The organism is Bartonella rattaustraliani AUST/NH4 (assembly GCF_000312565.1).
GTDB classification, from domain to species: Bacteria; Pseudomonadota; Alphaproteobacteria; order Rhizobiales; family Rhizobiaceae; genus Bartonella; species Bartonella rattaustraliani.
Genome location: NZ_CALW02000049.1, coordinates 1 through 50,636, shown reverse-complemented (window position 1 = coordinate 50,636; position 50,636 = coordinate 1). Strand labels below are relative to the sequence as shown.

Genomic DNA, 50,636 nt, shown 5'->3' with positions numbered 1-50,636 from the left:
TCTAATAAACTCGGTGCACCAGTTTGCAAGGTTCTCCATTGATCTATACCAAAATATTTATTTGGTGTGTCATTGCGACGCTTTGAAAAAATATCTGCTAATGCACGATGTTTTCCTGACAAACTATTCACACAAAAATTTCCATTCTCCATGAATAACTGATTCTTAGGATTATGACGCATGAGGCAAACAAGAAGTGTTGGAGGATCATCAGATAAAGAGCAACATGCTGAAACTGTCACCCCACGCTTCCCCTTAATACCATCTGTTGTCACAATATGCACAGCTCCTGCAAAGTGACTCATAGCGTCTCGATACTCTTGCGAAGAAACAGTATTATTTTGAAGTTTAGGCGTGAAATGTGTTGTATGGTTTGGCATATTGTTCACTTAGAGAGCTTTAAAATTTCAAGTGATCTTTCTATAAAAAGATCTATGATACATATTTCTTCCTTTCGTCATAACACAAAAAATATTTTAGTATAAAGAACTGCATGATAAAAACAGCTTCTCAAGGAGATCTTAATGCCCTATTCCCCTCTTATTTCACCTTCGCTTTTGGCTTCTGATTTTTCCAAGCTTGGCCAAGAAGTATTGGATGTTATTGATGCGGGCGCAGATTGGCTCCATCTTGATATCATGGATGGACACTTTGTTCCTAATATTACTTTTGGTCCGGATATCGTCAAGGCACTTCGCCCATTGACCAAAGCAATATTTGACGTTCATTTGATGATCTCACCAGAAACTCCTTATCTTGAATCTTTTGCAAAAGCGGGTGCAGATATTATAACGATTCACGCTGAAGCAAACCCGCACCTTCATCGTTCACTGCAAATCATCAAAGCAATGGGAAAAAAAGCAGGTGTTGCCATTAATCCTAGTACATCAGAACATGTACTTGAATATTTGCTTGATCAATTAGATCTTATCCTCATCATGACAGTTAACCCTGGTTTTGGTGGGCAAAATTTCATTCCAGAAATGGAAAATAAAATCAAACGCGTCAAAAGCATGATCGCACATAGACCTATTGATCTTGAAGTGGATGGTGGTATCACTGTCGACACAATCGAGATAGCTGCAAAGGCTGGTGCAAATGTCTTTGTAGCAGGTTCTGCAATTTATAAAAATGGAAATAAAGAGCTTTACAAAACACGTATCCATGCATTGCGCCAAGCTGCAGACCTCTCACAATAAGGAAAAAGATTATGATAGAACGTTACTCTCGCTCTGAAATGGTAGCAATTTGGTCTCATGACACGAAATACCGTATTTGGTTTGAAATTGAAGCACACGCCTGTGATGCCTTGGCAAAGCTCGGTGTTATTCCCAGAGAAGCAGCAAAAATTATTTGGGAAAAAGGAAATGCTGCTCAATTTGATGTAAACCGCATTCATGAAATTGAGGCGATCACCAAACATGATGTTATAGCATTTCTCACACACTTAGCCGAATTTATTGGACCAGAGGCACGATTTGTCCACCAAGGTATGACATCATCAGATGTTTTAGATACAACGCTTAATATTCAATTAATGCGTGCCAGTGATCTTTTATTAAAAGATATCGATGCACTTCTTGAAGCATTAAAAAAACGTGCGTTTGAGCATAAAGAGACAATCACAGTTGGACGCAGTCATGGTATTCATGCTGAACCAACAACATTTGGAATAAAATTTGCCCTTGCATATGCGGAGTTTTCTCGTTGTCGTAAACGTCTTCTTGCGGCGCGCGAAGAAATTTCTACTTGCGCTATTTCAGGAGCTGTAGGAACTTTTGCAAACATTGATCCGCATGTTGAAGAACATGTCGCACAAGCCTTGGGACTGCGTGTTGAACCCGTTTCCACCCAAATCATCCCACGCGATCGCCACGCCATGTTCTTTGCAACACTTGGTGTTATTGCTTCATCTATTGAAAGATTGGCTGTAGAAATACGCCACCTACAACGGACAGAAGTCCTTGAAGCAGAAGAACATTTCTCACCAGGACAAAAAGGGTCATCCGCCATGCCCCATAAACGTAATCCCGTTTTAACAGAAAATTTAACCGGACTGGCGCGGATGGTACGTGCATTCGCAATGCCTGCTATGGAAAATGTAGCACTTTGGCATGAACGTGATATTTCGCATTCATCTGTTGAGCGTTATATTGCTCCTGATGCGACCATTACACTTGATTTTGCTCTTGCACGCCTCACATCTGTTGTTGAAAATTTAATTGTCTATCCAGAAAATATGAAAAAAAATCTCAATAAATTCCGTGGGCTTGTTCATTCGCAACGGGTGCTTTTAGCACTCACGCAAGCTGGCATAAGCCGTGAGGATTCTTACCGGATTGTACAACGAAATGCGATGAAGGTTTGGGAACAAGGAAAGGATTTTTTAGAAGAATTGCTCAATGATGCAGATGTTACAAAAGCTTTAAGCGAAGCAGAACTTCGCGAAAAATTTGACCTTTCTTATCATACCAAACATGTCAACACAATTTTTCAGCGCGTCTTTGGAAAAGAATAAAAATTATCGACAAGAAACAGATATATTTTCTCTCTCAAAAGACAAATCTATTGTGGTGAAAGAAACAATTCATGAAAGTCAATCAACTCGATATTCTCATTGTTCCTGGATACAAAGGAGCTTGTTCTAACCATTGGCAAACACGATGGGAAAAAAAACTGTCTACAGCACGCCGCGTTCAACAAAGTGATTGGTCAAAACCTGTTTATGAAGAATGGGTCAATGAGGTTAAAAGCGCCATTGCACAAGCGCAAAAACCCGTTGTCATTATTGCCCACTCATTAGGCGTTCCTACCGTTCTTCATGCAACACAACAAGATGCAGAAAAAGTTCGAGGTGCCTTTTTTGCTGCACCTCCGGATATTTCCAATGAAAAAATAACCCCCAAAGATTTCATGGCATTTGGTCCCTATCATCGTGAGAAACTCTCTTTCCCCTCCGTTGTTATTGCCAGCCAAAATGATGAATTTTGTCAATTCTCAGTAGCAGAAAGTCTTGCCAATGATTGGGGATCGCTCTTTATTGACGCAGGACAATCGGGCCATATCAACGCAGAATCTGGTCATGGTCCTTGGCCTGAAGGTCTTATTATTTTTTCTCATTTTCTCGCAAAAATTTGAAAAAAGCACCTCTTTTTTCTTTGTCTTTATAAGCTCCTGCCTTTTTTGAGAACTCCAAGAACAAAAGTTGTATGAAGTATGATAGCAATCATTGAGAATTCTTAGCAATTAGGATAGTATAGCTTATCACTATTATTAAAACCTCTCAAATCAATAGAGAAACACAATGAATCGTCGCCACCGTATTTATGAAGGCAAAGCCAAAATTTTATATGAAGGACCTGAACCAGGAACCTATATTCAGTTTTTTAAAGATGACGCAACTGCTTTTAATGCAAAGAAACATGAAATTATCGATGGAAAAGGGGTTTTAAATAACCGTATTTCAGAATATATCTTCAGTCATCTTGGTCGTTTGGGAATTCCGACACATTTTATCAAGCGTATAAATATGCGTGAACAACTTATCAAAGCCGTTGAGATTATTCCTTTAGAGGTTGTTGTTCGTAACGTTGCAGCCGGTTCTCTTGCCAAACGTTTGGGGCTAGAAGAAGGAACGCCTCTTTCACAATCAATCATTGAATTTTATTATAAGAATGATTCTCTTGATGATCCAATGGTTACAGAAGAACATATCACTTCTTTCGGATGGGCTGTACCACAAGAAATAGAAGATATTATGCAACTTTCCGTTCGTATTAATGATTTCCTTTCTGGACTTTTTGCGGGTGTTAATATCCAATTAATTGATTTTAAAATGGAATTTGGCCGCCTATGGGAAGATGAAACAATGCGCATTGTTCTTGCTGATGAAATTTCACCTGATTCTGCACGACTCTGGGATATGCAAACACGAGAAAAAATGGATAAAGATCGTTTTCGGCGTGATATGGGAGGACTTATTGACGCTTACCAAGAAGTTGCAAAACGTCTTGGTATTATGAATGAAAATGAACCTCCACGACCAAGTGGGCCCGTTTTAGTAAAATAAACAATAAGGTGATAGAATTTCACCTTTCTTTAATAATCTCTTTAAGAAAAGAGCTTCGAGCAACAGGAAAGAAGAAATGAAAGCACGCGTTACAGTGACTTTAAAAAACAGCGTTCTTGACCCGCAGGGAGAAGCAATTGCCGGTGCTTTAAAAAGTTTAGCTTTTCAAGGCATTCAGTCTATTCGCCAAGGAAAAGTCTTTGATATTGAGCTTGATGATCAGCCAGCTGAAGCAGCAGAACAAAAGCTTCACCAGATGTGCCAAGAATTATTGGCAAACACTGTCATTGAAAATTACACTATAGAAATTCTCTAAGTAGGTCTCTTCATGAAAACCGCTATCATTCAATTACCTGGACTCAATCGCGATCGGGACATGATTGCAGCACTACAGAATATAACAGGCATTGAACCAATTAAAATTTGGCAAACAGAAACAACAATCCCAAATGTAGATGCCATTGTTATTCCTGGTGGTTTTTCCTATGGTGATTACTTAAGGTGCGGTGCAATTGGAGCACGCACACCGGTTTTGCAAGCTGTTCGTGAAAAAGCACAAAAAGATGTTACAATAATAGGCATATGTAATGGATTTCAAATTTTGTTGGAAGCTGGATTATTGCCTGGTACTTTAATGCCTAACGCTTCATTAAAGTTTGTTTGTCGCGAAGTAAAACTTGAAGTCACGAATGCTCAAACAAAATTTTCTCGCTATTATTCTAAAGGACAAGTCATTCGCTGTCCTGTTGCCCATCACGATGGAAATTACTTTGTTGATGATGAAACATTAAAACAAATGGAAGACAACGAGCAAATTGTTTTTCGTTATGCAGAAAATACAAATCCTAATGGCTCGATAAAGGATATTGCTGGTATTATGAATAAAGCTGGTACTATTCTTGGTATGATGCCTCATCCTGAAAACTTTATTGAACCCGCACACGGTGGGACTGACGGCCGTTTACTTTTTAAAAGTGTTTTAGAATTGGTCAATAGGTGATGAAAAAAAGCTTGTGCTATCTGATCGTTAAAAAACAAGAATCTATATCGTTTCCTGCGTAATAGATTTACAAATCAAGCATTTTAGAGGTACAATGAAGGATGTTTTTCGCAATATGCAAAGAGGTATTTTCATAAACGCGTGGAGATTTATTCAAAAATTTTCACTGAAATTGCTTCAAAAACTGTTACAGATCAAGCAAACAAATAACCAAAAGCTTAAGTTAAAAGTTTATGAATTCTCATACAATGAAACAACGGTATCGTTTATAATCTAAACAGCTCAATTTTAAATAATGAAAATACTCAATTTTTGATTAATTTGATGGATAAATACTCATGAATCCTTGCAATAACATCACCATTACACCAGAATTGATTGCACAACACGGACTAAAAGAGGATGAATATCAACATATCCTGAGCTTAATTGGAAGAGAGCCGACATTTACGGAGTTGGGAATTTTTTCTGCAATGTGGAATGAGCATTGTTCCTATAAATCGTCTAAAAAATGGCTTAGAACTCTTCCAACAGAGGGGAAATGTGTCATTCAAGGACCTGGTGAGAATGCTGGTGTTGTTGATATTGGTGAAGGGCAGTGTGTAGTTTTCAAAATGGAGAGCCATAACCACCCCTCCTACATTGAGCCTTATCAAGGTGCAGCAACAGGTGTTGGTGGTATTTTGCGTGATGTCTTTACCATGGGTGCGCGTCCTATTGCAGCTATGAACGCATTACGATTTGGAGCTCCAGATCATCAAAGAACACGCCACCTTGTTTCTGGAGTTGTTTCTGGAATAGGTGGTTATAGCAATGCATTTGGTGTTCCAACCGTTGGAGGCGAAGTCAATTTTGATAAACGTTATAATGGTAATATCCTTGTTAACGCTTTTGTTGCGGGTATTGCAAAGACAAATTCCCTTTTTTACTCTAAAGCACAAGGTGTAGGACTTCCTGTTGTTTATCTTGGTGCTAAAACAGGACGTGATGGTGTTGGTGGTGCAACAATGGCTTCTGCCGAATTTGATAATTCAATCAGCGAAAAACGTCCAACTGTTCAAGTGGGAGATCCTTTTACAGAAAAATGTCTTCTTGAAGCGTGTTTAGAACTCATGGATTTAGGTGCTGTCATTGCCATCCAAGATATGGGAGCTGCAGGTTTAACATCTTCTGCCGTTGAAATGGGTGCAAAAGGAAATTTAGGAATACAGCTTAATCTTGATAAAGTGCCCGTTCGTGAAGAAAACATGACAGCCTATGAAATGATGCTTTCTGAAAGCCAAGAACGTATGCTTATGGTGCTAAAACCAGAACTAGAAAAACAAGCAGCTGCAATTTTTCATAAATGGGGACTTCACTTCTCTCTTATCGGAAAAACAACTGATGATTTACGTTTTCGTGTTGTGCATCAAGGAGAGGAAGTCGTCAATCTTCCAATCAAAGAACTCGGAAATGAAGCACCGGTTTACGATCGTCCTTGGGTTGAACCTGCCAAAAAGCCACTCCTAAAAGCAGAAGAAGTTAAGCAAGTCGAAAATCTTGGTGAAGCACTCCTTACATTATTAAACTCTGCCGATCAAAGTTCAAGGCGATGGATTTATGAACAATATGATACCCTTATCCAAGGGAATACTCTTATTCGTCCAGGAGGTGATGCAGGTGTCACCCGTGTAAACAACAACGACAAACGTGCCCTTGCCTTTTCTTCTGATGTTACACCTCGTTATTGTGAAGCTGATCCTTATGAAGGAGGAAAACAAGCTGTTGCAGAATGCTGGCGAAATATCAGCACAACAGGTGCAAAACCGCTCGCAGCGACAGACAATCTTAATTTTGGGAATCCCGAAAAACCTGAAATTATGGGACAATTAGTGTTTGCCATTAAAGGCATTGGTGAAGCTTGTAGAGCCCTTAATTTCCCTATTGTTTCAGGCAATGTCTCTCTTTATAATGAAACCAATGGAGAAGCAATTCTTCCCACACCCACAATCGCTGGTGTTGGTCTTCTTGACGACTGGTCTAAAATGGGGACAATCGGTGGAATGCAAAACGGAGATCATATTGTTTTAATTGGAGCTTGTGGTTCTCATTTAGGGCAATCAATCTATGCACGTGATATTTTACATCTTGATGCAGGTGCACCGCCTCATGTAGATTTACAACTTGAGAAAAAACATGGAGAATTTGTTCGAGATGTTATTCATCGTGATTTTATTCATGCGGCTCATGATATTTCGGATGGAGGCTTAGCTATTGCACTTGCAGAAATGGTTATTAAAGCGAGCAAAGGGATTAAAGCCAAATTAAGCAATAAGTTCCCCCCTCATGCAGAGCTTTTTGGAGAAGATCAAGCACGTTATATCTTATCTGTCAAACCACATGCCCTCAACAATCTTAAAGAACTGGCACAAGTCAATGCAGTTTCTTTCACACTACTTGGTATAGTTGAAGGAAATTCTCTCAATATAGATGGAGTCTTAACACTCTCAATAGACCAACTCACAAAAGCCTATGAAGGTTGGTTTCCACAGTTTATGAGCGAAGGATGAAGAGTTATTCGTCTCTCTTGACTGATGCTATTCTGACAAAAAGTGAACAAATAGAGGAGAATATTCATGGCAATGAATGCCCATACCATTGAAAAACTTATTCGCCAAGGTATCCCCGATGCACATGTAACGATTCATGACCTAGCTGGTGATGGAGAACACTACGCTGCAGAAGTCGTTTCTGAAAGTTTTCGTGGCAAAAGCCGTGTTCAGCAACATAAAATGGTCTATGATGCTCTTAAGGGCAATATGGGAAATGACCTTCACGCTTTAGCACTGCAAACCAGTGTTTCTAAATAATTTAAAACTTTCTTCTTGCATTCACGCATTCAATACGATTAAAAAAGGATGCAAACATGAATTATACACTTACAAAATTTGCAATATCGAGGAATAAAAATGACCACTGTTCATGATTTTATTGACAACGAAATTAAAAAAAATGATGTCATTTTATTCATGAAAGGAACACCTGATGCTCCGCAATGTGGGTTTTCAGGACAAGTCGTTCAAATTCTTGACTATTTAGGACTAGAGTATAAAGGGATTAATATCTTAACCTCTAATGAATTACGTCAAGGGATTAAAGACTATTCAAATTGGCCAACGATTCCGCAACTCTATATCAAAGGTGAATTTATTGGTGGATGTGATATTGTGAAAGAAATGTTCCAAAATAATGAATTGCAAGAACTCCTAAAAGAAAAAAATATTTCCTGCAATGAATCATAGGTGTCTTTCACTTTATTCAGACTCCTCAGTAGAGCTTGTTACTCAATCTCTTAAGGTGAGGTTGTGTTTATTGAAAACTTTTTTCAGGGATGCCGTATGTCGTATGCAATTGATGAACAAGCGCATAGTGATGCGATAAGAAAGAAAATTGGCTATAAAGAATTTGTTATTCTTATTGGCGCGCTCATGGCTATTAATTCTATAGCGGTAGACATTATGCTACCGGCAATGCCTGATATCCTGAACAGTCTGCATGTTTTCAACGAAAATGATCAGCATTTTATCATTTTCAGTTATCTTATCAGCTATGGCCTCACACAGATATTTTTTGGTCCAATAAGTGATCGTTATGGACGACGAAAGATTATTCTTATTGGTCTTGCACTCTATTCATTTGCTGCTATTGGCTGTGCATTTGTATCCAGTTTTTCTGTACTGCTTATTTTGCGTATTCTGCAAGGTATGGGAGGAGCTTCCATGCGTATCCTCACAGTTTCGGTGGTACGTGATCTCTATAGCGGTAGAAAAATGGCCGAAGTCATGTCTATTGTTATGATGATTTTTCTTATTGCACCAATGATTGGACCCGCAACAGGGCAGTTCATTCTATTATTTGTACATTGGCAATTCATTTTTGTCTTTATGGCAGCCATTGGTTTTGGGCTGATGATTTGGATTTATCTGCGTTTACCTGAAACGCTTCATACACAACGCTCCTTATCCTTTTCTTCAGTGAAATATAATTTATGGTTTGTCATCACCAACCGTACAACTCTTTGCTATACGCTGGCAACGTCCATTATTTTAGGATGTATCTTTATCTCCGTGAATACATCACAACAAACATACGAAGGGATCTATAATCTAGGTCTCTGGTTTCCCGTTGCCTTTGCTGCTGGCGCAGCATTTCAAATTTTATCCTCATACCTTAATTCTCATCTTGTGGGACACCTTGGAATGCGACGCATCGCACACTCTATGCTTTTGCTCTTTTGTGTGACTTCCGGCATCTGGTTTGTTGGCTCCGTCTTAACCAACGGTGTCATTCCTTTTCCTTTCTACATGATTTTATTTTGTATACTCATGTTTACCTGCGGGGGAATTATGGCTAATTTCAATACACTCGCTCTCGAATCCGTAGGATCGGTTGCTGGAACCGCATCCTCTGTCTCTGGCTTTTTGCAAACATCCATTGGTGCAGGAATTAGCTTTTTTATTGCACAACAATTTAATGAAACCACCACGCCCAATGCAGCAGGTTTTTTCTTTTTGAGTCTCATTGCCATAGCTCTTGTATTATGGGCAGAACGTGGACATCTTTTTAGGCAATATCATATCAATCCTCATCAATAGACTCTGCTATAATAAAAAAACTCGCTATAAAAGGAATTTTGCTTCTCTTACAAGACTATGACAAGATTCACTTTTATACTTATGTGATTTACCAATGGAAATATCCTACAAGTTCAATGGGTAAATTTTCCTGATTTAAGAAAACCTTTCGGAACCAAACGTCCACTCCCAGCACGGGTTCCTATCCACTCAATGAGATCATCTGCCTGACGATTAAAGCAACGCTCAGCTGTATCTTGCCAACTTAAACCTTCTGATAAATTAAAAGTTTTAACATCAACAATACCGCCTTCTTTGTAACGTTGCAAACGAACGCCTTTACCGCGGTTCATTTCTGGTATCTGCTCAATAGGAAAAACAAGCATTTTACGATTTTCACCCACCACTGCAACATGATCACCTTTAACCGGGACACAAAGCTTGAGCGAATCAGGAGACTTCACATTCATAATTTGTTTGCCTTTTCGTGTATTCGCAACGACTTCCCTAGCAGATACAATAAAGCCATTTCCACGAGAGGAAACTAAGAGAAGTTTTTCCTGTGCCTCATACACAAAAGCCGTAAGGAGATCGTGTTCATCATCCATATCCACTAAAATACGAATTGGCTCACCATGGCCCCGTCCCCCAGGCAAACTATTTGCAGCAATAGAAAAAAACTTTCCACCAGTGCTTATTGCCACAATTTTATCCGTAGTGAATGCTGGAAATGCTAACTTTAAACAATCCCCTTCTTTGAAAGATAGTGTATTATAATCACTCAAATGTCCCTTCAAAGCACGCATCCAACCTTTTTCAGAAAGAACAATCGTAACAGGTTCTTTTTCGATCATTGCCTGATGAATCTCATCAATATCATGCCTTGGTGCTTCTTCAAATGTCGTACGCCTTTTTCCTAAAAGCGTATCAGGACCAAAGATTTTACGAACTTTTATGATTTCTTCAGAAATTACTTTCCATTGTTTTGGAGGGGAATCTAACAAATTCTGCAGTTTTTCTTTTTCAGTTTTGAGCGCTTCAAATTCCTTACGAATTTCAAATTCCTCAAGCTTACGTAAAGAACGCAAGCGCATATTAAGAATAGCTTCAGCTTGATTTTCTGTTAATTTAAAACGATCAATTAGTTCTTTTTTGGGTTCATCTTCTTCACGAATAATTTGAATTACATCATCAAGATTCAAATAGGCAATAAGATAACCCTGAAGAGTTTCTAATCGGCTATCAATTTCACCAAGCCGATAAGTAGAACGACGGATAAGCACTTCTTGACGATGTTCGAGCCATTGTTGCAAACTTTCACGCAAAGAAAGAACATTCGGTCTTTTTCCCAAAGATAAAACATTCAGATTAAGAGGAAATCTCACTTCAAAATCAGTCAACTTAAAAAGAGACTCCATAAGGAGTTCAGGATCAACAGTCCGATTTTTGGGAATAAGCACAATGCGGATATCTTCTGCAGATTCATCACGAATATCCTCAAGCATTGGTAATCGCCGTGCAAGCAATAATTCTGCTGTTTTTTCGATAAGACGCGACTTTTGAACTTGATAGGGAATTTCCGTAACAACGATAGCGTAAGAACCACGGCTACCAGATTCCTGGTGCCAACGCGAACGCAATCGAAAAAATCCACGTCCGGTACGATAAGACTCCTCAATACTTTTTTTAGGTTCAACCAAAATACCGCCTGTTGGAAAATCAGGACCAAGCACAAATTGATTTAATTCTTCATCCTTTCCCTCTGGATGGGCAATCAGATGCAGTGCCGCCTCACAAAGTTCGGCAACATTATGAGGTGGAATAGATGTTGCCATACCAACTGCAATACCTGATGAACCATTTGCTAAAAGATTAGGAAAAGCTCCGGGTAAAACAGCCGGCTCTTCATCTTCCTCATTATAAGTTAAACGAAAATCAATAGCATTTTCATTAATTCCCTCAAGCAACAACGCAGCTACCTCAGTCATGCGTGCTTCCGTATACCGCATGGCAGCAGCATTATCACCATCAATATTACCAAAATTGCCTTGTCCATCCACCAATGGATAACGAACTGCAAAACTTTGAGCCAAGCGCACTAATGCATCATAAATAGATGCATCACCATGGGGATGAAATTTCCCCATGACATCACCAACAATTCGTGCGCACTTCGCATAAGATTGCCCTGGATTCAGTTTAAGTAAACGCATTGCATGAACGATACGTCGATGCACAGGCTTCAACCCATCACGCACATCAGGTAACGCACGGTGCGTAATTGTAGAAAGTGCATAAGCCAAATAACGCTCTTGTAAAGCAGAACGTAATTCTATTGGTTCAATATGTTCTTTATCAAAAGGTAAAATCATTTTATCAGACATAATATTAGGATAATAATTCCCACAATAATGAGCAATTGTTTCATAAAATTTCTTGAGTGCAATTTTACAAAAATTGACTATTTTTATTAAAAATCAATGTATAAAAGTAAACATTATGATTAAAAGATGAACAAAAAACTATGTACATCCTTCACATTCAACTTTAAAAAGATGGAGAACCTGTTTTCATATCTTAACTTAAAAAACTTTTTTAAAAGGAACATATAACATTGTCTTTAAAACCTTCAAACAAGCAACAAACAATGATAAAAACGTAGAGAATACACGTCATCATTCCATTGAACAATGAACAATTCCAAAATAAACAAAAATATAAGAATAACTTTATTGCTAACTCAAAACTTAGCCACCTTAATTTAAAAAATTAAATTATATGAATAACTTAATGGTATTAATTAAACAAAATATATACATATTAGTATTATATATTCAAAATAACAAACTTATATAATTAATACTGTTAAGAGTGTAATATTAACAATCTATCTTAATAAGATATTTTATAAATTTACTTAAATAAAGAAAGACTATTTTATAAAAAAACATAACGTATATCCTTATTCAAAGAATAAAGCATACAATATTTCACAACATAAAATATAACTTAATGAAGTATAAATCCTATTACACAAAACACTATAGACACATGCCCGTGTAAAATATTAAATTTCACAGGAATAGGAAAATGGCAAAAAACCGCAATTCATTCATTAACCCTTTTTGGTAGAAGGAGCAACTCGTATCCCTAAATCATGCAATTGTGCAGCAGAAACATCAGATGGAGCACTCATCAAAAGATCAAGCGCCTGCTGATTCATAGGAAATAGAGCAATCTCACGTAAATTTTTTACACCTTGTAAAAGCATAACAATTCGATCAACACCGGCCGCCATACCGCCATGCGGTGGAGCACCATAATGAAATGCACGATAAAGAGCACCAAAGCGATCTTCTACCACTTCTTTAGAAAGTCCTGCAAGATTAAAAACTTTCAGCATCATCTCTGGTGAATGATTACGGATTCCACCTGAAGCAATCTCATAACCATTGCATACAAGGTCGTATTGAAAAGCTTTAAGAGTAAGAGGATCCTGAGACTCAAGGGCATTTTCTCCACCCTGGGGCATTGAGAAAGGGTTATGAGAAAACTCAATCTTTTTTTCCTCTTCATTCCATTCAAAAAATGGAAAATCAACAATCCACGCGAGAGAAAAACATTCCCGATCAACAAGATCTAATTCTTCGCCAACCCTTGTACGCGCAGCCCCTGCAAAAGATGCAAATTTCTTTGGATCACCTGCCACAAAAAAGCAGGCATCACCACCTTCAAGTCCAAGCTGCACACGAAGTGCTTCAGTCCTTTCTTCACCAATATTTTTTGCGATAGGACCAGCACCTTCAAACTTTCCTTGTTCTTCACGCCAAAAAATATAACCAAGCCCTGGTTGTCCCTCACCTTGCGCCCAACCATTCATACGGTCACAAAAAGCACGACTTCCACCCGTTTTAGCTGGAATAGCCCACACTTGTGCATTCTTATCATTCGCTAAAATTTGAGCAAAAACTTTAAAGCCAGAATCGTAAAAATGTTGAGAAACATCTTCCATAACAATCAGATTGCGCAAATCAGGTTTATCAGAACCATATTTACGTATTGCTTCATCATAGGAGATACGAGGAAAGCTTTGTGTTACCGGTTTTCCATTTGCAAATTCTTCGAAAAGGGAACGTATAATGGGTTCCATAGTGAGAAACACATCTTCCTGTTCCACAAAGCTCATTTCAACGTCTAACTGATAAAACTCACCAGGAAGACGATCTGCCCGTGGATCTTCATCTCGAAAACATGGAGCAATTTGAAAATAACGATCAAAACCAGACATCATCAACAGCTGTTTGTACTGCTGAGGTGCTTGTGGCAATGCGTAAAATTTTCCCTGATGAATCCGGCTTGGAACCAAAAAATCACGTGCCCCTTCCGGTGATGAGGCTGTCAACAGTGGCGTTGTAAATTCCGTAAAACCATTCTCTTGCATAGACCGTCTCAGAGCAGCAACAATTTCCGTACGACGCATGATATTTTTGTGCATAGTTTCTCGACGTAAATCAAGAAAACGATACTTTAATCGAATATCTTCTGGATAATCAGGCTCACCAAAAACGGGAAGAGGAAGTTCATCAGACTTTGAAAGAATTTCTACCTCTTTTGCAAAAATTTCAATCTCACCTGTTGGAAGAGATGTATTAATAACCTCATCAGAACGTGCACAAACTTCACCATCTACACGAATAACCCACTCCGCACGCATTTTTTCAATAATTTTAAAAGCTGGTGAGGCAGAATCAGCCACAATCTGTGTAATTCCAAAATGATCACGCAAATCTATAAAAAGTATTCCTCCATGATCACGAACGCGATGAACCCATCCCGAAAGACGAACCTGTGTTCCTACATCACACTTACGAAGAGCAGCGCAATGATGACTGCGATAACGATGCATAATTTTTGCCTTTGATTAAATATTTCTTGCGCTACAAACGCTTTTTAATCACCATTTGTCAAGATATGAGGATAAAGACTCAAAAAAAAAGTCAATAAAAGACAAATTTAATTTCTCTCGCTATAATAAAATAATGATGAATCTTATTACAAAAACGACAGATCTTGAAACTGCAATCGCCACTTTACGGACCTCAGACTTTGTAACAGTCGATACTGAATTTATTCGCGAAACAACCTTTTGGCCACAACTGTGTCTTATTCAGCTTGCCTCACCATGCATGACAGTTCTCATTGACCCACTATCGCAAGACATTGATTTAAAATTATTTTTTGATCTCATGATCGATAAAAAAGTTGTTAAAGTCTTCCACGCGGCACGCCAAGATATCGAAACAATCTATCATCTTGGGGGCATCATTCCCTCCCCTCTTTTTGACACGCAAATAGCAGGATCAATTTGTGGTTTTGGTGATTCTATTTCTTATGACCAAATTGTGCAACGTTGTACGGGGCATCAACTTGATAAATCATCCCGTTTTACAGACTGGAGCGAGCGACCTCTTTCTGAAAAACAACTGCGCTACGCACTTGCTGATGTAACCTATTTAAGAGACGTTTATCTCTTGTTAAAAAAACATCTGAAAAAAAACAAACGTAGCCACTGGGTGGATGATGAAATAGCAATTCTTTTATCACCAAAAACCTATGATATGCCAGAAGATGAGGCATGGAAAAAAGTGAAAGGCAAAGTTAAAAAACCACGCGAACTCGCTGTCTTACAAAAAATAGCAGCTTGGCGTGAAGATCAAGCACGCAAATACAATGTCCCACGTCGTCATATTATGAAGGATGAGTGCCTTATTGAAATTGCCATTCAACAACCAAAAGATGAATCGACCTTAAAACGTTTACGCAGTCTGAATAAAAACTGGAATAAACTCTCAATCGCACAAACATTAATTGAAGCTGTTCACAAAGGCTTAGAAGTTGATCTTGCAACTCTCCCCCCTCTTCCTAAATATAACCCGCTTAATGAAGCTTCAGGCGCTGTCGTCGATCTTCTCAAAGTACTTTTAAAACTTGTTGCAAATGAAAATGGCATTGCACCTAAAATTATTGCAACGTCTCATGACTTAGAAAAAATTGCCAATGGATGCACTAAGAAAAATATTCCCGCTATGAGTGGCTGGCGCTATGAAATATTTGGGAAAAAAGCTGAACAGATGCTAAAAGGTCAAATAGCATTTTATTTTAATGACGGAAAAATAAGCACTAAACAGCTCTGATTTACAAAAAGATCGAGCCACTTGCATTCAAAGTGATTACAAAAAAATTGAGAAGGAATACCGTATTTTATTTCTTGTAATAAATCACTGAAAAATAAAGTATTCACTTTCATTCTGCTAAGCAAACTTTATTTTTAACAATGGAAATGCGTTGAGAATAAAGCTAAAGTTCTCTTATCCAAGAAGACAATTCTATGATAGCATTTCTATTTTGAGATGAGCTGAAGTGCACTCCATCATCAATACGCATATGCTTAAAAAGATGTATGATAATTTTAAAACTTAAACTTGATCAATATTTGCTTCCCCCCTCCAAGGGAATAAATCTTAGAACCTTCACCGAAGAACAAACATATATTTCAAAAATAAAAAGTCTTTCATTTCAAAATATAAAATTTGATCTGCGTCTTTGCGTGATGAATTTTCCCTAAAAGGAGAAGCATGATACTCTCTATTGTCAGTGGAAAAGAGAGAAAAACTTTCCTCAAACAACAGCTTCCCAGTTGATAAAAAGAACGCTCAATCTCGAAATACAAAGCAACAATGCCTCACATACATCATCTCAAAAAGATAAATGCTCTCTCATTGCAGTTTATCACTAAGTTTTGCATAAAGTGGGATTAGGTGAGAAGTGGTGGAATTAGGTGTAATTTATTGTTTTTATTTATATTTTATCATTTAATTCGTTTCGTTAAAAAGTTAATTTCGTCATTTGGAAATCGTAAAAATTGGCAAAAATGACAAATTTTTGTTTTTTTACAAAAAATATCGCGAGCCTTTAAAAACCTTCAAAACATCTTTGAAAACCCTTTAAAAGTTTCTCTCATGTCTTTGAAAGCACAGAAATCCACCTTTGAAGAATCTTTAAAGATTTTGATCCCACACGCCCATTATAAAGGAAATATAAATAAAAATTTGCCCCAAAAGCAAAAAAGAATTCCACTTTTATTTTCAAAATTGAGCAGTTTATTCCCTGTTTTGGATGGATGTAAGATCACTTTTTTCAGCCTTGAGTTGCCTTTTCAGCTGGAGTTGCAAAACGGGTAAATATGCCTTGACCTCCTCGGCATCATTTATATCTGTAACCATTGTTTGCAACTTACCATAAAGCTGAACTGCGCATTCCGCTATGTCTTCTGGAGAGAGTTTTATTTGTGTGTCATGATATGTGATGAGCACTGCACGGCTTAGCTTTTCATGATTCCTTGCGGAATAATGTGCGCCGCCTTAAGGCTCTTCCCTAAGCCTTTGAGTTTATCTGTAAACATTTAGACTTCTCCCAGTGAGAAGCCAACTAAAACTAATAGCATAAGTTTTGTGATAAGTAGTTATCAACGAGGCTGGAGGCTCATACAGCCCTAATTCATAATTTGCAAGCGTATTTTTTCTAGCCCGATTGACCTCGCAAACGCACCGCATTCCTCATTTCCAAGTGATTTTCGTACTTCACGTAGCCTCTTAGCTAATGGAGTTTTAGGTTCTAATTCAGGTCGAGCCCCCAAAAAAATCCCTCAAAGACTTTATCCAGGGTCTAAAAAACCTGCAATAGGATTTATACTTTAGTTATAGCCCGTAAAAATGGGCGATAAAGTTACACCTAACCCTAAAAAGAGCCCGTACTTTACCAAGGAGCGAAACATGACAATACCTCTTCACCATCTCCAGTCATATGGGATCGCCATTCTATTTTAGCCAAACTACGTCGCCGCGGTATGACCGAATTAGCAAAAGCTTATAATCTCCCTCATTCTAGCTTTTCCATATTGGGAAGAGGCCATATGTAAAAGCTGAACAAACCATGGCCGATTTCCTTGGCGCGCCTGCTGAACAATTGTTTCCTGACCACTACCTTGAGAGCCACCATCGTATTTTAAAGCCATCTTCAGTAAACTCAAAAAAGCGACACAACGCAGAAAGTCACAGATCAAAGCAAAAGCGCTACGGCGTTTATTCCGAGTAAAAATTCTTCCTGTCCGCTTCAGCAATAAAACAATGCCGTTTGAAGGTTTAGAATCATTTTCGTGCTTTTCTTTAATTATTTACATAATGGAAAAAATTAACAATGTCTAATCATCAATGCAAAATTGAACATTTATAATAACAAGCCAACAGCTTAAAATGAATCGATAGAGAAATTCAAAAAGAAATTGATAAAGTGTGCACGATATAAGGGAGGATTCCTATAGATTCATCAAGAAAAGAATTAAAACGTTTCAAAAGAAAAAGGCATTTCGACTATTTTTGATAATTTCCTTAATCGTCCAAGGGGGCGCTCTCCTAATAAATCAGCATAACGCCCTGGAATGTACAAAACGATATGATCTGTTTTTTTCTGCCATGATAAGTGAGGTAAAATTCCTGCAGTAGAAGCACTAAAAAGATGAGCAATACGCATAACTTCACCTAGAATCTGTGCTTTTTTCATGATCTCTTTGGTGACGAGTTGAAAAATGGGAAGAGATTTTTCGTCAGTCTGCAAACCCGCATTACGAAAAAAAACAGCGAGCGCAGCATAAACGCGCCCCTCATGAGAAATTCCTGGATAAGATCCTAATACGATCTGATGTGCCGCCTCATTGCCGCGATAATCTGGATGTATACGCCAACCAATATCCGCAAGAAGACAAGCAGCTTTACGATAACGGCTCTCATTTTCAGTTTCTAAAACTCCAAAAACATTAAAAGCATTGGTTGTGAAGTCAATAAGTTCTTCAGCTTGCTTTGGTGAACGCGCTCGTAGGATAGCCATCTCCGTACATGCAGAAATTAAAGGGTCTGAAACACGAATCTCTTGCGGCAATCGTGAATAAAGAAAACCTTCACGCACTCCAGCTCCAGAAAAAATGATTTTTTCAAACCCCATAGATTGAATAAGTTCAATAAGAACAATCGCCCCATAAGACAAAAGCTGACGACGATTTTTGGAAACAGCTGAAATCCCTTTCATATCATCAATACTGCCACTCACAACACGATGCAAAAAATCTTCCAGCTCAACGGCCTCAACTTCATAGCCATGCATAACAGGAAGTTGATAATGTGTTGTTTCCATATGAAGTTTTGCCAAATTACGCCATGTACCTCCTACTGCATAGAAATAAGGTGTCATACCTTTACGAACTGCAGACAATTTACAAAATTGCTCATGGGTAATTTTTGCAGCAACATCAATATCATTATTGGACATATACTGTAGCCGTAAACCACCAAGCGGCAAAGTTATTCCTTGACCGACATCAGAATGATCAATACCGATCAGTTCGAGACTTCCACCACCAAGGTCTCCAGAAACACCCTTTGGTTGGTAAAAAGTAGAAATAACTCCATATGCTGAATAAGCAGCCTCTTCACTTCCTGAAAGAAGATGAACTTTATTTTGCAAAATATTTTCAGCATTTTGAATAAATGCTGATCCGTTTTTTGCTTCCCGCGCTGCGGCTGTTGCGAGAGTATAAACCTCGTCTGCTCCAATTTGTCGACAAAGCACACGAAATCGTTTGAGTGTTCGCAATGCCATATTGATCGATTTTTCTTCTAAAAATCCAGTTCTTGCAACACCGTGACCAAGACCACAAAGGACCTTTTCATTGAATAAAACTGTTGGAGAACGAACAAGACCTTCATAAATAACAAGCCGAACAGAATTTGAGCCAATATCGATAACAGCAACAGGCTTACACCCTTTTAATCGACCTTGAGCATTGATATATGTCATTGGACTTTTCAGTTCTTACGCATTTCAGCCTGTTGCCGATACAATGCAATCAAACGCGAAACAGAAGACTCAAAAGATTTTCCTCGCCTCGAAAGACCTGCATTGACCATAAAATACTCCTGCGCATTAAACGAACTTTCACCCTTTTGCGGTGTTATACATTTTGATGTTCCATCATTGAGTATATCAAAGCTTTGCTGATTATCAATAAGATTAGCCAACATAATTTGTAAAAGAATCTGCTTACGAACCGTTGTATTAAAAACTGGAACTAATATTTCAATACGGTGATCCAAATTACGAGGCATCATATCAGCGGACCCTAAATAAACCAATGCATTTTCACTTGGTAAATCCTCTCCATTACCAAAACAAAATATACGGCTATGCTCAAGAAAACGCCCTACAATTGATTTAACACGAATATTATCAGAAATCCCTGAAATCCCAGGACGTAAACAACATATGCCACGCACAATAAGATCAATTTTTACTCCTGCTTGGCTAGCACTATATAAAGCATCAATAATCTCGGAATCAACCAATGCATTAACTTTCATCCAAATAGCAGAAAACCGTCCCTCTCGCGCATGTGTAATTTCTCCTTCAATATGCTTAAGAATACGGCTACGCAATGTTAAAGGCGAAAAAGCAATCTTCATCTCCTCATTTGGACGTTCATATTGAGCAATATAATTGAACAATAACGCAACATCATGAGCAATAGCATCATCGGTGGTGAAAAAAGAAAGATCCGTATAAACTTTAGCATTAATGGGATGATAATTTCCAGTTCCAAGATGAACATAAGAGCACAGGCGTTTTCCCTCACGCCTCACAACAAGTGACATCTTAGCATGTGTTTTTAAGGCAATAAAACCAAAAACTACCTGAACGCCTGCATTTTCAAGATCACGTGCCCAACGAATATTGGCTTCTTCATCAAAGCGCGCCTTCAGTTCTACCAAAGCAGTTACCGACTTTCCCTGTTCAGCAGCCTTAATTAAAGCACTGATAATTGGACTGTCATTTGATGTACGATAAAGAGTTTGTTTAATTTCCACAACATCAGGATCGCTAGCAGCGTGATCTAAAAACTGCACAACAACATCAAAGGACTCATAAGGATGATGAACCACGATATCATTTTCACGAATAGCCGCAAAGCAATCACCACCATGCTCCTGAATACATTCAGGAAAACGAGGATGATAAGGAACAAACTTGAGATCATCACGCGGAATAGAAACAATCTCTGAGAGCATATTAAGTGCTAAAAAACCATCCAGAACACTGATACAATGATCGGGAACGGCAAGAGCATTCGTTATAAATGTGCGTAAATCCTCCGGCATTTTTGCGTCAAATTCAATTCGAATAACCTGCCCACGACGACGCCTTTTAAGAGCTGCCTCAAAAAAATGAACAAGATCTTCAGCCTCTTCTTCTACTTCAATATCACTATCACGAATAACCCTAAATGTGCCAATTCCATCAACTTCAAAATCAGGAAAAACATAACATATAAAGAGGCTTATAACATCTTCAGATGCAATAAAACGAAAATCCTTGCCCTCTTCTCTAGGAAGAAGAATAAAACGTCTTAAAGACATCGGAATCGGTAACAATACTCTGCATGAGTGTTGCTCAGCATTCTGAAACAGTCGAAGAGCAAATGAAAGTCCTAAATTAGGAATAAATGGAAAAGAATGAGTAGAATCAACAGATAAAGGCTTTAAAACGGGAAGAATCGTATCAAAAAAATATTTTTTAAGCCACAATTTTTCAACTTCTGAAAGCGCCTCAGAACGAATAATTTCAATAGCATTTTGTTTTAACTCATAACATAAAACGCATAATTCTTGTAATTGCTGGGTCTGCAAATGTGAAATCTCATCTAACACAAAATCAAGCTGCTCTTGCGGTGTATACCCCTCTATACTGCACACTGTATCACCCGCACGAATTCGAGCAGCAAGACCTGCAACACGAACCATAAAAAATTCATCAAGATTTGCTGCTGAAATTGAAAGAAACTGTAACCGTTCTAATAAAGGATGCTTCAGATTACTCGCCTCCATCAATACACGCGTATTAAACTGTAACCATGAAAACTCTCTATTAATAAACCGTACCGGATCTTTCATTGTGATATCCGATAGAGCAACTTTATCTTTCACCCTCTTTTTCATATATTCTAGCTAATCTTCCTTTATACTCTCTCAAATTATCGGTAAATATCTCACACAACACTTTACGATATGTTACCACTCCCGTAACAGATGAACGAACCATTTTATCTTCTATGAACATCTGAAAACACTTAAAAGCCCACTCCTTATGCAAAATACTTAAGACACAGTATATCTTCATATAATGTATGAAAACAGCTCTTTTTTGCAAAAAGCACCTTGCATTATTATAGGCTTTATTACAAATTAACAGGTAGAAATAGAGAACTTAAATCATATCTGATAAGGCAATTTATCCGGAGTTTATACGCCATGGCTGACCATAATATTCCCCATTTCCAAAATGACTTTGGATATAAAACAATCGAAATTGGCGTGAAAGAATTCATGTGTGTGGGCGCCACACAGCCCTTCGATCATCCACATATTTTTATAGATATGGGAGCTGCAGATGAAAAAATCTGCCCTTATTGTTCAACACTTTATCGCTATGTTTCCTCACTATCCTCCAATCAAACAAAACCAACAGGATGTCTCTATCATCCCAGCGATCCGCTCTAGTATACTCTCTGCTTTTTCAATATAAAGTGCACATGGATATAAAGTGATACATGGATCAATCACCAATCATTATAGGAGGAGGCATTGCCGGTCTAAGCACGGCTTTGGCACTTGCTCATAAAGGAATTGCAAGCATCATTATCGAAAAATGTACACAGCTTGATGCTGTGGGAGCTGGTATTCAGCTCACCCCCAATGCGACACGTATCCTTACCCATTGGGGAATCCTTAATGAACTTACAAAAGCAGGTACAACGCCACATTTTCTTGAATTAAGAGAGGGGAAATCTTTAAAAACACAGCTGCGTATTGATCTTATCCACTTCACAGAAAAGCGTTGGAAATTCCCCTATATCACGATTCATCGTGCGCAATTACAAAAAACCTTATACAATGCTGTTTTAAAAAATCCTTTGATCACATATAAAACAGGTGAATCCATTGTCTCAGTAACCCAAACTGCAGCCAACAGTCTTCATATAAAAACAATAAGACGAGAGGCATTTACAAAAGCACAACAACAACAATCTTATTCAACACCCTTGCTTATCGGATGCGATGGAGTCTGGTCTACATTACGACAACTGCCTCCTTTTCATGAAAAAGCAAATTTTAGCGGTTTTATTGCTTGGCGAGCAACAACAAAACTGAAAAATCTTCCTAAAAGTTTTCACTCTTTATTACAAAATACGAAAACAATCACAGCTTGGATGGGACCCAAAAATCATCTTGTTGTCTATCCCATCCAATCATCAAAAAAAATTTTTAATTTTGTAGCTATTACACATGGAAAGCACGCAAAAGAAGGGTGGGCCCATAAAGGAAAAAAAGAAAATCTTATCGCTCTTTTTAAAGATTGGAATTTGCAAATTTTGCAAACTTTTGACCATATCAATGAATGGAGCTCTTGGCCACTCTTTCAAATGAAACAAATTCGTTTTTTAGGTTTAGAAAGACAAGTGTTTGTTGGTGACAGTGCTCATGCGGCTCTTCCCTTTGCAGCGCAAGGCGCTGCTATGGCAATAGAAGACGCTGCCACATTAGCAGAAATTCTCTCTATTAAAAATCTTTCATTAACAAAAGCTCTTTTACTATACGAAAAAATACGCATCCCCCGCGTTACAGCAGTAAAAAAGCACGGAGATTTAAATAGAATAGTCTACCACGCAACCGGCCCCATAGCATTCGCACGTAATTTCATCATGAAAATGCGTACCCCAGAAAGCCTCATGTCTGACCTTAACTGGCTTTATATGTATGATGCTATGAACTTCACAAAAATATAGGATAAAAACTTATAAAACTCTCCTCATATTTTGCACTTATGAACCCAAAAGAATAATTTCTCCAGCTTCATTATACTAAAATTTTTTTATAAAATTATCACAAAGAAAAGCAGAGTCTCTGCCTTTTAAAAAAGAGGAATTGATACTTGCCCAAAAGATGAATAAAAAACAAAAATCTATTTCTTAAACTTCTTGATAAAAGTTTTCTGTCAATCACGGAAGGTGAGACTTACGATAAAAGCATTGAAACCTAACCTCTGTTCTTTGTTTATCACATTTTTCTGTGTCAATTTTTTAATAGCAACATATTGATTGGTAATGATTATCTGTCGTTTCTCACCTTGAATCATAATCCCGAATACTGTAAGATTTTCTCATTTCAAACTTACTTATCTTGCATCAATTTTATTCACTTGGCTTTATAAGCAGAGTTGACATATAGAGTAAAATGAGAAAAAAGGAAGAAAAATGCCTCTCATGGCCTTCATGCAAGAGCTATTTATAACCCATGAATTAGTAAAGTGAATGATTGTGCCGGCTTGTTATAGCAGTAAATACCATTTGTTGTACATTCACAAACTTGCCTAAAAAACATCTCTTATTACCTAAACCTATCCTACGATAGGCTTATAAAATGATATCTAATAGTCCAAAGCCATGATACACCGCTTTATGCCTGATAGAGACCAATTTTGTACCTGTTAAATACAAGCCAGTGCAGCACAATTATTCACTTACCAACGCTCATAACAGGCAACAGCTCTTGCATTCAAACCGTTCACAAAAGCCATCTTGTACAGGAATTTTTTCACACACTTATAGCACCAATGATAGGTAAAGGAATAATCTTGATGACTTCATCATAAAGAACTTGAAATGAAAAAACCCGCTGTATTCAGCACGCTTACTCAATCGTGAAAAACATGTGCATTACTCTTATAAAGCGATATATTGCCACGATATTTTTTTCAGAGACAAACTGTAGGAGACCAATAAGAAAAAATACCAATCAAAACAAACAGTCACCCCATAGCTTTCGATTAAGTAAGCTCCACATCAACAATACCATGAATTGATTTCATCGCATTTGCCACATGTGAATTAACCTTGTATCGCTTTGAAAGTGTGATTTCGACTTCCCGTAATCCATTCTCTTGAATCAGAACAATCCCTACTTGCCCATCTCCACTATGGTTTAAATTTTGCTCAATTTGTGGAAGCATATCAACTGTTTTTATAAAAAGACGCATCATTTTATGATGCTGTAACACTTCATCTTCTAAGGATTGAGCGGTCTCAAGCTGTAAGCTAATACCTTCAGAACGGTTTTCTGCACTTACCGTAACAATAAAAGATTTTCCAAGTTCTAGTAGATCCTCATAAACTGCAAGCGCTTCAGAAAATAAAATTGTCTCATATTGTCCACTCGTATCAGAAAAATGAATAATCCCCATTTTCTTACCAGATTTTGTTTTTCGTACTTGTTTTGCCACAACAGTTCCAGCAAGCCTCGCAACAGTCGCCCCCCTTTTAACAGCATGAGAAAAATGACCCCAAGTCTGTATACGTTTTTTAGCAAGAATATCTTGATATTCGTCTAAAGGATGCGCAGAAAGATAAAAACCGATTGCTTGAAATTCCCTATAGAGCTTTTCAGCGGGAAACCAAGGAGCTGTTTGCGATAAAATTAAAGGCTCTTTTAACGCGCTTGTCGCCCCAAATATATCAGTTTGTCCGCTAGAATTGTTATCGAGAATACGAAGTGCACGCGCATGAAGCGTTGCAAGACTTGCCAATAAAACTTCGCGTGCAATATGAAAACAATCAAAAGCGCCAGCATAAATTAAACTTTCCATCGCGCGCTTATTAACAATACGTGGATCAATACGCTCACAAAAATCTTCTAAATCTTTAAAAAATTTATCTCCACGACAAGCAACAATATGATCAACAACCGCCTCCCCTACACCTTTAATAGCAGAAAGAGAATAATAAATACAGTTATCACCAACCTCAAAAACACGGTGTGATGTTTGCACAGAAGGTGCAATAACCTTAATTCCTAGCCTTAATGCTTCACGCCGAAAATCATTTAATTTATCTGTATTGGTCATATCATACGTCATCGAAGCAGCTAAAAACTCAACGGAATGATGTGCTTTCATATAAGCTGTTTGATAAGAAACAATCGCATAAGCAGCAGCATGCGACTTATTAAAACCATAATCTGCAAATTTTGCTAAAAGATCAAAAATAACATCAGCCTGATCTTTATCAACACCATTCGCAACAGCTCCATTTACAAAGCGCGTACGCTGTTGTTGCATTTCTTTTTGAATCTTCTTCCCCATAGCACGGCGTAACAAATCCGCTTCGCCAAGCGAATAGCCAGCAAGCACCTGAGCAATCTGCATCACCTGTTCTTGATACACGATAACACCTTGTGTTTCTTGAATCAGATAATCTATTTTAGGATGAATAGAAGCAATTTCCTCTTCTCCATGCTTGCGTGCATTATAAGTTGGAATATTCTCCATCGGACCAGGACGATAGAGTGCAACAAGTGCAATAATATCCTCAATACGATCCGGCTTCATTCCAATGAGTGCCTTACGCATACCAGCACTTTCAACTTGAAACACACCAACCGTTTCACCACGTGCCATCATAGCATAGGTCAGCACATCATCCAGAGGGATATTGGCTAAATCTATTTTGATTCCCTTGCGTGCAACAAAGTCGACCGCCATTTTTAAAACAGTCAGCGTTTTTAATCCCAGAAAATCAAATTTTACCAATCCTGCCTGCTCAACATACTTCATATTAAATTGTGTAACAGGCATATCAGAACGCGGATCGCGGTACATCGGAACAAGCTCTGAAAGTGGTCGATCACCAATAACAATTCCCGCTGCGTGGGTTGAAGCATGACGATAAAGCCCCTCCAACTGAAGAGCGATATCTAACATGCGCCCAACGACGGGATCTTTTTTCTTTTCTTCCTCAAATTTAGATTCATCATTAATAGCATCAGCCAATTCAACCTGGCTCCCAGGTGTCGCAGGAACGAGTTTCGTCAGATAGTCGACCTGACGATAAGGCACTTCCAAAACACGCCCAACATCACGCAATACTGCACGCGCCTGTAGCTTACCAAATGTAATAATTTGAGCAACTTGCTCGCGACCATATTTTTTTTGAACATAATGAATCACTTCTTCGCGTCGCTCTTGACAAAAATCGATGTCAAAATCCGGCATAGAAACACGATCTGGATTAAGAAAACGCTCAAAGAGAAGAGAAAAACGTAATGGATCAACATCGGTAATTGTCAATGCATAAGCAACGAGTGAGCCCGCACCAGAACCACGCCCTGGACCAACAGGAATACCATGAATCTTTGCCCATTTTATGAAATCAGAAACAATAAGAAAATAGCCAGAAAATTGCATACGTGTAATAATAGAAACTTCATAATCAAGCCGCTGTTCATAATCCGCAATGGTATATCCTTGAGCAAGACCAATTGTCTCAAGCCGCATTTTCAAACCAGCTTTAGCTTGATTTAACAACTCACTATCTTCGAGTTTTAAAGTCGTTTCTGAATCAACAGATTGCTCTATAAAACGAGGCAGAATGGGTTTACGAACCGGCGAGGAAATATGACAACGCAATGCAATTTCAACACTGTTTTCCAAAGCTTCTGGGAGATCAGAAAACAGGGCAACCATTTCATCTTGTGATTTCAAATAATGATCTGGCGTTACACGTTTACGTTCCGGATTAGAAACTATCTGTCCCTCTGCAACTGCCATTAACGCATCATGTGCTTCATACCCTTCTTTGTTTAGAAAAAAAGCTTCATTGGTTGCAACAAGAGGAATTTCATATGTATACGCCAATTCAATAAGTGCAGCTTCTACCTTCTGATCAAAAGAACTATGACGCTGTAATTCCACATAAAGACGATCACCAAAAGTTTTTTTCAAATAAGTTAAACGTTCAACAGCGCGTTCTTTTTTATCTTCTTCCAAAAGAAGATTTATAGGTCCTCCTTTGCCACCCGTTAAAACAATGATTCCTTCACTGTGTGCCAAAAGCCAATCAGCTTTGATATGAGGAGGATCAGTGTCGCATTTGTCAAGATAAGCACGGCCCACAAGACGAACCAAATGCGCATAACCTCTCTCCGTTGCAGCCAAGAGAACAAGAGAACCAAAATCAGAAGGATGGTGCCCTTTAACAAAATGCGAATGATTATTTTCATCACCAAAATCAATTGCGAGTTGACAACCAATGATAGGCTGAATCCCCTGAGAAAGACAAGATTGGGAAAACTCCAAAGCACCAAATAAATTATTTGTATCGGTAACGGCCACCGCTGGTGCATAATCGGAAATTGCATGTTGAATAATTTGGGGAATTTTTAAAGCCCCTTCGAGAAGGGAATAAGCAGAATGTACCCTCAAGTGAATAAAACGAGGAAAAGATTTTTTATTATTTTGTGTTTTACTTTTATTTTCCGCCACTCTCAAAGTTTCCCACTACAAAATAAAGACCAAATTACAAGCTTTACCAATTTATAACTCTTTACCACTCTATCATATTAAAGAACACTTTAACGTATCATACCTTTATAAATCTTAGAGATTCATTTCCTCCGTAGATTGCCTAGAATCCTAGTTTTAATGATATTAATAGGCATTTTCTATTAAGAAAACACCTCTATTCACAGCAAATAAATACACAAGAACAAAAATAAATAAATCCTACAAAAAACGATTAATATTCAAATTATTTCTTATTACACTTTTAATTAATATCTTATGTAAAGTATTACTTTAAATTATTAAGATTAAAATTATAAAATCCAAAGTATAAATAAAGAAGTTTTTTATGATACAATTTGTCCCTAAAAAGTCTTTTTAAAACACTAGAAAAAATAAAAAGAGCAGGATAAATTCCCTTATGACTCCAAGCCTTATCGCTCCCCTTTTTAACTCTGTTCGTACCCTTTCTGGGGTGACACCGAAACTCTATAGCCTACTGGCAAAAATTTTAAATATCAACCCGATACAACGTGAAGCTACACTCATTGATCTCCTTCAACTCATGCCTTATTCTGCTATAGACCGTAGAACGCGCCCCACTATTGCTTATGCCCAAGAAGACAGGACTGTTACCCTTGAAATTGTAATCGATCAACATCAAGCGCCACCAATGGGCCGCAACCGGCTACCCTATCGGGTTGTTGCCCATGATCCAACAGGAAAAATAAATTTAGTTTTTTTTCATGCCAAACCATCTTGGCTAAAAAAACAACTACCGGAAGGAAAAAAAGTCGTTGTATCAGGTAAAGTAGAGCGGTTTAACGGGCAGCTTTCCATGATTCATCCAGATCATATTGCATTCAGTGAGCAATCAAATCAAATACCTTTGATAGAGCCCATCTATCCCTCTACCGCCGGATTGTCAGTAAAAATGCTAAGGCATGCAATACAAAATGCCCTCGATTATCTTCCGCCCTTACCAGAATGGATAGGAGAAGACGTCAAGAGTCAGCAAAATTTTTCTTCCTTTTCCGTTGCTTTACGTCGAATCCACACCCCTATAGACCCCAATGATCTAACTTTAGAAAGTGCTGCACGTAAACGTCTTGCCTATGATGAACTGCTAGCTTGTCAATTGGCTCTTGGTTTAACACGTTTACAAACCAAATCTCTTTCTGGAATCTCTCGCCCACCGACAGGAACTTACACAACAAAACTCCTAAAAGCCCTCCCCTTTCAACTGACAAATGGACAAACAAAAGCCATAGAAGATATTGCAAATGATCTTGCTTCACCAGAACCAATGTTAAGACTTCTCCAAGGTGATGTAGGAGCAGGAAAAACCGTTGTTGCCCTCATGGCAAGTGCACAAATTGCGGAAAATTCAGGACAATCCGCTTTAATGGCACCAACGGAAGTTCTTGCCCGACAACATTTTGCGACCATTGCACCTCTTGCTGAAAAAGTAGGTCTGCAAACAACCCTTTTAACGGGACGAGAAAAAGGAAAAATACGATTAAACATCTTGAACGATATTCTATCAGGGCAAGCTTCCATTATCATTGGAACCCATGCTCTCATACAAAAAAGTGTCACTTATCATAACCTTGCTTTAGCAATTATTGATGAACAACACCGTTTTGGTGTTCATCAACGACTTGCGCTGACAGCAAAAGGCCATAAACCTGACATGCTGGTAATGACCGCCACCCCTATTCCACGGACACTCGTCTTAACAGCTTTTGGTGACATGGATGTTTCTAAAATTACCGAAAAACCACTTGGACGACAATCAATCACAACAGCAATCCTTTCTTCAAAACGTATTCATGAACTCATAGAACGCATTGCCATTGCCTTAGAAAAAGGAGAAAAACTTTACTGGATTTGCCCCTTAGTGGAAGAATCTGAAAAGCTTGAACTTACTTCCATTGAAAGCCGTTTTGCTATGCTTCATGAACAGTTTGGGATGCGTGTTGGAATGATCCATGGAAAAATGTCGACAGATGAAAAAGAAGCCGCTATGGCATCTTTTAAATCTGGCAATGTACGTATTTTAGTTGCAACAACAGTCATTGAAGTGGGAGTGGATATTCCTGATGCTTCGATCATCATCATCGAACATGCAGAACATTTTGGACTTTCACAATTACATCAATTGCGTGGACGTGTTGGACGAGGAGACAAAAAATCTTCCTGTATTTTGCTCTACAAAGAGCCATTGTCAAAGATGGCAACAACACGCCTTAATATTATACGAAGTACAGAAGACGGTTTTAAAATTGCTGAAGAAGACTGGCGTTTACGAGGAGAAGGAGAGCTTTTAGGAACCAAACAATCTGGTATTCCCGAGTTTCACATAGCAAACCTTGCAATACATAGTGATCTTTTATCCATAGCAAGAAAAGAAGCACGTTTATTTTTACAACGTGATCCTCACCTTTCTTCAGAACGAGGACAAGCTTTACGTTTACTCCTTTATCTTTTTGGACGTGATGACGCTATGCGTTTATTACGAGCCGGATAACAGCCCAAAAACAATCAAACAAAAAAGAAAGCCGTACCAATTCTATGACAAACATTTCTCCTTAGTATCTCTCTTTCCCATCATGGATACCTTTTATTTTTATGATACCTGTACATAGTGGTTTGTACATTTTTTTAAAATGCCAACTCCCCGCAAACGCTAGTCTTCTTCAGAAATTTTAATACCGAATAGCTGAATACAAGGGCGAGAAGAATTTCAAATAGAGTATTCCATCAGCCACTTGGCTACACATTTTAGAGGAAAATTCGACCTACCAAGGACCCTATAAAGTAAACCAATAAAGAATTTGCAGGAGATATTAAATATCTAACTGGCAAAAAAAGAAAATTTGACACTCACTAAAATCCAAAACAAGAGAACAAACACTCTCAAAATGGAGTAAACATATCCCCTTCATACGTGAAAAGGATGACTACAATAAACAGCCCCCACTCCTGCAACATAACTGCTATAAGCCTGGCTGCTAACAACAAACAAACACTTACAACACAAACAACAAAACATTGTATCAGAACAATACCAAAAAACTTGCTCTATTTTAAGCACTTTTTCGTGATTTTTTAATCAAATTGCCGCAAATATAAAATATATTTCCCTCATTAAACGATGAGAAATAAAACCCTTTCTATCTACACTAACCCTTATTCTCTTATATAATATAAACTTGCACAACTCTGTAATCGATCCGTTATCTCAAACAACCACAGGTCTCTCAAGAAACTTATATGCTCATTAAAATACTCATTTACTGCTATTAGAGCCCCCTCTAACAGATCCATTATATCTCTCTTAAAGCTATTTCACCAAAATCTTTTCAGAACACTCTATGAATAATCATAAAGATACGAATACGCTCTTTTAGCTAGCACATAGACTTATCATACAGTTTCTTTAAATAAACTGCCAACAGATATTATATGTTATTTGTCAATCAAAGTTTCATAAAAAGATATTTTTCATATAAATTAAATAAGTCAATATTATTAAATTTAAAAATTAAGTATTATACAATGTATTTCTAAAATAAATTGTCCATATTATAAAATATTTTTAAATAAAATGATAAATTTATCTTAATATTTTAATATAATACATATTACATATCTCTACTTTTTCAAAAAACTTTAGTCATTAAAGCTTTATTATAAAATTATTTTTATAATAATGGGTGCAATCTAGCCATTTCTATTATAGTAAGTTGAATCGTATAATTGAGAGTTTTTCTTCAAAAAGAAAAATTCTATTAATGTTTGGCAATTTTAGAAGAAAAAGCACGGATAATTTTGTACGAAAGCCATCTATAGAACAAATTTTATCACAAGATTTAAAAAATAGAATTTTTTCAAACGGTTTTGCAAATCTACAAGAGTAATTTTGAATCCCAAATGCTGTCTTCCCTTCTAAAAGACATCTCACCTAGAACGGCCCCCTAGTAACAAAATATTATTCTCTTTTACTATTCAAAACATTCCAATTGTTCTCTATCAGTAATAATTTCTGCAAAAACGTCTCTAAAAAACTCTAACCACCTCTGTATAATTTATAACTTTTATCCTTAAAATAGCAACACATTGATTTATAATCACAATTTGTCGTGATAAACCTTGAATTATAAACCCCAAATACCCATAAGATTCTCTCATTTCATACCTCTTTATGTTGAATCAATTTTTTTACTTGACTGTACGCCACAAGCAAGATTGGCATGAAGGTAAAAGTTATAAAAAAGAAGGGAAAACACCTCTCATGAATCGCCTTCATGTAAAAGCTGTAGCAACATTGGGTGCTAGTAAATATATGATGGTGCCGGTTTGTACCTTCATAAGCGTGAAGATTGCTATGCACAATGGACTTACCCGTTATATAATTTACGAACGATAGCGCGAAATAGGCTTAAGAGCTCTAAGAGAATCTCTTTAAAACAAACCCTCGTGCACAGCAACACAATTTTATTCCTCTAAAAATAAAACACTTCGAAAATATTTCTTCATTCAAAAAATCTGGTAAGAAAGACAAAAACCCTCTTACGTTCTTCTGATTTTTTCTCTTTCTTCTGAGAAAAAGTCTTTATTCAACAGTGACTGATTTTGCCAAATTACGCGGTTGATCAACATCTGTTCCTAATAAAACAGCCGTATGGTAAGCGATTAACTGGATCGGTAAGGCATAAATAATGGGTGCAATAAATTCTGAAACATCTGGCAAAACAATCGTTGATAAAGTATCAAGACGAACTGCTTCTGCCCCTCTTTTATCAGTTATCAAAATAATACGACCATTGCGCGCGGCTACCTCTTGCATATTAGAAAAAGTCTTTTCAAACCATCTATCATAAGGTGCCACAACAATAACTGGGAGTGACTCATCTACCAACGCAATGGGTCCATGTTTCAGTTCACCCGCTGCATAACCTTCAGCGTGAATATAAGAAAGCTCCTTTAGTTTCAGCGCTCCCTCTAAAGCAATCGGATAAGAAGTTCCACGCCCGAGATAAAGAACACCTTTTGCATTTGCTAAATGACGGCAAATCTGTTCAACCCTATCATCTAGTTTTAAAACCTCGTTTAAAATTCTTGGAATTTCTGCCAACTGTTGAACCAACTGGTGTTCTGCCTTCTCTGAAAGATATCCACGTTGCTTTGCGGCATCAAGTGCCATAGCAGCAAGCGTTGCCAATTGACAGGTAAAAGCTTTTGTTGACGCAACACCAATTTCCGGCCCCGCTAATGTGGGGAACATAAAATCAGCTTCTCTTGCCATTGTCGACTGCTCAACATTGACAATTGTCGCTGTTTTTATGGCACGTTCACGACAATAACGCAAAGAAGCCAAGGTGTCAGCAGTTTCACCCGATTGGGAAACAAACACCGATAACACATCAGAATTTAATGGAGGCTCACGATAACGAAACTCTGAAGCAACGTCATTATCAACACTTAAAGCAGCAAAATTTTCAAACCAGTAACGTGCAACTAAGGTGGAATAATAAGCTGTTCCACAGCTCGCAAAGAGTAATCGATGAATATTTTTCCAATCAATCAAATTTTCAAATGAACGAACTGTATAATTTCCAAGATCAAGATAATGTGCCAAATTATGAGAGATAACTTCAGGTTGTTCAAACATCTCCTTGTGCATAAAATGACGATGATTGCCCTTAGAAACCAATAAATTTCCCTCAAATAATGTTGTAACAGGGCGTTGTACCTGCCGATTATTCGCATCATAAATTGTGACACCTTCCCGTGTCAGGACAGCCAAATCTCCATTTTCCATATAGCTAACACGATCTACAAATGGTGCCAAAGCAAGTGCATCCGATCCGACAAAAAATTCATCTTTTCCATATCCAACTGCCAGCGGCGGACCAGAACGAACAGCAATCATAAGATTATCTTCACCCTCAAAGATAAGAGCAAGAGCAAAAGCACCTTGCAACCTTTTCCAACTTGTTCGCATTGCTTCTTGCGGAGAAAGACCACTTTTTAGTGCGCGCGTAATTAAATGTGCAACAACCTCGGTATCCGTTTCTGTTTCAAAAATATAACCATCTTCAATGAGTTCTCTTTGTAATTCTAAAAAATTTTCAATAATACCGTTATGAACAACAGCAAGCCGTTCCGTAACATGAGGATGAGCATTCCTCTCCACAGCAACTCCATGAGTAGCCCAACGAGTATGACCAATCCCCAAACTTCCTTCCAGAGGTGTCTGTTTTAATTTTTCTTCTAAATGAACAAGTTTACCTTCAGCACGCATACGATGAAGGTGCCCATTATGCACTGTTGCAACACCAGCAGAATCATAGCCTCTATACTCAAGACGCCTCAAACCATCAACCAAAGAAGATATAATACACCTCTTTCCAAGAATTCCGATAATTCCACACATTAAAAAGCTCCAACCTCCATCCCAAATTTATATCATTCTATAAAATAATCTCATAGCTTCCATTCAAAACTTTGAATCATCAGATAAATCAAATATGTGGTACGGCAACACTTAAAAGTAAATCTTCTATAAAAAGAGTTAAATCGTTATAAAGAAAAAACAGAATGATCACTTCTTCTGTTTATTCTCTGATAAGCGCGCACGCAACCTTATTGCATAATCTTCTTTTATCACTTGCCGTGCACGCCCCAAAGCCATACTATTTATAGGGACATTTTCGGTGATAACACTTCCTGAAGCAATGTAAGAACCGTCCCCTATAATCAATGGAGAAACCAGAGCTGAATTAGAACCAATAAAAGCATGATCACCAATCACCACTTTATGTTTTCGAAATCCATCATAATTGCAAGTGATCGTACCAGCACCGATATTGCTATGAGCGCCAATTTCTGCATCACCAATATAACTCAAATGATTGATCTTAGAAGATTCTCCGATTTTTGCTTGTTTAACCTCGCAAAAATTTCCAATCTTGACCGATCTCCCTAATTCTGTTCCAGGGCGCAAACGTGCATAAGGTCCAACCTGCGCAGACGCCCCAACCATAGCACCTTCTAGAGAACTAAATGCATGAATAACTGCACCAGATTGTACCTTGACTCCCACCCCAAAATAAACATTGGGCTCAATCACCGCCCCTGGCTCAATCTCTGTATCATAAGAAAAATAAACCGTTTCTGGTTTAAGAATTGTAACACCAGATAACATGAGACTGCGTGCTTTACGCTTTTGCCACAAAACATCCGCTTCAGAAAGCTCAAAACAGTTATTAATCCCTATAATATTATCAAAAGGTACCTCAACAACGCGAACATCTCGTCTCTCACTCGCTGCAATAGAAACAAGATCCGTTAAATAATATTCTTTTTTCAAATTATGATTATTAACCTTCTCTAAAAGAGAAAGTGCATGCTTTCCATTTATGGCAAATATTCCACCATTACAAAAAGAAATTTTTTTTTCTTCATTGCTTGCATCTTTTTCTTCTACAATCGCGACAAGCTGACCATTCTTCTGAAGAAGGCGCCCATAACCTGTCGGATTTGAAGCGTGAAAACCAGCAACAACAATGTCTGCCCCATTAGCAAGCTGCGCACGAACTTTTAGCAATGTCTCTTGCTCAATCAAAGGCGTATCGCCAAAAACAATCAGAACATCATCCACGCCTTTTTGCAAAGCGAAGCGAGCAGATAAAACAGCATGAGCAGTTCCAAAACGCTCTTTTTGCTCAAAAATCATTGCATTTTTTGCAAATGATTGCACAACTTTTGTGACATCTTCTGCACCAGCCCCCACAATGACTGCTAATTGTGAAGAACCTGCCAACTCTATTTGTTTTATAACGTGGCATACAATCGGCAACCCACCAATTTTATGCAGCACTTTAGGAAGAGACGACTTCATACGCGTTCCCTCACCTGCTGCCAAAACAATAGAAAGACAATTTCTAACCATAAAGATCACATATAATTAACGAGAAAATCCAAAAAAGCTGACAACATCACGCCAATGAAAGGATTCTACATTACTAAGTGAAGGATAATGTTCCAAAAGCCAAAATGAAAAATCCTGCATAGAGCCTGTTAAAAATAAAATACCAGTAATAACCAAAAAAACGCCAATAATTTTTTCAACTTTTCCTAAATGAATACGAAAAGTCCCTAAAAACTTCATAAAACTGCTTGAAAATAAAGCTGCTAACACAAAAGGCACTCCCAGACCTAAAGCGTAAACCCCTAAAAGGAGCGCCCCTTCACCTACAGTTTCTTTTGTTCCAGCCAAAGTTATAATAGGTCCTAAAATGGGACCAATACAAGGTGTCCAACCAAATGCAAAAGCTAAACCAATAATATAAGCCCCTAAAGGACCAGCAGGCGTTTTACGCGTTTGGAACCGCACTTCACGAAATAAAAAAGCAATTTTAAAAAGACCTAAAAAATTGAGACCACAAACAATAATAATGATTCCAGCAGCAAGAGCAAACCAATCACGATAATAACCAATGAATTGACCAATTGTGCTTGCACTGGCACCTAAAGCAACAAAAACGGTTGTAAAACCAAGCACAAAAGCAATAACAGAAAAGAAAAGTTCCCACCGTATAAACACTTTCCCATTGTGCTTTTCTGAACGAAAATCATCAATACCAATACCTGCCATATAGCATAAATAAGGAGGAACTAACGGCAAAACACACGGTGATAAAAAAGATAATGCACCGGCAAAAAAGACACCAACTGTTGAAATTTCTATAGCCAAAACTTTCTATCCGCCTCCTATTATGGTTTATACCTATGAAAAATCATCAATCTACATCTTCATCAATTTTTTGCATATTTTGCGTATCCGCCACCACACTTACATCTTCATCATGGCCGGAAACAACTGAAAAACCTTTTTGATAAATTTTATCTTTATTTTTAGCAATTGCAATATATTCCCCCTCCGCTAACACGAGTGAAACATAAGAACCCACTGCTTCATAAACAATATCACCAGAATCATTGGTAATAGACCAGCTTGTATCGGCAAGCGCTTCTCCTCCCTCTTGTCGTAGCAACTTTAAAACAATTTGAGCGGCCTGATGTTCAAGAGTGACCTCGGTAATTTTTCCAGTATCCACCTGAATATCTGAACGAACAGTAGCATTAATAGAACCATAATGAGAAGCAACATGATAATGCCCAGCTTTTAAACGGATAAGCGATTGGGGCTTAACATTTGATAAAACCACACCAGTTTCATCATTTTCTTTCTCATCCTCATAGATAGTAAAACGCAATTCTTTGTCATTGATTGTCCCATTAAGCAATGTAGCATTTAAAACGACACCACCAGCATCAAGATTAAAATTTTTAACAACACTTTGCCCACTTTCTAAAGTAACATGACGCACCACACTTGCGTGACCAAATGAGACATGAACAAGATAACTTCCTGGTTCTAAGGAAAAACGTGCACTTCCACCCTCATAAGTTGCAATCAATGGTAATTTATCATCAATTCCTAAAATAGGTGCGTAGACCCGCCATACCACCCCCTTCATGATATCTTCATTACTATTTTTTAATCGAGCATTCAGCATAAGTTGGGACTGAGCAACGAAATCTTCTTTTTCATGATCGTAAGATTTTAGAATGAAACTTTTTGGCTGTTTTTGCTGAGAATCTTGTCCTCCTCCTTCTTCAGAAAAGGCATAGCAGCTTTCACCCATTGCAGTAAGCACCACGCATAACCACAAATATAGACGCAATTTTCTTATAAAAATACTCATTTTCGCATTGTTGACCAAAATCATTTTTTTTTCAAGAAACAATCTCACAGAATCATCTGCCTAAATTGAAAAGCTTACACCACAACCACATGACGAAACAGCATTAGGATTATGAATTTGAAAAGACTGCTCCATAAGATCATCAATAAAATCAATTTCAGCCCCTTCCATAAAAGGAAGAGAAAGTGAATCAATCAAAACAACAGCACCATTTTTTTTAAGAACGAGATCACCCTCATCCATTTCAGAAACCAAATTATATTTATAAGAAAATCCGGAACATCCTCCACCTTCAACGGAAATACGCAATCCTATTTTATCGGGTTCACTCGAAAGTATCTGTGCAATTCGTTTGGCAGCAACATCTGAAATATTTACACGCATTCTCTATATCCTTGCTATATATTCTTGCATTAAACCCTTAAGAAAGAGTATCCCAAATAAAGAGGAGTTTATTCATAATAAACCAACCTCAATTTAAAATGAGAATGGACAGCTTGCAATGGATATAAGCAATATCAATTACCAATCTCGAGCAATCTATAGTGCCAACCCGCAAGCAAGCCGCGGTCGATTATTCCATGAACCTATGAGCAGCATGCGAACATCTTTTCAACGAGATAGAGATCGCATTATCCATTCTAATGCATTTCGACGCCTTAAACATAAAACCCAAGTGTTTATTGCTGATGAAAGTGACCATTATCGCACAAGACTCACACATTCAATAGAGGTTTCTCAAATTGCAAGAACCTTAGCACGTGCCCTGTGCCTTGATGAAGACCTTGCCGAAGCCATTGCTCTTGTTCATGACTTTGGGCATACGCCTTTTGGTCATGCAGGAGAAGACGCCCTTAATGAAGCAATGACACCTTATGGCGGTTTTGACCATAATGCACAAGCATTACGCATTGTTACAAAATTGGAACAACGCTATGCAAATTTTGATGGACTTAATCTTTGTTGGGAAACACTCGAAGGACTTGTGAAACATAATGGTCCTCTTTTAGGCCGTTATGCACACGACAAAGAAGTTCCTATCGATATTCTACAATACAACGAAAAACAGGATCTTGAGCTCGATTCTTTTGCTGGACTAGAAGCACAATGTGCTGCCATTGCAGATGATATTGCTTACAATGCCCATGATATTGATGATGGGCTGCGTTCGCAATTTTTAACACTCGATCAGTTCGAGCAAGTTTCGCTGACAGCAGCATTATTAAAAGATATAACAGACGAGCACCCACAACTCGATCAAGATCGGCGTGGTTACACACTTGTACGAAGACAGATAAGAGCCATGGTTGAAGATGTCATCAAACACGCACAAGAAAATCTCGCACGCATAAAACCCAAAAACATCAATGATGTTCACCATGCAGAAGAAACCATTGTTGCCTTTTCACCCACAATGTCCCTTTATGAAAAAGAACTAAAAAACTTCTTATTTAAAAATCTTTATTACCATGATCACGTTCTTAATCGTCGCAATACAGCGAAATCTATTGTACAAAAATTATTCGACTGTTATTATAAAAATCCGGATGCAATGCCTGAAAGTTGGGGCAGCAAAACAGCCCATTTAACAAATGAAGCGCGGGCACGTCTTATTGCCGACTTTCTATCAGGTATGACCGATCACTATGCTCTGCGTGAATATCACCGTTTATTTGGCCATGCAGATGATTTCTTTTAATCGTCTTTGAATACCGTAATGGAAGATGAATATGAATGTCTTTAAAAACTTCGAGGAAAAAATTAAAAAATCACTCGAATTATCTGATATAAAAGGAAAAAATGGTGAAAGAATCGATTTTTCAAAAATCACTGTTGATCCTCCACGTGATTTTTCACATGGCCATTTATCAACAAATGCTGCTATGGTCCTCGCAAAATCTGTTGGGTTAAACCCTCGTGCGCTTGCAGAAAAAATCATAGAGCTTCTTAAAAATGATTCCGCTATCGACTCGATTGATATTGCCGGTCCTGGTTTCATCAATCTCAGGCTTACAAAGCCATTTTGGCAAGATGTTGTAAAATCTATACTTGAATTAGGTCTCTCTTACGGTCGCATTCCTATGGGAAAAGGAAAGCGCATCAATGTCGAATATGTCTCTGCAAATCCAACAGGACCAATGCATGTTGGGCACTGTCGAGGTGCCGTTGTTGGAGACGTACTCTCCAATTTGCTGCAATTTGCAGGGTATGATGTGACAAAAGAATATTACATCAATGATGCTGGTCAACAAATCGAATTACTCGCCCACTCCGTTCTCTTGCGTTATCGTGAAGCTCTTGGAGAAAAAATTAATGAAATTCCGGAAGGTCTCTACCCTGGTGAATACTTAATTCCCTTAGGGAAATCACTTGCTCAAGAGTTTGACGACCAATTACTCACCATGGATGAAGAGAAAGCTTTATCTATCGTGAAAGAGCGCGCAATTCATGCGATGATGTCAATGATTCGCCAAGATTTGGCCTCTCTTAATATTTACCATGATGTCTTTTTCTCTGAAAAAATGCTTTATGCAGATAATGCACGTGCTATTCGTAATACGATTAATGATCTTACTTTAAACGGTTATATCTATAAAGGCAAACTTCCGCCACCAAAGGGAAAAGATACCGAAGACTGGGAACCGGCTGAACAAACCCTATTCCGCTCAACAAATGTTGGTGACGATCAGGACCGTGTCTTAATTAAATCTGACGGTTCTTACACTTATTTTGCTGCTGATATTGCTTATTTTCGTGATAAATTCAATCGTCATTATGATGAAATGATTTATATTCTAGGTGCGGACCATGCTGGTTATGTCAAGCGATTAGAAGCGATGGCCAAAGCAATTTCTGGTGATAAAGCCAAATTAAGTGTTTTCTTATGTCAATTAGTAAAGCTCTTTCACAATGGCCAACCTGCGCGCATGTCAAAAAGAGCAGGATCATTTGTCACTTTGCGTGACGTTGTAGAAGAAGTAGGGCGTGATCCAGTCCGTTTTATGATGCTGTACCGTAAATGCGAAGCACCTCTTGATTTTGATTTTGCAAAAGTGACGGAACAATCAAAAGATAACCCTATCTTTTACGTACAATATGCAAGTGCACGTTGCCACTCAATCTTTCGTCAAGCACGAGAAGCTTTTCATATTGAAAATTTTTCGACAAATACAATGATTACACATCTTGATCGGTTAATAGATGAGAGTGAAATATCTTTAATACGCAAGCTTTCTGAATATCCACGTATCATTGAGCAAGCAATCATCCATAAAGAACCACATCGATTGGCATTTTATCTCTATGATCTTGCTTCAAACTTCCATTCTCATTGGAATAAAGGAAATGATAATACCAGTTTACGCTTTATTCAACCGGATGATAAAGAGCTATCACTTGCCAGATTAGGATTGATTCAAGCTACGATAAATACCCTATTATCAGGACTTCAAATTGTAGGAGTTGACGTACCGACAGAAATGCGTTGAAAAAGTTCTGTAAATACATAAAATAAGTTCTTTATTGAAAAGCTTTTTTATGTATGCTTGTTATAAGAGGGGGAAATTTATAATTTTAAAGTATACGAAATTACAATTAACCATTTATTGCATGCAGATGCAGATCATCATGTGAGAAAAACTATGAGCGATAACGATCGCAAAAATTCGTGCGAAATAAAGCAGGATCATGAACATCACGATCCTTTAGAGAGGCTTATGCAAATTTTTAATCCGAATAAACAAAATGCAAGCCAACATGATCAATCTTCCGTACAGACTGATCCATCAGCCTCTCAATCTCCCAAAGTTTCATCACATGATGATTTTGATTTATTCTTTTTAGAGGCGGAATTTGAAAATAACTTAGCAAATGATCCACCGTTTGATGAACAAGAAAAGCAACGGGACTTCCATGCAACAAGCAATGAACAAGCCTCATATGCGATGCAAACTGCTTCTTCTAACAATTTAGAACAAAAGAGGTTTTCATCCAAAGAAGAAAACTCTTCATCTCTTTCTCATGATGAAGAACAAATTTTAGATGCGCTTTCACCATTACCACTTCAAAAGAACCAATCATCGCAAAAAAGAAAAGCCTCAATGCATGATGAACCATTTTTTGATGAAGTTGGTATATATAACAACAGAACACCGACAGAACCCGTTGAACAGATCAACCGTTCCTCACAAACAACTGGGCAACAGTCGAATATCGCCAATACACAACAAAATCATAGCAATCTTTCCGAAAATCATCCCTATACAGTTTCAGCGGATCAGAAGAATAAGATGGGAGAATATTATACGGATGCCTCTGCCCTCCCCACAGATGTAAGCAGTTTTTTTTCATCTTCTGACCATATTTCAGAAGGAGAAAACGCTGTAAACTATGAAGAAACAAATAGTCCCCCACCACACTCCGTTGCAGAGCCAATCGATAAGTCTTCTGATTTAAAAGGTTTTCAACAAGAAGGCTATCCGGCTGATTATCCTCAGTTTAATGAAGAGAAATTCTTAGAGCAAGAATCTCATACTGGAAAAACTCCAAAATATAGCGATACTCAAGCTCAGGACATCAAAATCTCTGAAAAGATTTTCGGAGAAGAGGTGCCATATCATCAAGATCATCTCAATGATACGCACGCCTCATCGAAAGCTTTTAGCTCCAAACAAGCAGATCATTTTTCTGCGCATAACTATCCACACAAAGATACACCCCCTCCCAATGTTGATACCTATAAATTTTCAGAGGAGATAGTAGAAAAAACTGGGCCAATTATGGTTCCTGAACTCCCATATGAAGCGCCACAATATGATGTGTCAACCGATGGTTTGAAAGAAGAGTTTGCTGATGTTCTCAATGTTGGGAATGTTCCAGAAGAAAGTTTTTCACACCAACATCAGCAAAATCAAACCTTCAATGAAATCTTTCATCAAACCATGCAAAATCCAGGAGAAGATGTCTATAGAGATTCCCAAGCTCAAAATGCCAATTTTCCCACTGAAAATAGAGAGTATCACACTTCCCCTATTAGGGAAAATTCATCACACAAAGACGCAGATCAAACGCCTCCCCATACACCACCCTCTTTTCCCTTAAAAAATTTTATTATTGGTAAAACTTTTACCAAAACTATCGTTCTTCTTCTTTTAATAGCTGCCGGTTTTGCCGGTTACTTTCGCTTTTTTGTGTCGCCACAAGAAAATGAAAGTCCTCCTATTATTCACGCCGACAATACACCTTTTAAATTCAAACACGAAACAACTGAAACAAAAAATGATGCTGTACATAATTTAGATATTTACAAACAAACATCCGAAGAAAATGCGCAACAATTCCTTATTGATGCTTCTGAGCAGCCTGAGGATTTAGCGGAAATAAACCAACAAGAACTTATAAGTTCTTCTTCTAATGAATCTGATGTTGAAGATGCCGTAACTGAAGCCATTAATCATACTATTCCAACACAAGAAGTACAAACTGTTATTGTCAACAAAGACGGTACAATTGTTTTAGCACCCAAACATCACACAGAGCAAAAAACTACTAATGAACAAGAAGAAATGATTGACAAAACAGCTGAAAATCAATTTCAGGATTCCTCCCCCATTTCTTCACACGATTCTGACGTGAATAATAACAAAACAGATGGCAATCTCACGCGTGATATTAATGAAATAATTGCTGAAAATATTTCTCAAATTGAAGAAAAATTTATACCAATTCCTTCACCCGCAGAAAGAAACTCAGAACAACAAATAGATGCTTTTTCTCATTCAGAACAACCAAATCAAGCACTCACGCAAAGCTCAGAAGGTTATTACGTACAACTTTCCTCCCAACCAACCCATGCGCTAGCGAGAGATTCTTTGGAAAAAATGCAATCAAAGTTTGGCTTTCTTATCAGCGCTCGTCCTTTAAATATTCAATCTGCTCTCATACCAGGGAAAGGAACCTACTACCGTGTTCGTATTCAAACGCAAAACCGGAATGACGCTATAAGCCTTTGTGAAGACATAAAAAGTTATGGAGGAAATTGCTTCGTAACACGTTAACCAATAATGCAACGGGCTCGATAACCGTCGCATTATTGATTTCGATAGTAATACATTAAACTCATCAGGCTGCTTAAAAAGTGAAAATCCTATCAAATTTTTTCAGATTTATGTATTTGAAAGGGTGTTGTTCCTTGATCCATGTTAGGCTGACTTCTTTCTGAAGAAGGACCTTGTTCATAAGGTGAAGGTAGCGTTGTGCCTTTGTAAGTGTAAGGTGTAGGAGATGTTGTACTAAAATCTTTTCTCGGACTTATGATGGTTTGGCTTGATTCTGTAGAATTATTGTGAAACACGTCTTGAGAAGATTTTTCAAAAAAAGATCCTAAAAAGCCAAAAACAAACCAGATAATAAAAAGAGCAAGAAGAATGGCAAGAATACCTCTACCAATCGAGCTACGCTGTTCACGCTCTTTCTTTTCTGCAGCTGTATGTTCCTCGTATGTGTGGTAGTTTCTATCGATCATAGTAAATTCCTTTTCTCAATTCCCCTATTTTAAAGTTGTAAAATATGCGCATGTGCAATAATTCAAACACTTAGTTTTTAAAACGACAAATATGAAGAAAAGTTCCAAATAACTGGATGAAATTGAGAAGAAGAGCCTAAAAACAGCAACAAAAAATCTTTCAAGAGTCTTTTCTTTTAATCTCCTAATAAGACATTGACACAAAGGATTTTCTAATAATAAAGTCATCATAAGAATATCTTGGCATTTTTATGATAAAAAAGACATAAAAAGAAAGCACATCCCTAAAAAGGTTTTACTTATGAACTCTCCCACATCATCACTTTCGTTTAAAATAGAAAAACACCTATCACCCCTGTCAGATGAAAAACGTGAAGAAATTCTTAAAAGTCCTGGTTTTGGTCAATTTTTTACAGATCATATGTGTACCATCCAATGGACTAAAGATAAGGGTTGGCATAACGCAGTCATCTCTCAATACAAACCTTTAGAGATTAGCCCAGCAAGCACTGTTTTGCATTATGGGCAAGAAATTTTTGAAGGTTTAAAAGCATACCGTGCAAAAGATGGACGCATCTTGCTTTTCCGTCCTGATGCTAATGCACAACGTTTTATAGAATCAGCACAACGTTTAGCTATGCCAGAATTACCAAAAGACATTTTTCTGGATGCCGTTCATCAATTAGTAAAAATTGATCAAAAATGGGTTTCTGATCATCCCAATGCTAGCCTCTATATCCGTCCATTCATGTTTGGCAATGAAAACTTTTTGGGAGTTCGCCCTTCTCAAAAATATCTTTTTTGTATCATAGCTTCTCCAGTTGAATCCTATTTCAAAGGAGAAGAAGAATCTGTCAGTGTCTGGATTGAAACAGAGTATAGTCGTGCTGGTCCAGGTGGCACAGGTGCTGCCAAGTGTGGTGGCAACTATGCAGCCAGCTTACTTGCACAAAAAAGTGCAACTGAAAACAATTGCAGCCAAGTGCTCTTCCTTGATATGGTTGAACATAAATGGGTTGAAGAACTCGGTGGTATGAATGTTTGCTTTATTATGGAAAATAATACACTTGTAACCCCTGCACTGAATGGCACTATCCTTCCAGGAATAACGCGTCATTCCATTTTACAATTAGCCAAACAACTAGGTTTAACAATAGAGGAGCGTCCTTACTCTTTTGAAACACTCCAAGAAGATGCACGCAGCGGCCACCTTAAAGAAGTCTTTGCTTGCGGTACAGCAGCTGTTATCACAGCAATCGGTCGTTTTAAACACAAAGGTGGGGAATTTGTTATTGGAAATGAAATGGTTGGTGAAGTTACAAAAAAGCTTCGCACACAACTGGTTGATCTTCAAAAAGGGAATAGAGAAGATAATAATGGTTGGGTGCATTCTGTCCAGCTTTCATAAAAAGAAAAGAAATCTTTAAGCACCTCATGAGCGCTTCCATAAACACATCTTTTTTGACTTTTATGGAAGCGCACGCCTCAAAAATAAAACTCCTTGTATCTTTCTTAAAAAATATTAATCAAATTTTGAACAGTCTCGATGCTGTGCTTTAATATTACGAATTGTACCGGTATGAGAACGCATCACGAGAGTTTCCGTCTGAATATAAAGAGGAGTAAATTTAACTCCTGAAAGCATGTTTCCATCTGTTACACCTGTTGCAGAAAACAAAACATCTCCCTTTGCCATTTCTTCCATTGTATAGGCTTTATTGGGATTATCGATCCCCATTTTGGCTGCACGCGCAATCTTTTCTTCTGTATCAAGCAGCAAGCGTCCCTGCATCTGCCCACCAATACAACGTAAAGCTGCAGCAGCTAATACACCTTCTGGTGCGCCCCCAATCCCCATATAGATATCAATGCCCGTTTCATCTGGATCTGTTGTATCAATAACACCAGCAACATCTCCATCACCAATTAAACGAATTGATGCTCCTGTTTCTCGTACTTCATGAATCAATTTTTCATGACGAGGCCGATCCATTATACAAACAGTAATCTGATTAACAGCCACTCCCTTAGCCTTTGCAAGAGCATGAATATTATCAGCAGGAGCAGCATCTATATCAACAACCCCCTTTGGATAACCAGGACCAATAGCAATTTTATTCATATAAACGTCAGGTGCATAAAGTAAATTGCCTTTTTCAGCAATTGCAACAACAGCCAGAGAATTCCCAAGATTTTTAGCACAAACTGTTGTTCCTTCAAGTGGATCAAGTGCAATATCAATCGCCAATCCATTTTGAAGACCTACTTTTTCTCCAATATAAAGCATAGGCGCTTCATCACGTTCACCTTCACCTATCACCACTGTACCATCAATAGGCAATCGATTAAGTTCTTGACGCATTGCATCTACAGCAGCTTGATCAGCGGCCTTTTCATCACCACGCCCGCGCCAGCGTGCAGCTGCAACAGCAGCACGTTCAGTTACACGTGCTAATTCAAGCGTTAAAATACGATCAAGTCCATTTAAAATCTTTTGAGTTGTGGGCATATGAAAATCCTACTGAATGAACACTAGCGAAAAACACTAACATTTATTTTTAAATGTTAAGAAGAGAGCTTTTGGAAAAGATAAAAACTTTCCACAAGAGAAAATACTCAAACTCCTTCCCTTTTGTTATAAAATATAAAATCTCTAAGCAAAAATTCCAATTCTTTAAAAAACGAAAAAACGCATGGAATAGCGTTAACAGTATAAATCCAAACGATCTGTAAAAACTTAAAAACAGATTTTGAACACCCAAAAAGGATACTCTATGCAGCGAATACTGATTGGCCAACCTTCTGTATATTAGATGAACAAAACCAAAATGCTTGATCTAATAAATGAAGAAATCAAGACTCTCAACAATAAAGACAGATTTGGATAAACAACAAGAAGGCATCTGGCACCTAGTTTAACACCCAAAATTGTTTCTTAAACACCTGTTTATAAGAGAAAACCACCATAACCAATTGTAGAATAAATAAAAACTGAATCTCCCCCCTCTTTTAAAACATTAAAAAATTATTCATTCTACGCCACAGGTTCGATACGAATAAATTGAGGTTTTACAACAAGAGGCCCATCTTTTTCAATTTCGGCAAGCGCTTGCCGTACATTCACTTCTGTTGTTTCATGTGTTATCAAAATGATTGTTTTTACGGTCTGATTTTCTACAAACGATCTTTGAACAATCGACTCTAACGAAATATGATGATCAGCCATATGTCTTGCAACTGTTGCAAAAACACCAGAGCGATCATGAACATTCAAACGAATAAAATAATCACCTGCATGATGAGAAATACGTGCTTTTTTATGAGGCATAAGCTCCAACGCTGGGATTCCAAAAACAGGTGCATACTGAAAACCAGGACGGGCTTTTGCTATATCCACTAAATCGGCAATAACCGCTGATGCTGTTGCCATTCCTCCAGCACCAGGACCAGAAAACAGTAGTTCACCTAATAAATCACTTTGAATAGAAAGGGCATTCGTTACTCCGTGAATCTGTGCAATCATTGATGAGGTTGGTACCATTGTTGGATGAACACGTTGTTCGATTCCAGATTCAGTTTTTAATGCAACCCCTAAAAGCTTAATCCTATACCCCAATTCATCAGCCGCTCGGATATCAATCTGCGAAATATTACTAATTCCTTCAACATAGACATCATCTAACGAAGTCTCTGTGCCAAATGCTAAACTTGTTAATAAAGCCAATTTATGAGCAGTATCATTTCCACCAATATCAGAAGTTGGATTAGCTTCTGCGTAACCAAGTCTTTGGGCTTCTGTCAAACAATCCTTAAATGAAAGACCTTCCGTAAACATACGTGTTAATATATAGTTACAAGTTCCATTGAGAATGCCGTAAATCCTCGATATATGGTTACCTGTGAGTGATTCTCTCAGTGTTTTGATAACAGGAATTCCTCCGGCAACAGCAGCTTCAAAATTAAGAAAAACGCCTTTTTCTTCTGCACTTACAGCAAGTGCTACCCCATGTCGTGCGAGAAGTGCCTTATTGGCAGTAACAACATGGTGCCCCACTTCGAGCGCTTTCTTAACAGCTTCATGCACAACATCCAATTCACCACCAATTAATTCAACAAAAACGTCGATTTCATCAGAAACAGCCATTTCCACAGGTGTATCAAACCACTTTATATTACTCAGATCAATGCTACGATTACAGCTCTTATCACGTGCGCTCACCGCAACAATTTCAATCGACCGACCACATTGGCAAGCTAAACGATCAGCTTTTTCACGCAAAATTCGAACAACCGAGCTACCAACGGTCCCAAGACCAGCAACACCAACTTTTAAAGTTTCTGCCATTATCAAACTGCTTACCTTTATTGAAAAACGTGCCACATGTTGCGCAAATCAACGCAAACAATGCTCAAAACAGCACAACTTATAAAGAAGCCCCCCACTCTATTCAACCCAATTTTTCCCTAATAAAACGACGAACACGCATTCAATAAAATTTATAAAGAATACGAATATTCGTATTTACAAAGATCTAAGATCTATGGAAAAATAACCCTCTCAAATGATGAATTTTTTTATGAAGAACACAAAAAGTTCCAACCACTAAAATTGCATTCTTTTTATACTTCTTGCAAACAATCGCAACATAAAAAATATTATTTTGATCAGCACTCATAACACCGATACTCATAAAAGTGCAATACGTTATAAGCTTAACAGGACTTTACCCGTATAAAAACGATCAATTATTTATTTTCACTAGAGAAATCTATCCTTCCCCAACATTGAAAAATACTTCATACATAAATTTAACTCTTAAGAAACACTTCCAAATAGAAAATTTTAAACTTAGCGACACAAATTACCATAAAAAACAGCATAAAAGAAAAGCTTAATAAAACACAAAGGCTCCCAAAAACACCTCATAAGCACCTAAAGACGTGATGAATCATACATAAAATAACGGAATCAACAATTATTAAATAAACAACCAAATAAATGGCATTCCTTCATAATGATTAATGCGAAGTATAGTCATACTTAAATATAAAATAATACAACATATCTCACCATATGAATTAAAGTACAATAAAAACATTATAGTTTCATTTATATATAACTTATATTTACTTATACATCACAATAATTATTTAAAAATATATTCTATTATATATTATGAAGTGACGTTACAGTTTAAATCACAAAAATAGTTTTTGTATGATTCGCATCATTTATGAAATAACCAATAAATACTCATCTGTAGTCTTTCAGAGAACTGGTCTATAGCAAGTTATAATTTTAGAAAAACTCTACTTTCTTTTGTACAACGCCTTTAAGGAAACGCAAACGCCCTACAAAAAAATGATATAGAAAACACATCCATAGCGTTAAAACTCTGTCTTAAATCACTTCCCCCTATTCTTTAAATTATTGAGGTCATAATGATGCTCGTCATTAAAACCTTCTATCAGGAATAACAATTCTTTTCTCTCATTTTTTTGCATAAGACTGCAGAAAATAAAACAATACAGCAAGAATAAGATACATATACCTAAAAAATAATTCAATAAAATGCATTTTTTTCAAAAAAATGAATGAGAGGGCTTGCGAAGTAAAAAGATCCTCTCTATAAGCCTCATCATTGGTTCGCGCCCATCGTCTAGCGGTTAGGACGCCGCCCTTTCACGGCGGAAACAGGGGTTCGATTCCCCTTGGGCGTACCATTATCGCTTTTTCTACGTGTAACATATTCATTTTATCTACTTTTTTGAAATCTTAGGGATGCCTAGATAAAATCGAGGGAATAGGATTCTAAATACGTACTCCGTAACCACATTTTGGCTACTCGTTTTAGAGGAGAAGAATCATAGACCCTAGCCCTTACTGCCCCACATTTTTAAGTGCAAAAAACATTCTCTAACGCGCCAAGCATACGCGGCTAAATAAGTCAAAACTATTAGAATCACAAAGGCTATTGTGAATTAACAGCTCTTTTCGAGGAGCTTTTTTTGCCATACCTGCCATCCAAACTGTCTCAACTTCTAAAAAGTCAAAATCCTTAAAGATATCTCGCACCGCATCACAATCATTCAGGCTTAAAACAAACTTGCCTCGCAGCCCATTGAGAACTTTTGCCATATGGACAAAATCCTCTTC

General features: G+C 37.7%; 35 protein-coding genes, 1 tRNA gene and 1 pseudogene. 22 read left to right on the top strand and 15 right to left on the bottom strand.

Features of this window, described 5'->3' with window-relative positions:
• On the bottom strand, nt 1–380 hold a 380-nt coding region (locus BN67_RS07535; RefSeq protein WP_026088218.1), incomplete at its 3' end, for a flavin reductase.
• A 144-nt stretch (nt 381–524) separates the two neighbouring features.
• On the opposite strand from BN67_RS07535, the gene rpe reads away from it, so the two are divergent.
• The 10 genes from rpe to BN67_RS07480 all read left to right on the top strand — a co-directional run bounded on the left by rpe (nt 525) and on the right by BN67_RS07480 (nt 9,703).
• The gene (gene rpe, locus BN67_RS07530; RefSeq protein WP_019223519.1) at nt 525–1,199 is read left to right on the top strand and encodes a ribulose-phosphate 3-epimerase; all 675 of its coding nucleotides are present in this window, start codon (nt 525–527) and stop codon (nt 1,197–1,199) included.
• An 11-nt stretch (nt 1,200–1,210) separates the two neighbouring features.
• Complete coding sequence (gene purB, locus BN67_RS07525; protein WP_019223518.1) at nt 1,211–2,518, top strand: adenylosuccinate lyase; 1,308 nt, start codon at nt 1,211–1,213, stop codon at nt 2,516–2,518.
• Nucleotides 2,519–2,589: 71 nt separating this feature from the next.
• A complete protein-coding gene (locus BN67_RS07520) occupies nt 2,590–3,138 on the top strand; it encodes an RBBP9/YdeN family alpha/beta hydrolase (RefSeq protein ID WP_019223517.1) in 549 nt (182 codons plus the stop codon).
• A gap of 166 nt (nt 3,139–3,304) precedes the next feature.
• Nucleotides 3,305–4,069, top strand: coding sequence for a phosphoribosylaminoimidazolesuccinocarboxamide synthase (gene purC, locus BN67_RS07515; protein ID WP_019223516.1), 765 nt, complete (start codon nt 3,305–3,307; stop codon nt 4,067–4,069).
• Between the two features lie 76 nt (nt 4,070–4,145).
• Nucleotides 4,146–4,385, top strand: coding sequence for a phosphoribosylformylglycinamidine synthase subunit PurS (gene purS, locus BN67_RS07510; RefSeq protein ID WP_019223515.1), 240 nt, complete (start codon nt 4,146–4,148; stop codon nt 4,383–4,385).
• A 12-nt stretch (nt 4,386–4,397) separates the two neighbouring features.
• The gene (purQ, locus tag BN67_RS07505) at nt 4,398–5,069 is read left to right on the top strand and encodes a phosphoribosylformylglycinamidine synthase subunit PurQ (RefSeq protein WP_019223514.1); all 672 of its coding nucleotides are present in this window, start codon (nt 4,398–4,400) and stop codon (nt 5,067–5,069) included.
• A 338-nt stretch (nt 5,070–5,407) separates the two neighbouring features.
• Nucleotides 5,408–7,618, top strand: coding sequence for a phosphoribosylformylglycinamidine synthase subunit PurL (gene purL / locus BN67_RS07495; protein WP_019223512.1), 2,211 nt, complete (start codon nt 5,408–5,410; stop codon nt 7,616–7,618).
• Nucleotides 7,619–7,684: 66 nt separating this feature from the next.
• A complete protein-coding gene (locus BN67_RS07490) occupies nt 7,685–7,918 on the top strand; it encodes a BolA/IbaG family iron-sulfur metabolism protein (RefSeq protein ID WP_019223511.1) in 234 nt (77 codons plus the stop codon).
• Nucleotides 7,919–8,017: 99 nt separating this feature from the next.
• Nucleotides 8,018–8,350 (top strand): Grx4 family monothiol glutaredoxin, encoded by a 333-nt coding sequence (gene grxD, locus BN67_RS07485; RefSeq protein ID WP_019223510.1) that lies wholly within the window; start codon nt 8,018–8,020, stop codon nt 8,348–8,350.
• A gap of 96 nt (nt 8,351–8,446) precedes the next feature.
• Nucleotides 8,447–9,703, top strand: a complete 1,257-nt coding sequence (locus BN67_RS07480) for a multidrug effflux MFS transporter (protein ID WP_019223509.1) — start codon at nt 8,447–8,449, stop codon at nt 9,701–9,703.
• A 113-nt stretch (nt 9,704–9,816) separates the two neighbouring features.
• Here the strand turns inward: BN67_RS07480 and parC are convergent, their stop codons facing one another.
• Nucleotides 9,817–12,066, bottom strand: a complete 2,250-nt coding sequence (parC, locus tag BN67_RS07475; RefSeq protein ID WP_019223508.1) for a DNA topoisomerase IV subunit A — start codon at nt 12,064–12,066, stop codon at nt 9,817–9,819.
• A gap of 731 nt (nt 12,067–12,797) precedes the next feature.
• Nucleotides 12,798–14,588, bottom strand: a complete 1,791-nt coding sequence (aspS, locus tag BN67_RS07470; protein WP_019223507.1) for an aspartate--tRNA ligase — start codon at nt 14,586–14,588, stop codon at nt 12,798–12,800.
• Between the two features lie 133 nt (nt 14,589–14,721).
• On the opposite strand from aspS, the gene rnd reads away from it, so the two are divergent.
• The 3 genes from rnd to BN67_RS13675 all read left to right on the top strand — a co-directional run bounded on the left by rnd (nt 14,722) and on the right by BN67_RS13675 (nt 17,836).
• The gene (gene rnd, locus BN67_RS07465) at nt 14,722–15,876 is read left to right on the top strand and encodes a ribonuclease D (RefSeq protein ID WP_026088217.1); all 1,155 of its coding nucleotides are present in this window, start codon (nt 14,722–14,724) and stop codon (nt 15,874–15,876) included.
• 825 nt (nt 15,877–16,701) lie between these two features.
• Nucleotides 16,702–16,923 (top strand): hypothetical protein, encoded by a 222-nt coding sequence (locus tag BN67_RS14230; RefSeq protein WP_156791646.1) that lies wholly within the window; start codon nt 16,702–16,704, stop codon nt 16,921–16,923.
• 751 nt (nt 16,924–17,674) lie between these two features.
• Nucleotides 17,675–17,836 (top strand): helix-turn-helix domain-containing protein, encoded by a 162-nt coding sequence (locus BN67_RS13675; protein ID WP_244427042.1) that lies wholly within the window; start codon nt 17,675–17,677, stop codon nt 17,834–17,836.
• A gap of 243 nt (nt 17,837–18,079) precedes the next feature.
• Here the strand turns inward: BN67_RS13675 and ppx are convergent, their stop codons facing one another.
• Nucleotides 18,080–19,591: an exopolyphosphatase gene (gene ppx / locus BN67_RS07440; RefSeq protein ID WP_019223501.1), complete on the bottom strand. Its 1,512-nt coding sequence runs from the start codon at nt 19,589–19,591 to the stop codon at nt 18,080–18,082.
• Between the two features lie 8 nt (nt 19,592–19,599).
• Nucleotides 19,600–21,783 carry an RNA degradosome polyphosphate kinase gene (locus tag BN67_RS07435; RefSeq protein ID WP_019223500.1) on the bottom strand — a complete coding sequence of 728 codons (2,184 nt, stop codon included), beginning with the start codon at nt 21,781–21,783 and terminating at the stop codon, nt 19,600–19,602.
• 312 nt (nt 21,784–22,095) lie between these two features.
• Here BN67_RS07435 and BN67_RS07425 point away from each other — a divergent pair, with 312 nt between their 5' ends.
• Together BN67_RS07425 and BN67_RS07420 are read left to right on the top strand one after the other, a co-directional pair.
• The gene (locus BN67_RS07425; RefSeq protein ID WP_019223498.1) at nt 22,096–22,344 is read left to right on the top strand and encodes a zinc-finger domain-containing protein; all 249 of its coding nucleotides are present in this window, start codon (nt 22,096–22,098) and stop codon (nt 22,342–22,344) included.
• Nucleotides 22,345–22,394: 50 nt separating this feature from the next.
• Nucleotides 22,395–23,630, top strand: coding sequence for an FAD-binding protein (locus BN67_RS07420; RefSeq protein WP_019223497.1), 1,236 nt, complete (start codon nt 22,395–22,397; stop codon nt 23,628–23,630).
• 1,040 nt (nt 23,631–24,670) lie between these two features.
• On the opposite strand, the gene dnaE is transcribed toward BN67_RS07420, so the two are convergent.
• Entirely contained in the window at nt 24,671–28,159 is a 3,489-nt protein-coding gene (gene dnaE / locus BN67_RS07410; protein WP_019223495.1) for a DNA polymerase III subunit alpha, read from the bottom strand.
• A gap of 439 nt (nt 28,160–28,598) precedes the next feature.
• On the opposite strand from dnaE, the gene recG reads away from it, so the two are divergent.
• Both recG and BN67_RS15235 read left to right on the top strand, forming a co-directional pair.
• Nucleotides 28,599–30,707, top strand: coding sequence for an ATP-dependent DNA helicase RecG (gene recG, locus BN67_RS07405; protein ID WP_019223494.1), 2,109 nt, complete (start codon nt 28,599–28,601; stop codon nt 30,705–30,707).
• A 1,767-nt stretch (nt 30,708–32,474) separates the two neighbouring features.
• A complete protein-coding gene (locus BN67_RS15235; protein WP_280101217.1) occupies nt 32,475–32,609 on the top strand; it encodes a hypothetical protein in 135 nt (44 codons plus the stop codon).
• A 186-nt stretch (nt 32,610–32,795) separates the two neighbouring features.
• Here BN67_RS15235 and glmS read toward each other — a convergent pair whose 3' ends face one another.
• The 5 genes from glmS to BN67_RS07365 all read right to left on the bottom strand — a co-directional run bounded on the left by glmS (nt 32,796) and on the right by BN67_RS07365 (nt 38,340).
• Complete coding sequence (glmS, locus tag BN67_RS07385) at nt 32,796–34,619, bottom strand: glutamine--fructose-6-phosphate transaminase (isomerizing) (RefSeq protein ID WP_019223490.1); 1,824 nt, start codon at nt 34,617–34,619, stop codon at nt 32,796–32,798.
• Nucleotides 34,620–34,787: 168 nt separating this feature from the next.
• The gene (glmU, locus tag BN67_RS07380; protein ID WP_019223489.1) at nt 34,788–36,137 is read right to left on the bottom strand and encodes a bifunctional UDP-N-acetylglucosamine diphosphorylase/glucosamine-1-phosphate N-acetyltransferase GlmU; all 1,350 of its coding nucleotides are present in this window, start codon (nt 36,135–36,137) and stop codon (nt 34,788–34,790) included.
• Nucleotides 36,138–36,152: 15 nt separating this feature from the next.
• Entirely contained in the window at nt 36,153–36,941 is a 789-nt protein-coding gene (locus BN67_RS07375) for a cytochrome c biogenesis CcdA family protein (RefSeq protein WP_019223488.1), read from the bottom strand.
• A gap of 46 nt (nt 36,942–36,987) precedes the next feature.
• A complete protein-coding gene (locus BN67_RS07370) occupies nt 36,988–38,004 on the bottom strand; it encodes a carboxypeptidase-like regulatory domain-containing protein (protein WP_019223487.1) in 1,017 nt (338 codons plus the stop codon).
• A 12-nt stretch (nt 38,005–38,016) separates the two neighbouring features.
• Complete coding sequence (locus tag BN67_RS07365; protein ID WP_019223486.1) at nt 38,017–38,340, bottom strand: HesB/IscA family protein; 324 nt, start codon at nt 38,338–38,340, stop codon at nt 38,017–38,019.
• A gap of 118 nt (nt 38,341–38,458) precedes the next feature.
• On the opposite strand from BN67_RS07365, the gene BN67_RS07360 reads away from it, so the two are divergent.
• The 3 genes from BN67_RS07360 (at nt 38,459) to BN67_RS07350 (ending at nt 44,012) form a co-directional block, all read left to right on the top strand.
• Nucleotides 38,459–39,655 (top strand): deoxyguanosinetriphosphate triphosphohydrolase, encoded by a 1,197-nt coding sequence (locus BN67_RS07360; protein WP_019223485.1) that lies wholly within the window; start codon nt 38,459–38,461, stop codon nt 39,653–39,655.
• Between the two features lie 31 nt (nt 39,656–39,686).
• The gene (argS, locus tag BN67_RS07355) at nt 39,687–41,444 is read left to right on the top strand and encodes an arginine--tRNA ligase (RefSeq protein ID WP_019223484.1); all 1,758 of its coding nucleotides are present in this window, start codon (nt 39,687–39,689) and stop codon (nt 41,442–41,444) included.
• 153 nt (nt 41,445–41,597) lie between these two features.
• Nucleotides 41,598–44,012, top strand: a complete 2,415-nt coding sequence (locus BN67_RS07350) for an SPOR domain-containing protein (protein ID WP_026088216.1) — start codon at nt 41,598–41,600, stop codon at nt 44,010–44,012.
• A 92-nt stretch (nt 44,013–44,104) separates the two neighbouring features.
• On the opposite strand, the gene BN67_RS07345 is transcribed toward BN67_RS07350, so the two are convergent.
• Nucleotides 44,105–44,479 (bottom strand): hypothetical protein, encoded by a 375-nt coding sequence (locus BN67_RS07345; RefSeq protein WP_019223482.1) that lies wholly within the window; start codon nt 44,477–44,479, stop codon nt 44,105–44,107.
• Nucleotides 44,480–44,780: 301 nt separating this feature from the next.
• On the opposite strand from BN67_RS07345, the gene BN67_RS07340 reads away from it, so the two are divergent.
• A complete protein-coding gene (locus BN67_RS07340; protein WP_019223481.1) occupies nt 44,781–45,887 on the top strand; it encodes a branched-chain amino acid aminotransferase in 1,107 nt (368 codons plus the stop codon).
• A gap of 114 nt (nt 45,888–46,001) precedes the next feature.
• Here the strand turns inward: BN67_RS07340 and glpX are convergent, their stop codons facing one another.
• Nucleotides 46,002–46,988: a class II fructose-bisphosphatase gene (glpX, locus tag BN67_RS07335; protein ID WP_019223480.1), complete on the bottom strand. Its 987-nt coding sequence runs from the start codon at nt 46,986–46,988 to the stop codon at nt 46,002–46,004.
• Between the two features lie 525 nt (nt 46,989–47,513).
• Nucleotides 47,514–48,824, bottom strand: coding sequence for a homoserine dehydrogenase (locus tag BN67_RS07330; protein ID WP_019223479.1), 1,311 nt, complete (start codon nt 48,822–48,824; stop codon nt 47,514–47,516).
• Nucleotides 48,825–50,128: 1,304 nt separating this feature from the next.
• Between BN67_RS07330 and BN67_RS07320 the strand changes: the two genes are divergently transcribed.
• Nucleotides 50,129–50,203: transfer RNA gene (locus BN67_RS07320), tRNA-Glu, on the top strand.
• Between the two features lie 193 nt (nt 50,204–50,396).
• On the opposite strand, the pseudogene BN67_RS11870 reads toward BN67_RS07320, so the two are convergent.
• Nucleotides 50,397–50,636 (bottom strand): annotated as a pseudogene (locus BN67_RS11870) (DNA adenine methylase); the annotation flags it as partial.

Coding starts and splice junctions, on each gene's coding strand:
- rpe (WP_019223519.1), top strand. CDS start 525: ATGCCCTATTCCCCTCTTATTTCACCTTCGCTTTTGGCTTCTGATTTT.
- purB (WP_019223518.1), top strand. CDS start 1,211: ATGATAGAACGTTACTCTCGCTCTGAAATGGTAGCAATTTGGTCTCAT.
- BN67_RS07520 (WP_019223517.1), top strand. CDS start 2,590: ATGAAAGTCAATCAACTCGATATTCTCATTGTTCCTGGATACAAAGGA.
- purC (WP_019223516.1), top strand. CDS start 3,305: ATGAATCGTCGCCACCGTATTTATGAAGGCAAAGCCAAAATTTTATAT.
- purS (WP_019223515.1), top strand. CDS start 4,146: ATGAAAGCACGCGTTACAGTGACTTTAAAAAACAGCGTTCTTGACCCG.
- purQ (WP_019223514.1), top strand. CDS start 4,398: ATGAAAACCGCTATCATTCAATTACCTGGACTCAATCGCGATCGGGAC.
- purL (WP_019223512.1), top strand. CDS start 5,408: ATGAATCCTTGCAATAACATCACCATTACACCAGAATTGATTGCACAA.
- BN67_RS07490 (WP_019223511.1), top strand. CDS start 7,685: ATGGCAATGAATGCCCATACCATTGAAAAACTTATTCGCCAAGGTATC.
- grxD (WP_019223510.1), top strand. CDS start 8,018: ATGACCACTGTTCATGATTTTATTGACAACGAAATTAAAAAAAATGAT.
- BN67_RS07480 (WP_019223509.1), top strand. CDS start 8,447: ATGTCGTATGCAATTGATGAACAAGCGCATAGTGATGCGATAAGAAAG.
- parC (WP_019223508.1), bottom strand. CDS start 12,066: ATGTCTGATAAAATGATTTTACCTTTTGATAAAGAACATATTGAACCA.
- aspS (WP_019223507.1), bottom strand. CDS start 14,588: ATGCATCGTTATCGCAGTCATCATTGCGCTGCTCTTCGTAAGTGTGAT.
- rnd (WP_026088217.1), top strand. CDS start 14,722: ATGATGAATCTTATTACAAAAACGACAGATCTTGAAACTGCAATCGCC.
- BN67_RS14230 (WP_156791646.1), top strand. CDS start 16,702: ATGTCTTTGAAAGCACAGAAATCCACCTTTGAAGAATCTTTAAAGATT.
- BN67_RS13675 (WP_244427042.1), top strand. CDS start 17,675: ATGGCCGATTTCCTTGGCGCGCCTGCTGAACAATTGTTTCCTGACCAC.
- ppx (WP_019223501.1), bottom strand. CDS start 19,591: ATGACATATATCAATGCTCAAGGTCGATTAAAAGGGTGTAAGCCTGTT.
- BN67_RS07435 (WP_019223500.1), bottom strand. CDS start 21,783: ATGAAAAAGAGGGTGAAAGATAAAGTTGCTCTATCGGATATCACAATG.
- BN67_RS07425 (WP_019223498.1), top strand. CDS start 22,096: ATGGCTGACCATAATATTCCCCATTTCCAAAATGACTTTGGATATAAA.
- BN67_RS07420 (WP_019223497.1), top strand. CDS start 22,395: ATGGATCAATCACCAATCATTATAGGAGGAGGCATTGCCGGTCTAAGC.
- recG (WP_019223494.1), top strand. CDS start 28,599: ATGACTCCAAGCCTTATCGCTCCCCTTTTTAACTCTGTTCGTACCCTT.
- BN67_RS15235 (WP_280101217.1), top strand. CDS start 32,475: ATGAATCGCCTTCATGTAAAAGCTGTAGCAACATTGGGTGCTAGTAAA.
- glmS (WP_019223490.1), bottom strand. CDS start 34,619: ATGTGTGGAATTATCGGAATTCTTGGAAAGAGGTGTATTATATCTTCT.
- glmU (WP_019223489.1), bottom strand. CDS start 36,137: ATGGTTAGAAATTGTCTTTCTATTGTTTTGGCAGCAGGTGAGGGAACG.
- BN67_RS07365 (WP_019223486.1), bottom strand. CDS start 38,340: ATGCGTGTAAATATTTCAGATGTTGCTGCCAAACGAATTGCACAGATA.
- BN67_RS07360 (WP_019223485.1), top strand. CDS start 38,459: ATGGATATAAGCAATATCAATTACCAATCTCGAGCAATCTATAGTGCC.
- argS (WP_019223484.1), top strand. CDS start 39,687: ATGAATGTCTTTAAAAACTTCGAGGAAAAAATTAAAAAATCACTCGAA.
- BN67_RS07350 (WP_026088216.1), top strand. CDS start 41,598: ATGAGCGATAACGATCGCAAAAATTCGTGCGAAATAAAGCAGGATCAT.
- BN67_RS07345 (WP_019223482.1), bottom strand. CDS start 44,479: ATGATCGATAGAAACTACCACACATACGAGGAACATACAGCTGCAGAA.
- BN67_RS07340 (WP_019223481.1), top strand. CDS start 44,781: ATGAACTCTCCCACATCATCACTTTCGTTTAAAATAGAAAAACACCTA.
- glpX (WP_019223480.1), bottom strand. CDS start 46,988: ATGCCCACAACTCAAAAGATTTTAAATGGACTTGATCGTATTTTAACG.
- BN67_RS07330 (WP_019223479.1), bottom strand. CDS start 48,824: ATGGCAGAAACTTTAAAAGTTGGTGTTGCTGGTCTTGGGACCGTTGGT.